General features: G+C 71.5%; 49 protein-coding genes, 2 tRNA genes and 2 pseudogenes (2 of these 53 running past the window's edge). 31 read left to right on the top strand and 22 right to left on the bottom strand.

Annotated elements, in window-relative coordinates; translation table 11 throughout:
- A protein-coding gene (locus ACZ4IF_RS05360) for a DUF1707 SHOCT-like domain-containing protein (RefSeq protein WP_467559683.1) crosses the window boundary here: on the top strand, positions 1-449 show its 3' portion. It extends 448 nt beyond the left edge of the window; the window shows 449 of its 897 coding nt (coding positions 449-897); its start codon lies beyond the left edge, outside the window; it ends in the stop codon at positions 447-449.
- Positions 450-769: 320 nt separating this feature from the next.
- Here ACZ4IF_RS05360 and ACZ4IF_RS05355 read toward each other — a convergent pair whose 3' ends face one another.
- A complete protein-coding gene (locus ACZ4IF_RS05355) occupies positions 770-2,155 on the bottom strand; it encodes an SGNH/GDSL hydrolase family protein (protein WP_467559681.1) in 1,386 nt (461 codons plus the stop codon).
- Between the two features lie 211 nt (positions 2,156-2,366).
- Here ACZ4IF_RS05355 and ACZ4IF_RS05350 point away from each other — a divergent pair, with 211 nt between their 5' ends.
- The 4 genes from ACZ4IF_RS05350 to ACZ4IF_RS05335 all read left to right on the top strand — a co-directional run bounded on the left by ACZ4IF_RS05350 (position 2,367) and on the right by ACZ4IF_RS05335 (position 6,710).
- Positions 2,367-3,746: a DUF445 domain-containing protein gene (locus tag ACZ4IF_RS05350; protein ID WP_095934610.1), complete on the top strand. Its 1,380-nt coding sequence runs from the start codon at positions 2,367-2,369 to the stop codon at positions 3,744-3,746.
- A 427-nt stretch (positions 3,747-4,173) separates the two neighbouring features.
- Entirely contained in the window at positions 4,174-5,679 is a 1,506-nt protein-coding gene (locus ACZ4IF_RS05345; protein WP_467559679.1) for an MFS transporter, read from the top strand.
- A gap of 150 nt (positions 5,680-5,829) precedes the next feature.
- A complete protein-coding gene (locus ACZ4IF_RS05340; RefSeq protein WP_467559677.1) occupies positions 5,830-6,303 on the top strand; it encodes a hypothetical protein in 474 nt (157 codons plus the stop codon).
- A 47-nt stretch (positions 6,304-6,350) separates the two neighbouring features.
- Positions 6,351-6,710, top strand: a complete 360-nt coding sequence (locus ACZ4IF_RS05335; protein WP_467559676.1) for a VOC family protein — start codon at positions 6,351-6,353, stop codon at positions 6,708-6,710.
- Between the two features lie 60 nt (positions 6,711-6,770).
- On the opposite strand, the gene ACZ4IF_RS05330 is transcribed toward ACZ4IF_RS05335, so the two are convergent.
- Positions 6,771-7,280, bottom strand: a complete 510-nt coding sequence (locus ACZ4IF_RS05330; RefSeq protein ID WP_467559674.1) for a levansucrase — start codon at positions 7,278-7,280, stop codon at positions 6,771-6,773.
- A 10-nt stretch (positions 7,281-7,290) separates the two neighbouring features.
- Positions 7,291-7,740, bottom strand: a complete 450-nt coding sequence (locus ACZ4IF_RS05325) for a hypothetical protein (protein WP_359491717.1) — start codon at positions 7,738-7,740, stop codon at positions 7,291-7,293.
- 197 nt (positions 7,741-7,937) lie between these two features.
- Here ACZ4IF_RS05325 and ACZ4IF_RS05320 point away from each other — a divergent pair, with 197 nt between their 5' ends.
- A complete protein-coding gene (locus tag ACZ4IF_RS05320; protein WP_467559672.1) occupies positions 7,938-8,906 on the top strand; it encodes a GlxA family transcriptional regulator in 969 nt (322 codons plus the stop codon).
- Between the two features lie 137 nt (positions 8,907-9,043).
- Here ACZ4IF_RS05320 and ACZ4IF_RS05315 read toward each other — a convergent pair whose 3' ends face one another.
- Positions 9,044-9,346, bottom strand: a complete 303-nt coding sequence (locus tag ACZ4IF_RS05315; RefSeq protein WP_345640991.1) for a hypothetical protein — start codon at positions 9,344-9,346, stop codon at positions 9,044-9,046.
- Positions 9,347-9,542: 196 nt separating this feature from the next.
- Between ACZ4IF_RS05315 and ACZ4IF_RS05310 the strand changes: the two genes are divergently transcribed.
- Positions 9,543-10,235 (top strand): hypothetical protein, encoded by a 693-nt coding sequence (locus tag ACZ4IF_RS05310; protein WP_467559670.1) that lies wholly within the window; start codon positions 9,543-9,545, stop codon positions 10,233-10,235.
- Positions 10,236-10,313: 78 nt separating this feature from the next.
- Here ACZ4IF_RS05310 and ACZ4IF_RS05305 read toward each other — a convergent pair whose 3' ends face one another.
- Positions 10,314-13,472 carry a DEAD/DEAH box helicase gene (locus ACZ4IF_RS05305; protein WP_467559668.1) on the bottom strand — a complete coding sequence of 1,053 codons (3,159 nt, stop codon included), beginning with the start codon at positions 13,470-13,472 and terminating at the stop codon, positions 10,314-10,316.
- A 77-nt stretch (positions 13,473-13,549) separates the two neighbouring features.
- Between ACZ4IF_RS05305 and ACZ4IF_RS05300 the strand changes: the two genes are divergently transcribed.
- Entirely contained in the window at positions 13,550-14,572 is a 1,023-nt protein-coding gene (locus ACZ4IF_RS05300) for a YDG/SRA domain-containing protein (RefSeq protein ID WP_467559666.1), read from the top strand.
- 39 nt (positions 14,573-14,611) lie between these two features.
- On the opposite strand, the gene ACZ4IF_RS05295 is transcribed toward ACZ4IF_RS05300, so the two are convergent.
- The 3 genes from ACZ4IF_RS05295 to ACZ4IF_RS05285 all read right to left on the bottom strand — a co-directional run bounded on the left by ACZ4IF_RS05295 (position 14,612) and on the right by ACZ4IF_RS05285 (position 17,900).
- Positions 14,612-15,625 carry an SEC-C metal-binding domain-containing protein gene (locus tag ACZ4IF_RS05295; protein ID WP_467559664.1) on the bottom strand — a complete coding sequence of 338 codons (1,014 nt, stop codon included), beginning with the start codon at positions 15,623-15,625 and terminating at the stop codon, positions 14,612-14,614.
- Positions 15,626-15,835: 210 nt separating this feature from the next.
- Complete coding sequence (locus ACZ4IF_RS05290) at positions 15,836-16,273, bottom strand: hypothetical protein (protein WP_467559662.1); 438 nt, start codon at positions 16,271-16,273, stop codon at positions 15,836-15,838.
- Positions 16,274-16,424: 151 nt separating this feature from the next.
- Complete coding sequence (locus ACZ4IF_RS05285; RefSeq protein ID WP_467559660.1) at positions 16,425-17,900, bottom strand: glycoside hydrolase; 1,476 nt, start codon at positions 17,898-17,900, stop codon at positions 16,425-16,427.
- Positions 17,901-18,170: 270 nt separating this feature from the next.
- Between ACZ4IF_RS05285 and ACZ4IF_RS05280 the strand changes: the two genes are divergently transcribed.
- Positions 18,171-19,007 (top strand): class E sortase, encoded by an 837-nt coding sequence (locus ACZ4IF_RS05280; RefSeq protein WP_467559658.1) that lies wholly within the window; start codon positions 18,171-18,173, stop codon positions 19,005-19,007.
- Between the two features lie 91 nt (positions 19,008-19,098).
- On the opposite strand, the gene ACZ4IF_RS05275 is transcribed toward ACZ4IF_RS05280, so the two are convergent.
- Together ACZ4IF_RS05275 and ACZ4IF_RS05270 are read right to left on the bottom strand one after the other, a co-directional pair.
- Positions 19,099-19,716: a tetratricopeptide repeat protein gene (locus ACZ4IF_RS05275; RefSeq protein WP_359491746.1), complete on the bottom strand. Its 618-nt coding sequence runs from the start codon at positions 19,714-19,716 to the stop codon at positions 19,099-19,101.
- Between the two features lie 43 nt (positions 19,717-19,759).
- Complete coding sequence (locus ACZ4IF_RS05270) at positions 19,760-21,280, bottom strand: MFS transporter (RefSeq protein ID WP_467559656.1); 1,521 nt, start codon at positions 21,278-21,280, stop codon at positions 19,760-19,762.
- Between the two features lie 112 nt (positions 21,281-21,392).
- Between ACZ4IF_RS05270 and ACZ4IF_RS05265 the strand changes: the two genes are divergently transcribed.
- The 4 genes from ACZ4IF_RS05265 (at position 21,393) to ACZ4IF_RS05250 (ending at position 24,268) form a co-directional block, all read left to right on the top strand.
- Positions 21,393-21,920 carry a winged helix-turn-helix transcriptional regulator gene (locus ACZ4IF_RS05265; protein ID WP_467559654.1) on the top strand — a complete coding sequence of 176 codons (528 nt, stop codon included), beginning with the start codon at positions 21,393-21,395 and terminating at the stop codon, positions 21,918-21,920.
- A 131-nt stretch (positions 21,921-22,051) separates the two neighbouring features.
- Positions 22,052-22,369 carry a DUF6412 domain-containing protein gene (locus ACZ4IF_RS05260; protein ID WP_359491752.1) on the top strand — a complete coding sequence of 106 codons (318 nt, stop codon included), beginning with the start codon at positions 22,052-22,054 and terminating at the stop codon, positions 22,367-22,369.
- 163 nt (positions 22,370-22,532) lie between these two features.
- Positions 22,533-23,279: a YidC/Oxa1 family membrane protein insertase gene (locus tag ACZ4IF_RS05255; protein ID WP_467559985.1), complete on the top strand. Its 747-nt coding sequence runs from the start codon at positions 22,533-22,535 to the stop codon at positions 23,277-23,279.
- Positions 23,280-23,410: 131 nt separating this feature from the next.
- Positions 23,411-24,268, top strand: coding sequence for a fumarylacetoacetate hydrolase family protein (locus tag ACZ4IF_RS05250; RefSeq protein ID WP_467559652.1), 858 nt, complete (start codon positions 23,411-23,413; stop codon positions 24,266-24,268).
- 308 nt (positions 24,269-24,576) lie between these two features.
- On the opposite strand, the gene ACZ4IF_RS05245 is transcribed toward ACZ4IF_RS05250, so the two are convergent.
- Positions 24,577-25,041: a heme-degrading domain-containing protein gene (locus ACZ4IF_RS05245; protein ID WP_359491756.1), complete on the bottom strand. Its 465-nt coding sequence runs from the start codon at positions 25,039-25,041 to the stop codon at positions 24,577-24,579.
- Entirely contained in the window at positions 25,038-26,114 is a 1,077-nt protein-coding gene (locus ACZ4IF_RS05240) for a Gfo/Idh/MocA family protein (RefSeq protein ID WP_467559650.1), read from the bottom strand. Before ACZ4IF_RS05240 ends, ACZ4IF_RS05245 begins: the two co-directional genes overlap by 4 nt.
- Before the next feature lie 219 nt (positions 26,115-26,333).
- Between ACZ4IF_RS05240 and ACZ4IF_RS05235 the strand changes: the two genes are divergently transcribed.
- From ACZ4IF_RS05235 to ACZ4IF_RS05200, 8 genes and pseudogenes are all read left to right on the top strand, one after another.
- The gene (locus ACZ4IF_RS05235; protein WP_467559983.1) at positions 26,334-27,458 is read left to right on the top strand and encodes an ROK family transcriptional regulator; all 1,125 of its coding nucleotides are present in this window, start codon (positions 26,334-26,336) and stop codon (positions 27,456-27,458) included.
- A gap of 607 nt (positions 27,459-28,065) precedes the next feature.
- Positions 28,066-29,001, top strand: a complete 936-nt coding sequence (locus tag ACZ4IF_RS05230) for a hypothetical protein (RefSeq protein WP_467559648.1) — start codon at positions 28,066-28,068, stop codon at positions 28,999-29,001.
- Positions 29,002-29,117: 116 nt separating this feature from the next.
- A pseudogene (locus ACZ4IF_RS05225) lies at positions 29,118-29,336 on the top strand (HAD family hydrolase); the annotation flags it as partial.
- Positions 29,337-29,454: 118 nt separating this feature from the next.
- Positions 29,455-29,793: pseudogene (locus ACZ4IF_RS05220) on the top strand (2-aminoethylphosphonate ABC transporter substrate-binding protein); the annotation flags it as partial.
- A 194-nt stretch (positions 29,794-29,987) separates the two neighbouring features.
- Positions 29,988-30,767, top strand: a complete 780-nt coding sequence (locus tag ACZ4IF_RS05215) for an HAD-IIA family hydrolase (protein ID WP_467559646.1) — start codon at positions 29,988-29,990, stop codon at positions 30,765-30,767.
- Between the two features lie 121 nt (positions 30,768-30,888).
- The gene (locus ACZ4IF_RS05210) at positions 30,889-31,728 is read left to right on the top strand and encodes a hypothetical protein (protein ID WP_467559644.1); all 840 of its coding nucleotides are present in this window, start codon (positions 30,889-30,891) and stop codon (positions 31,726-31,728) included.
- Position 31,729: 1 nt separating this feature from the next.
- On the top strand, positions 31,730-32,389 hold the full coding sequence (locus ACZ4IF_RS05205; RefSeq protein WP_467559642.1) for a class F sortase: 660 nt from the start codon (positions 31,730-31,732) through the stop codon (positions 32,387-32,389).
- Between the two features lie 456 nt (positions 32,390-32,845).
- On the top strand, positions 32,846-33,862 hold the full coding sequence (locus tag ACZ4IF_RS05200; RefSeq protein WP_467559640.1) for a glycoside hydrolase family 6 protein: 1,017 nt from the start codon (positions 32,846-32,848) through the stop codon (positions 33,860-33,862).
- 129 nt (positions 33,863-33,991) lie between these two features.
- Here the strand turns inward: ACZ4IF_RS05200 and glxA are convergent, their stop codons facing one another.
- The 3 genes from glxA to ACZ4IF_RS05185 all read right to left on the bottom strand — a co-directional run bounded on the left by glxA (position 33,992) and on the right by ACZ4IF_RS05185 (position 38,352).
- Positions 33,992-35,929 (bottom strand): radical copper oxidase GlxA, encoded by a 1,938-nt coding sequence (gene glxA, locus ACZ4IF_RS05195; protein WP_467559638.1) that lies wholly within the window; start codon positions 35,927-35,929, stop codon positions 33,992-33,994.
- The gene (locus tag ACZ4IF_RS05190; protein ID WP_467559636.1) at positions 35,926-37,872 is read right to left on the bottom strand and encodes a glycosyltransferase family 2 protein; all 1,947 of its coding nucleotides are present in this window, start codon (positions 37,870-37,872) and stop codon (positions 35,926-35,928) included. The genes glxA and ACZ4IF_RS05190 overlap by 4 nt, the downstream gene beginning before the upstream one ends.
- 406 nt (positions 37,873-38,278) lie before the next feature.
- Positions 38,279-38,352, bottom strand: a tRNA-Lys gene (locus tag ACZ4IF_RS05185).
- Between the two features lie 304 nt (positions 38,353-38,656).
- Here ACZ4IF_RS05185 and ACZ4IF_RS05180 point away from each other — a divergent pair.
- From ACZ4IF_RS05180 to ACZ4IF_RS05140, 9 genes are all read left to right on the top strand, one after another.
- The gene (locus tag ACZ4IF_RS05180; protein WP_467559634.1) at positions 38,657-40,018 is read left to right on the top strand and encodes a peptidoglycan-binding protein; all 1,362 of its coding nucleotides are present in this window, start codon (positions 38,657-38,659) and stop codon (positions 40,016-40,018) included.
- Positions 40,019-40,147: 129 nt separating this feature from the next.
- Entirely contained in the window at positions 40,148-41,335 is a 1,188-nt protein-coding gene (locus tag ACZ4IF_RS05175) for an SPFH domain-containing protein (RefSeq protein WP_467559632.1), read from the top strand.
- 207 nt (positions 41,336-41,542) lie between these two features.
- Positions 41,543-42,181: a lytic polysaccharide monooxygenase auxiliary activity family 9 protein gene (locus tag ACZ4IF_RS05170; protein WP_467559630.1), complete on the top strand. Its 639-nt coding sequence runs from the start codon at positions 41,543-41,545 to the stop codon at positions 42,179-42,181.
- A gap of 145 nt (positions 42,182-42,326) precedes the next feature.
- Entirely contained in the window at positions 42,327-42,791 is a 465-nt protein-coding gene (locus ACZ4IF_RS05165; RefSeq protein WP_467559628.1) for a hypothetical protein, read from the top strand.
- A gap of 68 nt (positions 42,792-42,859) precedes the next feature.
- Positions 42,860-44,518 carry an AMP-binding protein gene (locus ACZ4IF_RS05160; protein WP_467559626.1) on the top strand — a complete coding sequence of 553 codons (1,659 nt, stop codon included), beginning with the start codon at positions 42,860-42,862 and terminating at the stop codon, positions 44,516-44,518.
- 71 nt (positions 44,519-44,589) lie between these two features.
- Positions 44,590-45,813 (top strand): sensor histidine kinase, encoded by a 1,224-nt coding sequence (locus ACZ4IF_RS05155; protein WP_467559624.1) that lies wholly within the window; start codon positions 44,590-44,592, stop codon positions 45,811-45,813.
- Entirely contained in the window at positions 45,807-46,451 is a 645-nt protein-coding gene (locus tag ACZ4IF_RS05150; RefSeq protein ID WP_467559622.1) for a response regulator transcription factor, read from the top strand. Before ACZ4IF_RS05155 ends, ACZ4IF_RS05150 begins: the two co-directional genes overlap by 7 nt.
- A 304-nt stretch (positions 46,452-46,755) precedes the next feature.
- Entirely contained in the window at positions 46,756-48,051 is a 1,296-nt protein-coding gene (locus tag ACZ4IF_RS05145; protein WP_467559981.1) for an MFS transporter, read from the top strand.
- Between the two features lie 222 nt (positions 48,052-48,273).
- Entirely contained in the window at positions 48,274-49,563 is a 1,290-nt protein-coding gene (locus ACZ4IF_RS05140; RefSeq protein ID WP_467559620.1) for a M18 family aminopeptidase, read from the top strand.
- Positions 49,564-49,632: 69 nt separating this feature from the next.
- Here ACZ4IF_RS05140 and ACZ4IF_RS05135 read toward each other — a convergent pair.
- From ACZ4IF_RS05135 to ehuB, 6 genes are all read right to left on the bottom strand, one after another.
- A tRNA-Lys gene (locus ACZ4IF_RS05135) sits at positions 49,633-49,706 on the bottom strand.
- An 86-nt stretch (positions 49,707-49,792) separates the two neighbouring features.
- Entirely contained in the window at positions 49,793-50,551 is a 759-nt protein-coding gene (locus ACZ4IF_RS05130) for an IclR family transcriptional regulator (protein WP_467559618.1), read from the bottom strand.
- 253 nt (positions 50,552-50,804) lie between these two features.
- On the bottom strand, positions 50,805-51,602 hold the full coding sequence (gene ehuA / locus ACZ4IF_RS05125) for an ectoine/hydroxyectoine ABC transporter ATP-binding protein EhuA (RefSeq protein ID WP_467559616.1): 798 nt from the start codon (positions 51,600-51,602) through the stop codon (positions 50,805-50,807).
- Positions 51,592-52,242, bottom strand: coding sequence for an ectoine/hydroxyectoine ABC transporter permease subunit EhuD (ehuD, locus tag ACZ4IF_RS05120; RefSeq protein WP_467559614.1), 651 nt, complete (start codon positions 52,240-52,242; stop codon positions 51,592-51,594). Before ehuD ends, ehuA begins: the two co-directional genes overlap by 11 nt.
- Entirely contained in the window at positions 52,239-52,976 is a 738-nt protein-coding gene (ehuC, locus tag ACZ4IF_RS05115) for an ectoine/hydroxyectoine ABC transporter permease subunit EhuC (RefSeq protein WP_467559612.1), read from the bottom strand. Before ehuC ends, ehuD begins: the two co-directional genes overlap by 4 nt.
- A complete protein-coding gene (gene ehuB / locus ACZ4IF_RS05110; protein WP_467559610.1) occupies positions 52,973-53,920 on the bottom strand; it encodes an ectoine/hydroxyectoine ABC transporter substrate-binding protein EhuB in 948 nt (315 codons plus the stop codon). Before ehuB ends, ehuC begins: the two co-directional genes overlap by 4 nt.
- Before the next feature lie 106 nt (positions 53,921-54,026).
- Between ehuB and ACZ4IF_RS05105 the strand changes: the two genes are divergently transcribed.
- On the top strand, positions 54,027-54,521 hold the full coding sequence (locus tag ACZ4IF_RS05105) for a DUF3830 family protein (protein ID WP_467559608.1): 495 nt from the start codon (positions 54,027-54,029) through the stop codon (positions 54,519-54,521).
- A gap of 99 nt (positions 54,522-54,620) precedes the next feature.
- Here the strand turns inward: ACZ4IF_RS05105 and ACZ4IF_RS05100 are convergent, their stop codons facing one another.
- Positions 54,621-55,297, bottom strand: partial view of an amidase gene (locus ACZ4IF_RS05100; protein WP_467559606.1) — the 3' portion only. Its footprint extends 724 nt past the window's final position; the window shows 677 of its 1,401 coding nt (coding positions 725-1,401); the start codon falls outside the window, past its right edge; it ends in the stop codon at positions 54,621-54,623.

The following is a 55,297-nucleotide window of genomic DNA, read 5'->3' as shown; positions in this document are numbered from 1 at the left end:
TCGTGCCGCCCGGTGTCGAGGTGGTCGTCCGCGGCATCGGCATCATGGGCGGGTTCGACCACCGCGAGGAGGGCCGCCCCGGGGAACCCGGAGCGCCCCGGGTGATCGTCACGGGCTTCGCGTTCTGGGGCGGTGTCGGCGTCGAACGCAAGCTGACCCGCGCCGATCGGCAGCGTCTGAAGGCGGAGCGCCGCCAGGAGAAGCTGGACCGCAAGGCGGCCCGCGCCGAGCTGGAGGGGTCGGAGGCCGGGGGTTCCCGGCGGGAGGCCCTCGGCGACATGTTCGACGCGCTCGACGAGGCCCGCGATCTGATCCGCGAGCGCCACGAGGAGCGCTGGGCGCGCCACGAGGAGCGCCGTGAGCGGCACTGGGCCCGGCAGGAGGAGCGCCGCGAGCGCCACCGGGAGCGGCGCGAGGACCGCGACCGGCACCGCGACGGGGACTACTGACCGCACCGGTCGCCGGCGGCCCGGTCCGTGCGGGCCCCGGACGGCCCGGGAGCCGGGTCGCTCCTGTGCCGTGCGGTGCCTGTGCCGTGCGGTGCCTGTGCGGTGCGGTGCGGTGCCTGTGCCCTGGGTGCCTGTGCCGTGCGGTGCTGCCTGCGGCCTCGGGTGCCTCCGGGCCCGTTCGCTTCTCCGGGCTCCCCGGGCTCCCCGGGCCTTCTGGGGCCTCTCCGGGCTTCGGAGAGCGGGTGTCCGTCCGTCCCGCCCGCCCCCCGGCCCCCGGGCACGGTCCCCGGGGGAGCGCCTCGCCGGCACAGGGGGAAGCGTCACAGCTCCGCCGGGGCCGAGCCCTTCAGGTCGTCCAGGTCGAAGACCTCGGCCATCTTCCGGTACCCCTTGTCGCTCGGGTGCAGGTGATCGCCCGAGTCGTAGTCGGACCGCAGCCGCCGCGGGTTGTACGGGTCGCGCAGCGCGGCGTCGAAGTCGACGACGTCGTCGTACACCTTCCCCGACCGGATCTCCGCGTTGACGGCCTGCCGTACGGCCTCACGCGCGTCGGTGTAACCGCGGTGCCCCTGAAACGGCATCAGGGTGGCGCCGACGACCCGCAGTCCGCGGGCGTGCGCCTGACGCACCAGCTTCCGCAGGCCGTCGGTGACGGCGGTCGGGTCGACCTGGTTCGGGTTGCGCAGGATGTCGTTGACGCCGAGGTCGATCACGACGGCCCTGACATTGGTGCGGTCGAGGACGTCACGCCCGAACCGCGACAGCCCGCTCGGGTTGTCCGCCGGCCGGCCGAGCCCCGCCGCGAGCACCTGGTTGCCGCTGATGCCCTGGTTGACGACGCTGTAGCGGGGCGTGTCGCCCGACCCGGCCGCGGCGCGCAGCCGGTCCGAAAGGACGTCGGTCCAGCGGTGGTTGGCGCCGACCGTCGACGTGATGCCGTCGGTCAGCGAGTCGCCGAGGACGACGACGGTGCCCGCCGCCTCGTCGCTCAGCACGTCGAGCGCGGTCAAGTACCGCCAGTACTGGCTCTGTTCGGTGTACGCCGTGCTGGTCACGTCCTCCGTGCGGTCGCCGTCCGCGACGTACGAGACCTGCCGCGCGTGCGGGTGGTAGGTGACCGGGCCGGACTCGGTCGGCGCGTACGTGGTGACGAGGACGTCCGCGCCGTGCGGGATCCGCACGCGCACCGCGTCGCTCATCACCTGCCCGCCCGCCGGGATGACGACCGTGGGGTTGCCGCCGAAGGTGAGGCGGCGCATGGTGTCGGCCGCCGCGGCGGCGTTGTTCGGCGTCGCGGCGACGGCGAGCGAGACGTGCGTGAGGGTCAGCGGCTGCTGCCCGTAGAGATTGGAAAGCGTGATGCGGGCACTCGTACCACCGGCGCTCGCGTGCACGACGTTGCGTATGGAGCGGCCCGCCATGCCGTGCGTCTCGGTGCCGGGCTCGGCCCCCACCGGGGAGGCCGACCAGGCGCCCACCCAGGTGCCCGTGGACGCGGGCGCCGCCGAGTTGTGCGGTGCACGGCCCGCGGCGAGGTTGTTCCGGTCGCCGCTCCCGTCGTCGGCCGAGACACCGATGTAGATGCCGGCGGAAAGGACCACGACCAGGGCGATGATCGCGGCCAACAGGGCGCCGTGCCTCACGGGGACTGCGGACGTCTGTGGGTCCACAGCGTGCCCCGCACCCCCGGCGTGACGCTTGGTCATGCGGTGCGTGTCTCCTCGGACGATGGGAGCCCGAGGCTCCGATGTGATCACCCCATGATGCGTCATGGGGCGGAAGAACACCGACAGCGCCCCCTACGGGACCCCCTGGTCGATTCCCCGTCCGAACAGACGCCGGGAACTCCTGGTCCGTTCCAGGAGTCGGTCAGGAAGGAGCCCAGGAAGGGACAATGTGTACGGGGACTGAGAACGGATGGAGTGGATGGAACGCACGAAATCAGGTGAAACAAGCGATCCAGAGCAGCCTGCCCGGTCCGCCGCCGCCGTGAACCCCGCGACGACGGCGACCGCCGGGCGGCCGGGCCGGGCGATGACCACCTTCAGCCCCGCCGACGAGGAGCGCCGCCGCGGAGTGCGCCGTATGAAGGCCACGGCGACGGGTCTGCTGCTGCTCGTCGCGCTCGTCTACGTCCTCGCCAAGTGGGCGTCCCACGAGGGCGCCGGCGCCTGGGCCGGGTATGTGGCGGCGGCGGCCGAGGCGGGCATGGTCGGCGCCCTCGCCGACTGGTTCGCGGTCACGGCCCTGTTCCGTCATCCGCTCGGCCTGCCCATCCCGCACACCGCGATCATCCCCACCAAGAAGGACCAGCTCGGGGTCTCCCTCGGCGAGTTCGTCGGCGAGAACTTCCTGTCCGAGGAGGTCGTGCGGCAGCGGCTGCGGGCCGTCGGCATCGGCAGCAGGCTCGGCTCCTGGCTCGCCGAACCGGAACACGCCGACCGGGTGACGGCCGAACTGGCGACCGCGTTGCGCGGCGCGCTCGCCGTCCTGCGGGACTCCGACGTGCAGGCCGTGGTCGGCGAGGCCATCACGCGCCGCGCCGACGCCCAGGAGATCGCCCCCGGCATGGGCAAGATGCTGGAGCGGATCGTCGCGGACGGCGGCCACAGACGCGTCGTGGACCTGATCTGCGTCCGCGCCCACGACTGGCTGGTGCTGCACGACGAGCAGGTCCTGGACGCCGTGCAGGGCGGGGCCCCCGGCTGGACCCCCCGGTTCGTCGACAAGAGGGTCGGCGAACGGGTCTACAAGGAGCTGCTCCGCTTCGTCACCGAGATGCGCGACGCCCCCTCGCACCCGGCGCGCGGCGCACTCGACCGCTTCCTCACCGACTTCGCCTCCGACCTCCAGTCCGACACCGACACCCGCGCGCGCGTGGAGCGACTCAAGGGCGAGGTCCTGGGCCGCGGGGAGGTCCAGGACCTCATCGCCTCCGCCTGGACCGCCGTACGCTCCATGATCGTGTCCGCCGCCGAGGACGAGCGGAGCGAGCTGCGGCTGCGCGTGCGGGCCTCACTGCTGTCGCTGGGCGCCCGCATGGCCACCGAGCCCAAGATCCAGGCGAAGGTCGACTCCTGGGTGGAGGACGCGGCGGTGTACGTGGTGACGACGTACCGCACGGAGATCACCTCACTGATCACCGACACCGTCGCGAGCTGGGACGCCGAGCACACCACCCGGAAGATCGAGGCGCACATCGGCCGCGACCTCCAGTTCATCCGGATCAACGGCACGGTGGTGGGCTCGCTGGCGGGTCTGCTGATCTACGTGGTGTCGCGGGCGCTGGGGGCCTGAGCGGCGGCCGTCGGCCCGCGCGGGGCCGACGTGGCCCGAGCGGCGGTCGAGGCCCGAGCTCCTGCCGGGTGCGGGTCCAGAGGGCCGAATGCAGGTCCGTGCTGCCGGATGCGGGCTCGCGCTGCCGAGGCCGGATACGGGCCCGTGCTGCCGGGTGCGGGTGCCGGGTGCCGCGGGCCGAGTGCGGGCCTGTGCTGCCGGGTGCGGGTGCCGGGCGTGCGGTGCAGGCTGGAGGGATGGAGGCCCTTCCCGCCGCTGCCGGGTGCAGGCCTGGAGGCCCCTCCCGCCGGTGCCACGTACAGGGCTGGAGGCCCCTTTCGCCGCTGCCGCGTACAGGCCCGCACGTCCGCCCGGACGGTGCCGTGCGCAGGCGTGAAGGCCGGAGGCAGGGGCACCCGGACGTGGTTCGCTCAGGAAAGAGGGAGCCATGACCGCACCAGCACCGGGCGCCTCCGGACCCGCCCCCACCGGCACCGTCACCACGGACGTGCCCGCCCGCCTGGACCGGCTGCCCTGGTCCCGCTGGCACTGGATGATCGTGATCGGCCTGGGAACCGTGTGGATCCTGGACGGCCTGGAGGTCACCACCGTAGGCAACATCGCCGGACGGCTCTCCGAGGAAGGCAGCGGCCTCGCCATCACCTCCGCCCAGGTCACCGGCACCGCCGCGGCCCTGTACGTGGCGGGCGCCTGCGCGGGCGCCCTTTTCTTCGGCCGGCTCACCGACCGCTACGGCCGCAAGAAGCTCTTCATGGTCACCCTCGCCGTCTACCTCTCCGCGACCGCGCTGACCGCGCTGTCCGTCGACGCCTGGTGGTTCTTCGCCTTCCGCTTCCTCACCGGCTTCGGCATCGGCGGCGAGTACGCCGCCATCAACTCCGCGATCGACGAACTCATCCCCGCCAAGTACCGGGGCCGGGTCGACCTGATCATCAACGGCAGCTACTGGCTCGGCGCGATCGGCGGCGCACTGCTGTCCATCGTCATGCTGAACACGGACATCTTCCCCGCGAACATCGGCTGGCGGCTCACCTTCGGCCTCGGCGTGGTTCTCGGACTGGTGATCCTGCTGGTCAGGCGGCATGTTCCGGAGAGCCCGCGATGGCAGTTCATCCACGGCCGCGGCGAGGAGGCCGAGGAACTGGTCGCCTCCGTCGAACGGGACGTGGAGCGGGAGAAGGGCGCACCGCTGCCCCGCGCCCGCGGCGAGATCACCATCCGGCAGCGCAAGAGCATCGGCTTCGGCGCCATCGCCAGGACCGTGTTCGCGCACTATCCCAAGCGCGCCGTCCTCGGCCTGTCCCTCTTCATCGGCCAGGCCTTCCTCTACAACGCGATCACGTTCGGCTTCGGCGCCATCCTCACCAAGTTCTTCGACGTGCCGACCGGCGGCACCGGCTACTACTTCGCCGTCATCGCGGCCGGCAACTTCCTCGGCCCGCTGCTGCTCGGCAAGCTCTTCGACACCGCCGGCCGCCGGATCATGATCTCCTCGACCTACCTGCTCTCGGGCTTGCTGCTGTTCGGCACGGCCTGGCTCTTCGACCGCGGCTCGCTGAGCGCGGCGACGCTCACGGCCTGCTGGTGCGCGGTCCTCTTCTTCGCGTCCGCGGGCGCCTCCAGCGCGTACCTCACGGTCTCCGAGATCTTCCCGATGGAGACCCGCGCCATGGCCATCGCCTTCTTCTACGCCATGGGCACCGCCGCGGGCGGCATCAGCGGCCCGCTGGTCTTCGCCGACCTCACGGAGTCCGGGGTGGTCGGCGACACCGTGCTCGCCTTCCGCATCGGCGCCGCCCTGATGTGCGCGGCGGGCCTGGTCGCCGCGTTCCTCGCGGTGAACGCCGAGCGCCGTTCGCTGGAGGACATCGCCACGCCGCTGTCGGTGGAACCGGCCGGGGCCGCCGCGTCGTCCGCGTCGACGAGGAGCTGACGGCCGGCCCGCACGGGCCCCGGGCTGCGGCTGGACTCCCGGTTCCCTGGCACGGCCCCGGCAGGCACCCCCGAGCGCACGGATCCGAGTACGGGCACCTGAGTACGCGTACTCTGTCGGCCCGCCGCGCGGACGGGAACCCTCGTACGCATGACCGAGAAGTTGTTGAGCCCCCTGCGAACGTGCCCCGGGCCGGAACGCTGGCTGACGCGCCTGCTCGGCGCCGTGCTCTCCTGCACGGCGTATCTCCTGTGCCTGCCCTGGGACCTGGGCAACCGCCGCGCGACGCAGGACGCCCTCACCGAGACGAGCCCCGTGACCGGCGCCGGCGTCGTGACCCTCGCCGTGGTCCTGCTGCTCCTGGCCGCCTACTTCGGCCACCGGGACGCGCTGGCCTGGGCGTTGCTGCTGGTCGCGGTCGGACCGGCGACGCTGCTGTACGTGTCGCTGCGCACGCATCCCGGCCCCCCGGACGGGTTCGCGGGCGCATGGTCGCTGGTATGGGCGTTCTTCACGCTGCTGATGGCGACCGGGGTGCTCGTCGCGGCGGCGGTGGCACGGCAGTTCAGGGCAGACTTGGCGGACGACTTCAACGAGGAACTGAGCCTGGCCCGCCGCCCGTGACGCGCGAGGAGCCGTCACCGGCGGCCACGAGGCGTGAGGAGCCCCGCATGACCGTGCGCAGGATCGTCCCGGACGTCCACGTCGAGTCGGAGAAGGCCATGGCCACCAGCCGGGACTTCTACGGCCTGCTCGGCTTCGAGGAGGTGATGCACCTGGGCTGGGTCATGACACTGGCCTCCCCCTCCAACCCCACCGCCCAGATCAGTTTCTTCACCGAGGAGCGCACCGCTCCCGTCGTCCCCGACCTGAGCGTGGAGGTCGAGGACGTGGAGGCGGTCTACGGGCAGGTCCTCGCCTCGGGCGCCGAGGTCGTACGCGAACTGCGCGAGGAGGAGTGGGGCGTACGGCGCTTCTTCGTGCGGGACCCGAACGGGCGGGTGGTCAACGTGCTGGAGCACCGGACGTGAGCCGCTCGGTGCCGGGCAACCACGGCGCCCGGCACCCCGGGCGCCGTGGGGCGCGGTCGGTCACTGCCCGTAGAAGTACTGCGAACCCTTCTCGATGAAGTGGGAGGCGTAGACGCGGCCGAGGGCCGGTTTGCCGCGGTACATCCCCACGTGGTTGCGCGCGCTGTCGACCACGACGGGCCGCGTCATGCAGGCGAACTTGATGCGCTGCTGCGCCTCCGCCCACTGCACGGCGGCCGGATCGACCCGGTCGCTGACCAGGAGCGGGAAGGCACCGATGCCGTTCTGCATCCCCACGGGCAGACCGCCCTTGGTGTCCTTGGCGTACTTCATCACCTGGTCGGTGAAGGCCGAGACGACGGGCACGGTTATCTCCGGGACCGCCGCGGCCACCGTGAACAGATGCAGCCTGGTCGCCATCCAGCGCATCTTGAAGTCGGCCCGCCGCCCCACGAGGACGGGCACCCCGGCCCAGTCCTCCCAGCGCGTCGCGCATCCGTCGGCCGTCAACTGGCGCTCCACGAAGGCCAGGTAGGCCCCCGGCGCCGACTGTTCCTGCTGTGGGTACATGGGCGGGATCCTAAGCCCCCGTGGTGGACCCCGGCCGCACGATCATCAGCACGGTGACGGTCGCCCACAGGAGGTTGAAGATCCCGGTGAACATGGCGAGCCGTACGGTCGCCCGCCGGTCGCCCGTGCCCTCCACGAGCGCGCTCTGACGGGGCAGGACCAGCGCGCCCAGGACCACCGCCGCCAGCGCGGTCAGCGCGATCGAGACGATCAGCCAGGTGTCACCGAGGACCCCCATGTCGCTCGCCGTGGCGAAGCCGAAGACGGGGACGGCGACGCCGACGACCGCGTACACCTGGCAGATGCGGTGCAGCATGCGCGTGGTGGCGAGGGCACGCTCGTCGTCCGGCGCGGCGAGGGCCCTGCGCGCGGCGGGCGGGAACATGCTCGCGGCGACCGTCACGGGTCCGACGGCGACGATCGCGGCGATGACGTGGACGGCGAGGAGGAACTTGGTCACGGGGTGACGGTAGGGGCGGGGGAGGATCTTGCAGAAGTGGCGGTTCTGCCAGGCCCCAACGGATTCTCGCCAGAGACTCCCACGGAAGCCACTCGCCCTGCCCTGTCCCCTCGGACACGGGGAGAATCTCCACGGCCGAACGCGGACACCCAGGTCGTCGCAGTGACCGGAACCCGCTGCCCGCGTACGCTCTCGCCATGCACACCGTGGCCGTACTGGCGCTCGACCAGGTCATCCCGTTCGATCTCAGCGCCCCGATCGACGTCTTCGGCTGGGCCCGGCTGCCGGACGGCAGGGAGGCGTACCGGGTCCGGGTCTGTGCGGTCGAGGCGGGCAGAGAGGTGGGCGCCGGACCGTTCACCCTGCGCGCCCCGTACGGTCTGCGGGCCCTGGCGGAGGCGGACACGATCATCCTGCCGGGCGTCGTCGACCCCACCGCCCCGCTCCCGCCGGGCGTCGCGGAGGCGCTCCGTGCGGCGGCCGCGAACGGCACCCGCATCGCCTCGGTCTGCGTGGGCGCCTTCGTCCTCGCCGCCACCGGGCTGCTGGACGGACTGCGCGCGACCACCCACTGGATCGCGGCCCCCGACCTGGCTGCCCTGCACCCGGCCGTCACCGTCGACCCGAACGTCCTCTACGTCGACAACGGCCAGTTCCTCACCTCGGCGGGCGCGGCGGCCGCCCTCGACATGTGCCTGCACATGATCCGCAAGGACCACGGCTCGGCCGTCGCCGCGCACGCCGCCCGGATGTGCGTCATGCCGCTGGAACGGGAGGGCGGTCAGGCCCAGTTCATCGTCCACACCCAGCCGCCCGTGCCGACGGGGACGACGCTGGAACCGCTCCTGGACTGGCTGGAGGAGAACGCCGCCCGCGACCTGACCCTGGAGGACATCGCGGCCCACGCCGGCATGAGCACCCGCACCCTCAACCGCCGCTTCCGCGAACAGACCGGCACGACGCCGCTCCAGTGGCTGCACCGAGCCCGGGTGCGGCGCGCCCAGTACCTGCTGGAGACGACCACATATCCGGTCGAACGCATCGCGGCCCAGGCGGGGTTCGGCTCACCGACGGCATTCCGGGACCGCTTCAAGCGGGTGGCGGGGACGAGCCCGCACGCGTATCGGCGGGCGTTTCAGGGGGAGGGGGCGGGGCGGGCGGGGTGAGCCCACGCCCATGTCTGGGGGCGGGCGGGGTGAGTCGACGCCCATGCCCAAGGCCGGGATCAGGGTCGGGGCCGGGTGGGGTGAGCCCACGCCCGGGCGCGGGCGGCCTGCGTCGCCCAGCCGCTTCCGCCCGCCTCTCAGGCCTTGCGGTCGGCGACGGCCCAGGAGGCGAGGGCCACGGCCCCGGCGACACCGAACACGGCGGGCCAGGCGCCGACCTTCTTGGCCAGCGGGTGGGACCCGGCGAAGGCGGCGACGTAGGCGGCGGTCAGCGCACCGGCGGCCTTCCCGCCGGCAGCCTGCCGCCACTGCTGCGCGGCCGTGGCACCCGCGGCGGCCAGCACGACCCCGCCCAGCTGCCGCTTCTTGGTCCAGCGCGCCACGCCGTAGCCGCCGATGAGCCCGCTCGCGGCCACCACCGCGGCCGGTACCTTCGCCATCACTGCCTCCCGCTGCTGCGTCAGTAGAACGAACCGAGGCTAACCCGGGCCCGTGCGTCACCCGGCGCCCACCCTCACCAACGGCGCATCGGGGTCAATCCAGGCGTCCGGGCGAGGGCCGGCCCCCGCCGCCGAGCAGGACAGGCAGGCGCCGGGCCGCGGCCCGTTGTCAGTGGCACCCGCTTGGATGTGCGCCATGACTGCCCACGACGTCGTACGCGCCCTGCCGGACATCGAGTCCCTGAGGAACCTCTGCCGCTCGATCGCCATGGCGGAGGCGATCCTGAACCCCGACGGTGAGCGGGACCACATCTTCGCGCCCGCATGGTCGCCCACGGAGTCCCTCGCCTCGATGCGGAACGGCTCCGGCGACGAGTACGACATCGTCTTCAGCCCCGCGGGCGCCTACATACGCGGCTTCGACCACGAGTCGCCCATGAGCCCCTACGCCCATGACGACGTACCCACCCCGTGGCCCGGCATGCTCGACTCGGTCCCCGAGGCATTCCGACGCTACGTCGACGAGCCCGCGTTCACGGTCGAGGACGGAACGCCCGCGGTGACGGTGTGCGTATGGCGCGAGACCGGCGCCCCGTCCTGGAGCACCGGCCGGATCACCTACCCGGAGGGCCACCCGGATCCCGACGGATCGGAATGGCTCTTCGACCTGTTGATCCACCCGACACCGGAGGCGTTCAAGGAGTACGCCGAGGACTACTACGAGATGCCCGTCGACATCGAGGCCCTCCGCCACCTGTACGCCCTGCGCCCGCTGGAGGGGGCCCAGATCACCGCGCTCAATCCGTCGGCCCTGGCAAAGACCATCGCCGCGGCGGCCACGAGAATGGGCTACCCAGTGGCCGAGGACATGGACATACAGACGGCCTGATGCGGCGCATCAGACTGGCCGTAACCCTGGCGCCCCCACGCACCGCGCGAGACTCCTCGTTTTACTGAGCTTTGACGATCAACCGGCAGTAATCGCCGAATACGTCCACACGTCGGCTGGGAGCTCGTGCTGAAGGCGCCAGGTGATGGCCATCGGCTTACTGCCCGTGTGGTCTTCGTAGGTGGCGGGGCCGAGCAGCATCCATGGTTGAGCCTTGCCCATGTCGGTGTTCTTGTAGCGGCGCGCAAACAAGAGAACGTGGCTGCCCTGCTGCTTGTGGTGCTGATAGCGCAGGCCAGTTCGGGAGGTTGCTGCCGTGGTGCTTTGAGACTCCCAGTGAAAGAGCGTGGGGCTCAGCGCGTAGTCCTTGTAGCGAATGGTGGGGGAGAAGTCCTTCTCGTTCTTCTCCAAGGTGATGAGCAGGGCGTCGGTCTTGATGTCGTCGACCCACTGGACACCCTGCGCAAAAGATCGAGGCATCTGCCCACCCAAGCGTGCTACTCCGAGTGCGGCCAGGATCTCGGACCGGTTGTAGGAGCTGTGCACCTTCAAGGGGATGTGGCGGTGAGGGTCCGACAGCGCGATCGGGAAGTGGTCCGACTGCTCTATGACGTACGACAGCACCTGCCGCAGCTCGTCGCGGAACACCTGCTGCACGCCGAGTGATGCGAGACCTTGCTGGATGCTGGTGAACCCCCCTGCGTTGTCCCACAGGTTGAAGAAGAGCATGTGCGCATACGTTTGCTCGGTCGGGGTCAGCGACTCGTACGAGGGGGCGTCGTCTGCGAGCAGGCGCAGGTAGACCCGTGCGCGGTCGGGGTCATCGACGTGTAGAAACGCATGAACGCGCTTGAGGAGCTCGGCCTCACCCGTGGGGGCAGGGCTGTCGTGGAAGCCCGCTTTGCGGAGAATCGTCGTCCAAGAGTTGTCGCCCTTGTAGAGCTCTTTGATCTCACGACGGCTCTCGCGGAGGTAATTCGACAGCCGGGGTGTGCCGTAATCCCTCACTTCCTTCATCAGCGTCTTCACGGTCGCGCCCAGCTGCGTGCGGATGTTGTCGAGGACGAGCTCCTTCGACTTGCCTTCCAAGAGGATCTGGCAGCCGGACGGGAGCTGCGGGAAGTCGTGCTCGATGTGATCGACGAGGCGACTGCGGGAGAGGTTGGTCATGGCCCGGAACTGCTCCTCGAAGCGGAACTCAGCTCGATGCTGGCCAATGAAATCGAGGACAGTGAGGACCGGCTTCGACTCGGTGCGACGCAAGCCACGCCCCAGCTGCTGGAGGAAGACCGTCGCACTGTTCGTGGGCCGGAGGAGGAGCAGCGTGTCGACATCGGGGATGTCGAGACCTTCGTTGAACAAGTCGACGGAGAAGATGACCTGGAGCTTGCCAGCGCGCAAGTCAGCGAGTGCCTGCGTACGAACGCCAGTGGGTGAGTCACTGTCCAGGGCGACCGCCTGGAAGCCGGCGCTCCGAAAGAAGTCGGCCATGAAGTGCGCGTGGGCCTTGGTGACGCAGTAGCCGAGAGCACGCATGGCAGCCGGGTTGGCGACTTTGTCCTGGATCTGCTTGACGACGATGCGGGCGCGAGCGTGGTGGCCGGTGTAGAGATTGCCCAGCTCACGGTCGGTATAGGCGCCCTTCTGCCAGCTGATGCTCGTGAGGTCTGTCCCGTCCGGGATGCCGAAGTAGTGGAAAGGACAGAGCAAGTCGTTCTCTAGCGCTTCCCACAGGCGCAGCTCCGCTGCGATACGCCCGTCGAAGTACTCGTCTTGCACATTGCGTCCGTCCATCCGCTCAGGGGTCGCCGTCAGACCCAGCAACTGCTTCGGCTTGAAGTGCTGGATGACCCGTCGGTACGTGGCGGCCGTTGCGTGGTGGAACTCGTCTATGACGATGATGTCGAAGTGGTCGGGGGCGAGTTGCTCCAGGCGTTGCACGTTCAGTGATTGGACACTTGCGAAGACGTGCTGCCACTCTTTCGGGTCCTCGCCGCCATGGAGGAGCTCCCCGAAGGACGCGTCATCGAGTACCTCTTGGTAGGTGCGCAAGGACTGGCTCAGGATCTCCTTGCGATGCGCCACGAACAGCAGCTTCGGAGACTTGCCGTTGAACTTGTTCTGTAGGGCGCGATAGTCCAGGGCCGCCATGACGGTCTTGCCGGTCCCGGTGGCTGCAACCAATAGGTTGCGATGGTGGCCGCGGATCTCACGCTCGACACGAAGCCGTTCGAGCATGTCTCGCTGGTGGGGGAAGGGGCGTACTTCGAGACCCGACAGGTTGATCTGCAAGTTCACGTCGCCGTGGGGGCCACCGCCCGCTTGGGATAGAGCGTGGTCGAGTCGGTCACCATCGACATCGGGGGAGTACGCCTCGAAGGCGCTGTCATTCCAGTAGGCGTCGAAGGTCGCCTCAAACTTCTTGAGCACAGAGGGAGTCGCGACCGACGATAGACGCACATTCCACTCCAAGCCATCGAGCAAGGCGGCTTTGGACAAGTTCGAACTGCCGACGTACGCAGTATCAAAGCCGCTGTCTCGCCTAAAGAGCCAGGCTTTCGCATGCAGTCGAGTGGATCGAATCTCGTAGTTGACCTTCACTTTGGCGCCGAAGTCCCGCACGAGTCGATCAAGCGCTTGTCGGTCGGTGGCACCGATGTACGTGGTGGTGATGACGCGGATCGGTACACCGCGCTCCTTGGCGTTGCGAAGGGAGTCTTCCAACACACGCAGGCCGTGCCACTTGACGAAGGCGCAGAGGAGGTCAATCCGATCGGCTGTCGCCAGCTCTGCGCGCAACTCGCTGCCGAGACTGGGGTCCTCCGGCGCGTTGGTGATCAAAGCTGTCTCAGATAGAGGCGTCAGAGGCCGTACGGCGTAGACACCTGGGGCTTCTTGCTCGGCCAGGGCCAGGAGTTGGCGAGGTCCCTCGGCGATCAGCTCAACAGCGTCACTCAGGTCAAACTCTGCAGAAGGGTCTACGTCGATGGTGAGTGACTCGATGACTTGATTCGCGATGGCGACCCGCTTGCTCTGGGGGACCTGCGCAAGCCTGTGCTCGATGACCTGGCAGAGATGCCGTGCGATCACATGTGGAGAAGACTCCTCGCTCACGTCCGCGGCGATGGTCTTCCAGCCCGACCCGTCCAGCTGCTCCAACTGCGCCTGCCTGTGGCGCGTCATGAGTTCCTCGTACAGGCCCGCGACAGGCTGTGTCCCGTCCCCTGGCTGAGTCATGCTGCCCCCCCCGATCACACGTTCATCTGGGACCAGTTGTAACAGGGGCCACTGACAGGCGTGCGGGAGTGACATGAGTGATCGATGCGCTCCAGTATGGGCCGGTGGGAAAACGTGGGTTCGGTCACATATCAGGCATAGCCCCTGGCGCGGAGTTCTTTCGGCGGAAGCAGGTGGCTGCGGCCCAGCTACACCGGGACACCGTGCGGGGCATCTCATGGCTTGCGGACGAGGACGGCAGCGACGTCGCTGACGCCATCGTGCTGCATGGGGGATATGAGGACGATCAAGACGACTGGTCGTCGGTGCGGTACACCGGTGCATCGCCCGACAAGGATAAGTACAAGGAAAACGGGGTTCCGAAACTCTCACGAAGTCAATCCTGGGAATACCAGGACAATGCAGCGCTGAAGCGCAGCTTCGAGAGAAACCGCCATCTTCGGGTTATTCGCGGCTGGAAGGGTGATGCGCGATACTCCCCGATCGATTGCTATAGATATGACGGTTTGTACGAGATCACGGATGCGCGTACGACCCTGGCGAAGTCGCCGGCGCCCGACGGCACGCCCGTCTACATCTGCCAAATTGATCTACAGCGCTTGCCTGATGAGCTTCAACGCCCGACCACGCTGGAGCGACAGCTCGCCGGCTTGTTGGAGCAAGAGGAAGAAGAGCCTGCGCAGGAAGAGAAGTTTCCCGAGACGCGTGCCACTCATGTGCAGCGCCTAGTGCGGGACGCGGCGGTCGTCAGGAACATTAAGGATCTGTACGACGGTGAGTGTCAGGCCTGCGGCCTGCGTCTCGTGGGCCCAGACGGCAGGCCGTATAGCGAAGGCGCCCACATTCGCCCCCTTGGCCAGCCTCACCGGGGCCCTGACGTCGAGCCCAACGTCTTGTGTCTGTGCCCTAACTGCCACGTGCGATTGGACATTGGAGCCATCGTCATCGATGACGACTGGTCGATCATCCTGAGGGCAGGCCTGCTCGGTGAGAACGTGAGGCCGAAACTCAAGATGCATAAGAAGCACAAGGTGCACGTGGACTACATCCGCTACCACCGCAAGTGGTGGCTGGGCGGAGACGACCCCAGCCACGAGTAGCGCTGGGGTCCCACGGTGTGACCGGTGCGGGGCGGGGAACTACCCCGCCCCGTGGCACTCCCCATACCCCCGCCCCGACCCGCACCAGCAGACAGCCCCCCGCTGCGGCGGCCACGCCTCCGCGCGGCCTCGGGCTGCCAGGGTCGTCGCGTACTGGGGGAGGAGAACCGGGTCGGAGGGGGACGTGGCCTCCGAGGCGGCGAAGGCCTCGTAGGAGGGGACCGTGCCGGTGACGATGCCCAGGTTCGGGGTGCCCGAGGCGGAGAGTTCGCGCAGGGAGGCTTCTATCGTCGCGAGATGCTCCTCGTGCGAGGGGTACTCGGCGGAGAGGCCTGGGTAGGCGCTCACGAGCTCCGTGAGCTCGGGCGCCGTCCAGTGCAGGACCGCCACCGGGAAGGGACGGGAGAGCGCCTCCCGGTACGTGCCGAGCTCGGCCCGCAGCCGGCTGATCTCCGCCTGGATGTCCGCCGGGTTGTCGGAGCCCAGGGACCAGACCCGCTTGGGGTCGTGGAGCTCGTCCAGGGAGACCGACGACGAGTGCAGGGTGTCCGCCAGGGTGTCCCAGTCGTCGTGCGCCGCGCCCAGCATCCTGCGTACCCGGTGCCGGCCGAAGAGCACGGGCAACGTCGAGTACGGGGGCTCGGCCACGTCCGCGAGCAGCAGCGTGGCCGCCTCCGTGAACGTCTCCTGCGCCGCCTCCAGCTCGTCGTGGTGCTCCAGCGCCTCCGCGACGATCACCCAGGGGGCGGCCTCGCGCGGGGCCGCGGCACGGACGCCGTCGATAATCGCGCGCGCCTCGGCCTCGTGGCCGTACTCCCACAGGTTCGACGCCTTCAGGGCGCGTACGAGGGACGGGTCGTCGAGGGGCGTCGGGGAGGCGAGCAGGCTGTCGTAGAGCGACGTGGCGCGGGCGCGGTCGCCGGCCAGTTCGAGGTGGGCCGCGGCCTGCACGAGCAGGTGTTCGGCGTCCTCGGGGTAGAGCTCGGCAGTCCGCTCCAGGCGTGCTGCTTCGGCGTTGTGGTCGACGTTCTCGGCAGGCGTGTCGGGGCGCATGGGGGACACCGTACTGCCGTCACCGTACGAAAGTGAGATACGGGCAGGCCAGGGCATTGGCCGGGAGCCGCCGGCGGCGGGCCCGGGAGGCCCGGTACCGGAACGTCGGTACCCGATCCTGGTACCGGAAACCCGGCACCCGACCCTGGTAAACCGGAACCCCGGAACCTGACCCTGATACCGGAACCCCGCACCTCACCCCGGCGCGGATCAGTAGCCGTACCCCTCGGGCAGCAGCGTCGCGATGCGGATCAGCACGGCGGTCAGCGTGCCCGCGCACAGCAGGACTCCCGCCCAGGCGCCGATGACCGCCGACCGGTAGCGGTCCGGGGCGTCCAGGGTGACCGAGTCGGGGGCGCCGGGGACGCACAGGAGGCGGACGCGGCTGCCTTCGGGCACGGCGTGGGCGCCGATCGTGTCGGGGACGGCGCGCTCGTGCTCCACGCCGTCGTCCCCGGTCCAGCGGACCACCGGGTGCAGGGCGGCGTACGTCGCCTCGCGGGAGGCCAGGTGCCCGGTGACCGTGCCCTCGACGTGGCGCGCGGTGCGGCGCACGACGCGCTCGGTCACGGCGACCATGCCCTGTTGACCGGTCACCGCCACGCCCGCGAGGAAGGGGATCAGGGCCAGCAGCCAGAACGCGCTCATGGCCGGGGAGTCTATGGGGCGAGAGGGCCGAGGGAGCTTGTGGGGCCGGGGAGTTGGGCATCCCCGAGTGCTGGGTGTCCCCGGGTGCAAGGATGCGGGGCCGGGGCGTCACGCCCTCGCCCCGCCTCGCCCTTGCCCCCGACCCGCCCCCTCAGACCGCCACCCCGTCCACCTCCAACGTCTGCACCGCCCCCGCCGCGAACGGCACGGCGACCGTCTTCCCGGTCAGGTAGGTGTCCGTGTGGGCGGCGTAGCGGTCGCCGCCGCCTCCGGTGAGGGTGTTCCAGCGGCGCACCAGGCCGCCGGTGGAGCCGGTCACCGTGCCGAAGCGCGAGAGGTCGAAGGTGAGGGTCTGGGCGGAGGACGCCTTGTTCAGCGCCACGATCACCAGACGCCGGGCGCTCCGGTCCAGCGCCGCCACCGCGTGGTCCGCCCCCGTGTCGAGGATCGTCATGCCGGGCCGGATGTGGCGGCTGAACTGCGCCATGACGTAGTGCTTCGTCTGGACCGCGCCGGGGGTGAGGGTCCCGGCGTCGTATGCGATCACCGCCCAGCCCGCGGACGGGTCCATGACCTGCCAGTAGACCCAGGCGGTCGGGTGCAGCCAGCGGAAGTCCAGCAGGAGGTTGCTCGCGAGGGTGGCGCCGGTGCCGTCCGCGTCCCCGTACTCGGAGTTCCACAGGCTCTTGCGCGCGGTCGTCACGGCGTCCGTGTAGAGGAGGTCCCGGCGCCCGCCGGCCCCCTGATAGCCGTGCACGTTGACGCGGTCGACCAGCGTCTTCGTCGTCGAGCCGAAGGAGTTCCACGTCGTACGGGCCAGGTCGTAGCTGGTCTCGTCGGACGCGGCGATCCGCGTGCCGGTCAGGCCCCGCCTGTCCAGCTCGCTCCTCAGATGGGGCAGGACGGCGGCCTGGACGGAGGAGTCCATGTGGCAGCCCTCCTGGGTGCCGGTGGCCGTCCACCAGCCGGAGGACGGTTCGTTGAAGGCCTCGACCGTCGCGAAGTCCACACCCCAGTCGTTCCTGGCGCGGAGGGCGACCGCGGCCAGGTGGGAGGCGTGCTGGCGGTAGTTCCAGGACTGCAGGTTGTTGCCGCCGCCGGACGCTCCGGACGGGTTGTGGTTCAGACACATCCACCACATGGGGGAGTTGGCGAACAGCTCGCTGATCGCGCCGCGCGCGGTCGCCTTGACGAGGGCGGCGCGCTGCGTGGCGTCGGCCGTCCACTTCCAGGCCGAGGAGGCGGGGTCCTCGTCGTTCCAGTCCTGCCAGTAGCCCTCGATCTGCTTGAAGGCGGGGATGGCGGCGGAGGCGACCATGCGCTCGCCGTTCACGCTGTTCCAGCTGCACGCGCCCAGGTTGTAGCGGGCGATGTTCAGGCCGAGGCCCGGCAGTGAAGTGCCGTTGTACGGCGTCGACTTGGTGGTGAAGAAAATGTCGGCGAAGTCGTCCCGGGCACCGAAGACGTTGGCCCACCAGGCCAGCGAGGTGCCCCAGCCCTCCCATGTCCCGTACGTCGTTGCGGGGTTGACGGCGATCGTCGCGTCCGCGCGCGCGGTGCCCGTCGACAGGGTGCCGGCGAGGGCCGTACCGCCCGCGGCGGCCAGCAGTGTTCTGCGTCGGATCATGGCTTCTCCGTCCGGCCGACTCCCGGCCGTTCCCACGGGGTCGGCGTCTCGACTCGGTTGCCGGCCGTCCGCCGGCACTGGCCGTCGCGCTGCTGCCACAGGAAGGATCGGGTGTGCCGCCTGAGGTTGTCGAGAGTTGCGACAGCCCTTTCTAAAACCGGTGTACGAAGAGGAGTCCGAGGGACCGGGAGGCGCGGGTCTGGAGACTTGCGGGGGGATCGCCTACCGTGCGGGCCCGGCTGCCCGCCGGGCGGTGAAGGAGGCGTACGCATGCGGGCTCACCCAGGGGGCGTACGCGGCCGGGTTCCCGGCGTCGTGCACCACGGCACCCGCAGACGGCGCGCACTGCGCCGCCGGGCCCTGTGGACCGGCGGTGAACTCCTCGTCACCGTCGGCCTCGTGCTGCTGCTCCTCGTCGTCCACCAGTTGTGGTGGACCAACCGGCAGGCCCGGCACGACGCCGAGCGCAAGGTGCAGGCGCTGGAACGGGAGTGGGGCGAACCCCGGTCGGACGCCTCCGCACCGGCCGACGGCCCCGGTGGCGGCGCGGCGGGCGACAGCGACTCCGCCGGCGGCCCGGACCCGGCCGAGGGCACTTCGCCGGCCGACGGCGGGCGGACCGCCACCGCCGTCGGCTCCCGCCGGCTCCCCCGCCGGTCGCAGGCGTACGCCGTCCTCACCGTCCCCCGCCTCTCCCTGCGTGTCCCCGTCGCCGAGGGCGTCAGCAAGCCGGGCGTGCTCGACAAGGGATACGTCGGCCACTACAAGGGCACCCAACAACCGGGCCAGGCAGGCAACTTCGCGCTCGCCGGGCACCGCAACACGCACGGTGAGCCGTTTCGGTACATCAACCGGCTGCGGCGCGGCGACACGATCACCGTCGAGACCGGGACCGCGCTGTACACGTACGTCGTCGACCGGACCCTGCCGCAGACCTCGCCGAGCGACGGCGGGGTCATCCGCAGCGTGCCGCGCAGCACCGTCCGGCCGTCGTACGGGTACAGCGAGCCCGGTTACTACATCACCCTCACCACCTGCACCCCCGAGTACACGTCCAGGTACCGGTTGGCGGTGTGGGGCGTACTGCGCTCCATGCGGCCCCGTTGAGGCCACCGGAGAAGTCCGCGGGCAGGGCGCGTGAGAGGTCCGGCCGCCCCGCGCGAGGTGCCCGGGGACCGACACCCCTAGTGCCGCGGCACTAGAGACGGGGCGGGCCCGGCGGTCGCACGGCCGGGCCCTTGCCCTGCGCGTGCAGCAGTACCGCGAGTTCGTGCTGCGCCACCACGTCGCCCCCTTCCGCCTGTGGGCGGTACAGCTCCTCCGCCTCGGCGTACCGGCCCAGCGCCGCCAGGCAGGAGCCGAGGTCGCGCCAGGCGAAGCGGTGCCCGAGCGTGACGGCGAGGCGATACCACTCCACGGCCGCCGTCAGGTCGCCGTCCAACCGCTTCCAGTAGCCCAGTTGGCCCGCGGCCCGCGCGCTGCCCGCCCGTGCCATCCCGGCCACCAGCTCCTCGGCCTCGGCGACCCGGCCGGACGCCCACCGGCGCATCTCCTGGGCCATGGTCACCAGCCAGTCGGGGTCGCGGCGCACCTCCGCCTCACGGCGCAGCCAATGCTCGGCCTCCGCCTCGTGGGCGGGGTCGGTGTGGGCGAGTCCGCTGGCCGTCCAGGCCAGTCGGCGTACCGCTTCGAGGTGGCCGGCCTCGGCGAGCGGCACGAGATACCGCTTCGCCTCCTCGTGACGCCCCTGGTCCATGAGATCGCTGCCGAGCCGGTACTGGGCGGAGGCGTCGCCCTCCGCTGCCGAAGTCGCCATGACCGGCACCCTACGGGGGAGCGCGGTCCCCCGGCGCGGTCGGTCAGGTCCGTTCCCGCAGCACCAGTACGCCGGCCGCCGCCAGCAGGGACAGTCCCGCGGAGACGCCGATCGCGATGTCCGCGCCGTGTCCCGGCCCGCCGGTGGAGGTCACCAGGGCGATGGTGAGGGCGACCCCGGCGCAGGACCCGATGTAGCGGAACGTCTGCTGGGCTCCCGAGCCCATCGCGGCGCGCGCGGCCGGTACGGACTCCACCGCGAGCAGCGGCAGGGAGGCGTTGAGCAGACCGCTGCCCACCCCGGAGACCACGAAGCCGGGGAGCAGCCGCGTCCACGAACCGGCGTCGACCGCGCCGAGCATGGTCAGGACGCCGGCCGCGTGCAGGGCGAAGCCCAGGACGAGCTGGTGGCGCGGGGAGACCCGGCCCGCGAGGCGCCGCGCCTGGAGGGCGACCGCGAAGGACAGTCCGGACCAGAGCAGGAACAGCCAGGCCGTGTCCATCGCGGACAGGCCGAGCGTCCGCTGGAGCAGCGCCGGCAGGAAGCTGAACAGGCCGATCACCGCGAGGCCCGTGAACATTCCGCCCGCGGACGAGGCGAGGAAGCGGCGGTGCCGCAGCAGACCGAGGTCGATCATGGGGGTGGCGGTGCGGCGTTCGACCACCACGAAGGCCGCCGTCAGGACGACGAAGGCCGCGAGCAGCAGACCCACCGGTGCGCGCAGCCAGCCGTCGCGGCCGATCGTGAGCGCGGCGACGAGGGCCACCAGGGCGAGGCCGAACGTCAGGGCTCCGGCCAGGTCGGGACGGCCGCCCCGGGGTGCGCGGGACTCGGTGAGGGCGCGGCTTCCCGGCAGGGCGACGACCAGTGCCGCCGCGCCCAGCACCGCGTAGGCCACCCGCCAGTTCAGCGTCGAGGCGATGCCGCCCGCGAGCAGCGGACCGACGGCGATGCCGCCGCTGACGAACGCGCCCCACACGCCGGTGGCGTGCAGCCGGCCGCGCGGGGTCGGGAAGGCGTGGACGATCAGGCCCAGGCCGCTCGCGAGGATCGCCGCGCTCGCCGCGCCCTGCGCGATGCGGGTCAGCGTGAACAGCCAGGTCGAGCTGGCGAGGGCGCCCAGCGCCGTGGTGATGCCGAGGGCGACCGTGCCGGACAGGAAGATCCGGCGGCGCCCGTAGTCGTCCGCGAGGCTGCCGGCCACCAGGAGCAGCGCGGCCAGGCCCAGCGGGGTGCCGTTCAGCAACCAGGCCTGGGCGGAGACCGAGGTGTGCAGCGCGGCGGCGGTGTCGGGCAGCGTGACCATCGGCGCCGTGTACGTCATCAGGGCCACCGCGGTGGCGGCGCTGGTGACGGCGAGGGTGGGGGCGGCGCGCGGGGTGGTGCCCGGCGGCGGGGTTACGGGGGCCTCTGTTGATCTCGTGGAGCCCGTGGCCGCGGTGGCGGTCCCGGTGGTGTCGACGGCGCCGGCGGCTCGGGCGGCCTCGGTGGACCCGTCGGCCCCGGCAGCCCGGGCGGCCTCGGCGGCGTCGGTGGGGGTGTCGGTCCGGTCGAGCCGGGTCATGGCCTGCTCCTTCCGAGCGTGAGTTCGTTCATTGAACCTGCGGATGTTCCGACCGTAGCACCCTAGGTTCGTTCACTGAACCAAGATGTCGGAAAGTGGCTACAGTGGGGGCATGGCTCTGGGCAAGGACTACGCGACGCAGGAGTGCTCGATCGCCCGCGCACTCGAAGTCGTGGGCGAGCGCTGGACGCTCCTCGTCATCCGCGACGCGCTCTACGGCGTGCGGCGCTACAACGACTTCCTCGTGCACCTCGGCGTCCCGCGCGCCGTCCTGGCCGCCCGCCTCCAGACGCTCACCACCGAGGGGATCCTCGAAAAGCGCCGCTACCAGCAGTCGCCGCCGCGCGACGAGTACGTCCTCACCGACCGCGGCATCGCCCTGTGGCCCACGCTGCGCGCACTCGGACTGTGGGGCCGCGAGCACTTCACCGAGACCCAGCTGCGGACGTTCCGTCACGCGGACTGCGGTACGGAGCTCGGTCTCTGCGGTGAATGCTCCGCCTGCGGAACCGTCGTGCCCGTCCCGGACGTCGAAATGGTGCCGGGACCCGGACTTGATCCGGACCCGGCGGATCCGGTCAGCCGGGCCCTGCTCAAGCCGAAAAGGCTGCTGCGGCCGATCGAGACGGATCCTGTATAACGGCAGGCACGGCAGGCACGGCAGGAAGCCGCGGTGCGGGACGGCCGACGCGGGCCCGCCGCGCCACGGGCAGGAGCACGGGCACGCGTCCGCACACGGCCACACGCACGAGCAGAGAGGGGAAGCGGTCCATGACACGGAACTGGGCGAACGCGCGTCCCGCCGCCGTGCTGCTGGTGCTCCTCCTGGAGGTCGCGCTGCTCGACACGGGCAGCCTCTCCGCCGCCGTGGCCGTCGCGTTCACCGCGACCGCGGCGGCCGGATCCGCGCTCGCCGTCTGCGCTCTCACCGGCTCGCGCTGCGCGCCCGCCGTCCCCCGCACGCGGGTCCGGACGGCCATCCGCGACCGTGAGCACCGCACGGCGTTCCTGCCCCAACGCGATCCCGACGCCGCCGGGCGCACCCGCCCGCGCGCACCCGGCCGTGCCCTCCTGACGGCCACCGCGTAGGGACGCACCGCACCATCACGCCTCCGGTCACGCCGACCGGCACTCCGTGCACCCCGCGCGGGCCCGTCATGCCGCACCCCCGACGCACGTCGCCCCCGACGCCGTCGAGGTGTCCGATTCCGGCACGACGAGACCCCCGGAGGGCTCACCCATGTCCACGTTCATGTCCGCCTTCGCCGACCTGGTCGAGCAGCTCGCCGACCTGCTCCGCCCGCTGTTCCACGACTCGGCGGCCGCCGCGGCGATCATCCTGTTCACCGCGCTCGTACGACTCCTCGTGCACCCCCTGTCCCGGGCGGCGGCGCGCGGGCAGCGGGCGCGCGCCGAACTCCAGCCCCGCATCGCGGAACTGCGCAAGAAGCACGGGAAGGACCGGGAGACGCTCCAGAAGGCGGTGCTGGAACTGCATGCGCAGGAGAAGGTGTCGCCGCTCTCCGGATGCCTGCCCAGCCTGCTCCAGATGCCGGCCTTCTTCCTCCTCTACCACCTGTTCTCCAGCTCGACGATCGGCGGCGACGCCAACGCCCTGCTCGGGCACCGGCTGCTGGCCGCGCCGCTCGGCGGCCGGTGGGCGGACGCCCTGGGCGACGGCGGGCTCATCGGCGCCCCGGGACTCGTCTATCTCGGCCTGTTCGCGGTCGTCGCGGCCGTCGCCACCTTCAACTACCGGCGCACGAGGCGGACGATGGCGGCGGCCGCCCCGACGGCCGGCGACGAACAGGTGCCGGGACTCGCCTCGGTCAACCGGTTCATGCCGTTCCTGTCCTTCTTCACGCTCTTCACCGTGGCCGTGGTACCGCTGGCCGCCGCGCTGTATGTGGTCACCAGCACGACATGGAGCGCGGTCGAGCGGGCGGTGCTGTACCGCGACATGCCGGGCGCGGCACCCGCGGCGGCGGCCCTCACCTGAGCCCGTCCGCGGGTTACGGTCCAGTCCGTGAACGGGGTATTGCGGACTGGACGCCGAACTTGGAGGATCGACCAGTCCTCCGATGGCTGCACCCGTCGGTCGACAGCCCGCGATCGAGGGAGATTGTGATCATGAAGCTGCTGCGAGTCGGTACGGCGGGATCGGAGCGGCCCGCGCTGCTCGATGCCGAGGGGACCCTCCGGGATCTGTCGGGCATCGTCCCCGACATCGACGGGGCGCTGCTCTCCGACGACGCGGCGCTCGGCCGGATCCGTGCCGCCGCCGCGGCCGGGGAACTGCCCGCGCTGGACGCGGCCGGGCTGCGCGTCGGGCCGCCGCTCGCCCGCATCGGCAAGGTCGTGTGCATCGGGCTGAACTACCACGACCACGCCCGCGAGACCGGCGCCGAGCCGCCCGCCGAGCCGGTCGTGTTCTTCAAGGCGGCGGACACGGTGGTCGGCCCGAACGACACGGTGCTCGTGCCGCGCGGCTCGGTGAAGACCGACTGGGAGGTGGAGCTGGCGGTCGTCATCGGCCGCACGGCCCGCTACCTGGAGACCGACGAGGAGGCGCTCGCGCACGTCGCGGGCTACGCGGTCGCGCACGACGTCTCCGAGCGCGAGTTCCAGATCGAGCGCGGCGGCACCTGGGACAAGGGCAAGAACTGCGAGACGTTCAACCCGCTGGGGCCGTGGCTGGTGACCGCCGACGAGGTCCCGGACCCGCAGAACCTGTCGCTGAAGCTGTGGGTCAACGGCGAGCTCAAGCAGGACGGCACGACGGCCGAGCAGATCTTCCCCGTCGCCGAAGTCGTCCGCTACGTCAGCCGGTTCATGACGCTCTACCCCGGTGACGTCATCAACACCGGTACGCCCGCGGGGGTGGCCCTCGGGCAGCCCGAGCCGAAGCCGTACCTGCGGGCCGGTGACGTCGTCGAGCTGGAGATCGAGGGGCTGGGGCGGCAGCGGCAGGCCCTCAAGAACGCGTAGGCGCTCCGCTTGGGTTGCGGTTCTGCGGGGCCCGGGGTGTCGGGGCCGGGGCGGGGGTTTCGGGTTTCGGGTCCCCGTGCGGGTCGGGGGTGGCTGGGTGCGCAGTTCCCCGCGCCCCTTGCGGGGCGTCTCCGGGTTTGCGTCCCGTGCGGGTCGGGGGTGGCTGGGCGCGCCGTTCCTCGCGCCCCTTGCGGGGCGTCTCCGGGTTTGCGTCCCGTGCGGGTCGGGGGTGGCTGGGCGCGCCGTTCCTCGCGCCCCTTGCGGGGCGCTTCCGGCCCCGCCTGTCGGCGGGGCCGGGTGGGGGGTGTTCAGGTGGTCCTGAGCTTTTCCAGGGCCTCTACGACCATGGCGTGGTCCTCGACCTGCGGCAGGCCCGACACCACCACCGTGCCGATGACTCCCGCGCCCTCGACGGTGATCGGGAACGCGCCGCCGTGCGCGGCGTACGTGTCGGGGTCCAGGCGCGAGGACTCCTCGAACGTCGTGCCCTTGGCGCGGAAACGCGAGCCGACCAGGAGCGACGAGCAGCCGTAGCGCTCGACGACCCGGCGCTTGCGGTCGATCCAGGCGTCGTTGTCCGGGGTCGAGCCCGGCAGCGCCGCGTGGAAGAGCTGCTGCCCGCCGCGGCGGATGTCGACGGCGACGGGCGCCCGGCGCTCGCGCGCGAGCTCCACGAGGAGCGTGCCCAGGGCCCACGCGTCGTCGTAAGTGAAGTGCGGCAGCGTCAGACGGCGCTCCTGCTCCTCCAGCTCGGCGATCTCCGGCGCGTTCACAGGGACACCACCACGGACTCGCGGGCGGACCGGCGGGCCGCCTCCAGGACGTCGAGCGCGGCGGCCGCCTCGTACGCGGTGACCGGGTTGGGACCGCCGTCGCGGAGGGCGGCGGCGACGGCCGCGTAGTACGCCGGGTAGGCGCCCGGGACCGTGGGCTCGGGGCGCCCGCCGCCGCTCAGCGGGGACTCCCCGGAACCGACGCGGCCCCACAGGGCCTCGGGCTCGGCACCCCACTCCGTGCCCGCCGCGGGCCGCTTGCCCTCGCGCAGGTCCGCCTCCTGCGGGTCGAGGCCGTACTTCACGTAGCCGGCCTGCGAGCCCAGGACGCGGAAACGCGGGCCGAGCTGGGCGGTCGTCGCGGAGACGTAGAGGTGGGAGCGGACGCCGTTCGCGTGCGTGATCGCGATGAAGGTGTCGTCGTCGGTCGCGGCGCCGTCGCGGCGGACGTCCGACTCGGCGTACACCGACGTCGCGGGGCCGAAGAGGACGAGCGCCTGGTCGACGACATGGCTGCCGAGGTCGTAGAGAAGACCTCCGATCTCTGCCGGGTCGCCGGACTCGCGCCAGCCGCCCTTGGGCTGCGGGCGCCAGCGCTCGAAGCGGGACTCGAAGCGCCAGACGTCGCCCAGTTCACCCTCGGCCAGCAGCTTGCGCAGGGTCAGGAAGTCGTTGTCCCAGCGGCGGTTCTGGAAGACGGAGAGCAGCAGCCCGCGCTCGTCGGCCAGGGCCGCCAGCTCGCGGGCCTCGGCGGCCGTGCCGGCGATGGGCTTGTCGACGACCACGGGCAGGCCGGCCTTCAGCGCGGCCGTCGCGATCGGTACGTGCGTCTTGTTCGGCGAGGCGATGACGATGAGGTCCAGCTCGTCGGCGCGCGCCCACAGCTCGTCCGGCGTGGCGGCGATCCGGAGGCCGTCGCCGAACTCGGCGCGGGCCTGCTCCTGCCGCTCCGGGTTCGACGTGACGACCGTGTCGAGGGCGAGCCCCTCGGTCGTGGCGATCAGCGGGGCGTGGAAGACGGAGCCCGCGAGGCCGTAGCCGACGAGGCCCACACGGAGGGGAGTACGAGTCATGCCTCCCACTTTCGCAACGCTGTTGCCAAAGTGCAAGCGCGGGAGACAATGGCGGATGTGAACAGGACGAACGCGGGAGAGGCGGGACAGGCGCCGGCGCCGACGGTGGCCGGGGGCCACACGCGGGCGGGTGTTGCCGAGTCGGCGAGCGGCGGCGCGCACCCGGCTGCGGGGGCCGCCGGGGCGGCCGGCTCCTCGGGTGCGGGCGGGGCCGTGGGCATGGCAGGGCCCGCCGGGGCGAACCTGCTGGCATTGCGCAGCCACAACACCGCCCTCGTGCTCGACCTGCTGCGGGCCGCCGGGCCCGCCGGGATCAGCCGGCTCGAACTCGCCGAGCGGACCGGGCTGACCCCGCAGGCCGTCAGCAAGATCACCGCCCGGCTGCGGGCCGAGGGGCTCGCGGCGGAGGCGGGCCGCCGGGCCTCCACCGGAGGCAAGCCGCGCACGGTGCTGCGGCTCGTCCCCGAGGCCGGTCACGCCGTCGGACTCCACCTCGACCGGGACGAACTCACGGCGGTGCTGTGCGACCTCACCGGAGCGGTGGTGGCGGAGCGCAGGGCCCCGCTGGACCTGGGAGCCGGGGGCGACGCGGTCGTCCAGGGCGCGGCCGGGGAGGTCGAGGCGCTGCTTGCCGGCATGTCCGTGCTGGGCGTGGGCGTCGCCCTGCCCGGACCGCTCGACCACACGCGCGGGGTGCTGCACCGCGTCACCGGGTTCCCGCAGTGGGACGGGTTCCCGCTGCGGGACGCGCTGGCGGGACGGCTGGGCCGGCCGGTCGTGGTGGACAAGGACACCAACGCCGCCGCCCTGGGCGTCGCGGTGGCGGGGAGCGAGCACGCCGGGTCCGCCGGGTTCGCCGCGCCGGCGGGCTCCGGCGGCGGGTCCTTCGCGTATCTGCATCTCGGTACGGGTCTGGGGGCCGGGCTCGTGATCGGCGGGGCCGTGCATCGCGGGGCCCGCACCGGGGCGGGCGAGTTCGGGCACCAGGTCATCCAGCTGGACGGGCCGTTGTGCGGGTGCGGCAACCGGGGGTGCATCGAGGTGCTGTGCCTGGACGCGGTCCGGCGGGGAGCGCCGGAGGAGGCGGCCCGGGTGCTCGGAGCGGGGGCCGCGAACCTGGTGGGGCTGCTGGACATCGATCTCGTGCTGCTGGGCGGGCGGACCGTCGCGGCGGCGGAGGACGTCTTCGTGCGCGGGGTCGGGGCGGTGCTGGAGGAGCGGGCCCGGCGTGAAGGGGCTGCCGCGGGAGTGCCCGTGCGGGTGGCTCCGGGCGGGGCGCGGGGCGTCGCCGAGGGGGCCGCCCAGTTGCTGCTGGCTCCGCTGTTCGGACGCGGGGAGGGGTAGGGGCGGGGCTCGCACCGCCGTACCTGGGAGGGCGATCAGGAGACGGGCAGGGATGGTGGGGCCGGGCCATGCCTGGGACGTGGCAGCGCCGGGGAGTGAACAGCCCGTCCGGCGTCCGGGGACGAGGCCGTTCCGGCCGATCCGGGGGTCCGGGGGCGGAGCCCCCAGGAACGAGGGACGGGCAGGGGCGGCGGGGGCGAAACCCGTCCGGCGCGCACCGGGCGCACCGGGCACACCGGGCACGCCCGGCACCGGCCTCCAGGCCCGTCTCCCGCATCGAGGCCGGAAGGGGTTCGGAGTGAACGCCGACGCCAGACGGACTGAACGTTCCCCGGAGCCGAAAAGGCTCGGCACGCCGGAGCCGGCGCCGGACGGGCTCTGCGTTCCCCGGTGTCGAAAGGCCTCTGCCAACGGCAGTCGGCGCCCGGCGGCCTGACGGCCCCCTGCACTCGAAAGGGGCCGCCGTTCGGGCTATTTGTGCGACTTGTCCGGCGTGGTGGGGCGCCGCGGGCGGAGCGGCATGGCACGGTCGGGGAGGCCGTTGCCCGGTACCCCTGCCGCTTTCGATCCCGCTCCCAGCCGTCCCCCCGATCGGCAAAGGCCCTTCATGCGACTGCGTACCCTGCTTCCGTTCGCCCTGACCGCCGCCGCCCCCGCGGCTCTGGGGAGTCTCGCCCCGGCGGCCTTCGTGTCGACCCCGACCCCGGCGCTCACCGCCTCGGAGCCCCGTCCCGCCTGCGCCGCGCCCGACACCCGGGACTTCCCCATCAAGACCCGTATCCACGGCGGTCCGGCCGTGTACGACGTCGGCGGCGACTTCTCGACCTGGTACATCGACCTCACCAACACCACCGCGCACGCCTGTGGCGGCATCCACCCGATCGTCGTGCTCGTGGACGAGAAGCGGGCGCTGCGGCCGGAGCAGGCGCGGCTGGAGTTCTACGAGGGAGAGAAGTCGCACGCGGTGACGTTCGACAAGAGCGACCAGTCCGAGAACGTGGGCGCGTTCGACGACGGGTTCCCGGGGTTCACCGTGGGCGCGGGCCGGACCCTCACCGTGAAGGTGCGGCTGTCGCTGACGTCGGACGCGCCCGTGCCGAACGAGGTCGTCGCCAACGCGGCCGTCGTGCAGCGGCACGACGACGACGGCGACTGGGTGGGGGAGTCGAACGACTACCGCTTCCGCGTCGAGGACCCGCAGGAGAGCGAGGAGCGGGGCGAAGAGTCGCCGGGAGAGGAGCCGCAGGAGGAGCAGCAGGGCGAAGGGCGGGACCCGGGGCGGGGCGTCGGTGACGGGGAGAGCGCCGGGGCCGACCCCGGCGTCGGGTCCACCGCGAGTGCCGGGGACGGCACCGCCACCGGGGACGCGAGCCGCGACGCCACCGGCACGGACGCGAACGCGAACCCGTCCGCGGACGTGCTGGCCAGCACGGGACCGGGCGCGCCGCACGCCGTCGGGGTGGCGGCGGGCCTGCTGCTGTCGGCCGCCGGGGCCGCCCTCTTCGTGGCCTTCCGCCGGGAGCGCCGGGGCCGGCACCGCTGACACCCGTACCGCGGGGCCCGGCACCGTCTGCGACGATCCCCTCGTGGACTACCCGAACGACCAGGACCCCGGCGCCCCGTCCGTTCCGGCATCCCGGAGCACGGCCGTATTTCCGGCAGGTCGCCGTCGTCGGCGACACCTCGTACGACATGCTCAGCGGCGTACGCGCCGGGGCGGGCGTCGTCGCGGGCGTGCTGACCGGAGCGCACGGCGCCGAGGCGCTGCGTGCGGCAGGGGCCGGGCACGTGCTGCCGTCCGTGGCCGCGCTGCCCGAACTCCTCGGCGCGCCCGGCCCCCTGGACGGGGCCGCGCCGCTCGGCGGAGCCGGGCGATGACCGGCGGAATCCGCTTCAAGGGCGAGAACGGCGACGGCTGGTACGACCAGGTCTTCGAGGACTTCGAGAAGCAGACCGGAATCAAGGTCGAGTACGTAGAGGGAGGTTCGGGCGAGACGGCATCTGGTTCCCCGAGGCCACCGGCAAGGCCGCCGACGCCGCCGGCCGGCCGACCACTGTCGCGCTCCCGTACGCCGTCGGCCTCGCCACCGAGGCCCCGCACTCGGAGAACGGCAGGAAGCTCCTCGACTTCATGCTGTCCGCCAAGGCCCCGCAGCAGGTCAGCGCGATCGGCGGCGGCTTCTCCGCGCGCTCCGACGTCAGGGCCACCGAGGCCGACGCCATTGCCCTGGCCAAGCTCATGGACGGCGTCGAGGTCTTCGAGCCCGACTGGGCGGACATCGACGAGAACCTGACCTCGTACGTCGCGGACTGGAAGTCCGCCACCGGCAGTTGAACCCCGCCCCACCCGCGACGCCCCCGGAACCACCGGGGCCGGGACCACGCCGTCGTGACCAGGGATGCCGTTCGGATCCGGGCTCGAACAGATCCGAACGGCACCCCCTAGGCTGGGGGCGCCGGCACAACGTCGTTCCGGCGCCCCCGGATCGAGTGCGTGCAGGTACGCCAGGACGGCAGGAGACCCAGCAGATGGCAGAGCGCAAGCCCATCGAATCGTGGCTCACCGACATGGACGGTGTGCTCATCCACGAGGGCGTGCCGATCCCCGGCGCCGACGCCTTCGTCAAGAAGCTGCGTGAGTCCGGGAAGCCCTTCCTGGTGCTCACCAACAACTCCATCTACACGGCCCGCGACCTGCACGCCAGACTTCGGCGCATGGGCCTCGACGTGCCGGTCGAGAACATCTGGACCTCGGCCCTGGCCACCGCCAAGTTCCTGGACGACCAGCGGCCGGGCGGCACCGCGTACGTCATCGGTGAGGCGGGCCTGACGACGGCGCTGCACGACATCGGATACGTCCTCACCGACCACGACCCGGACTACGTGGTCCTCGGCGAGACCCGCACCTACTCCTTCGAGGCGATGACGAAGGCGGTCCGGCTGATCAAGGAAGGCGCCCGCTTCATCGCCACCAACCCGGACGAGACGGGCCCGTCCGCCGAGGGACCGCTGCCCGCGACCGGTGCGGTTGCGGCACTGATCACCAAGGCGACCGGCAAGCAGCCGTACTTCGCGGGCAAGCCGAACCCGCTGATGATGCGCACCGGCCTGAACGCGATCGGGGCGCACTCCGAGACCAGCGCGATGATCGGCGACCGCATGGACACCGACGTGCTGGCGGGGCTGGAGGCCGGGATGCAGACCTTCCTGGTCCTCACGGGCCTGACCACGCCCGAGGAGATCGAGCAGTATCCGTACCGGCCGTCGAAGGTCGTGGACTCGATCGCCGACCTCGTCGACCTGGTCTGAGACCCGCCGGCCCGTTTGAAACCCGCACGAAGGCACACAGACTCGGACGGAGCAACCGGACCGCTCTGAAGATGCGCCCCGGCGCCGCTGGAGGGAACCTCCTGTTGTCTGGAGGTTCACGATGCGTTCCAAGCGAATCACTCTCTGCGCCGGGGCGGCGGTCGTGGCCGCGTTCGCACCCACAGCGTGGCTCGCCCCCCTCGCCGTCGCGGCCGACCCGGGTACGGGCGTGCTGCTGACGCCCGCGGCCCCCGCCCCCGGCACCGACGTCCGGCTCCGGGCGACCGGCTGCTCGGGCAGGACGGGCACCGCCACGTCCGCGGCGTTCGTCTCGGACGCGCGGCTCACCGCCGCCGGCGGGGGTGTCCTGACCGGCGACACCCGGGTGACCAGCGGTCTGGCGCCCGGCACGTACGCCGTCGAGGTCGCCTGCGACGGCCGGGACGGCAAGGTCAGGGGAGTCGCGCAGATCATGCCGCGGAGCTCCGCCACCCAGGGCGCCGTGCCCGACCTGCTGCCGAACGACGTCGTGCAGCACCTGCTGCCGCAGGACATCGAGCCGACCATCCGGGTGCCGCAGGGCATCCTCCCGACGGGCATCGTGCCGACGGGCATCATCCCCACCGGCATCATCCCGACGGCTCTCGTGCCGCAGGACAGACCGGACGCCGCCGAGCCCGGGCGGGACTCCGGCTCCGACGAGGGCTCCGGTGACGACCACGGTTCCGGCTTCGCGTCCGCACCGGCCGACGTCCCGGCCTCGCCGATCGCGCCCGTGCACGCGGGCGGCGGCGGCACCGTGCTCCTGGCCACCCCGGACGCGCGAGCGGCCGGCCCCGGCACCCGGCAGGCCGTGATCGGCCTCGTCCTGGCCGGCGTGGCCGCCGTCGCCGTCGCGATCCTCCCCCGGGTCCGCGGCTCCGCCCGGACCGTCACGCGCCGGGGGGACGACCGCGACTGACATGTCCGAGCACGAGCGTTCTTCCGGCACGGGGCGGCTGCTGACCGCGGTGGCCTGGCTGGTGCTGCTGTTCGGGCTGTGGTTGTGGGGCCGTGACCTGACCGATGTGCGGCAGGGGCTCACGACGCCCACCACCGGGGACATCGCTGCCGTCGGGCGCCCGGACGTCCCGCTGCCGCCCGCGCTGGAACCGCTCGGCAACGCGCGCCCGCAGCGCCTCGACATCCCGTCGATGGGGGTGCAGGCCCCCGTCGTCGCCCGCGGGCTCGATGGGCAGGGCGCGATCGAGCCGCCGCCCTTCGAGCAGCCCGGCGTGGTCGGCTGGTACGCCGCCGGCGTGCGGCCGGGAGCGGCCGGCGCCGCGCTGTTCGTCGGGCACGTCGACACCGACACCAAGCCCGCGGTCTTCTACAAGCTCAGCGCGGTGCGGCCCGGTGCGACGGTCCGTGTCGTCCGCGACGACGGGAAGGTCGCCGAGTTCACCGTGGACGAGGTCCAGGTGATCCCGCGCGACCACTTCGACGCCCAGCAGGCCTACGGTGCCCACGAGCCGGGGCGGGCCGAGCTGCGGCTCGTCACCTGCGGCGGCACCTTCGACCGCGCGAGCCGCACCTACACGGCGAACGTGGTGGTGTCGGCGTACCTCACCGGAAGCGGTTGACGAGCGGTACCGGGCCCGGTCGGCGACACGCTCCCCCGGGAGCCGCCGACCGGGCTGGTCCTCGACCGCGCGCGCACGGGCTGCGGGAGTAACCCGGCGACCGGCGCGGGAGGTTCTGGGGCCGTCCGCGCGGGTACGCGGGCGGAGGCAACAGGCTCGGGGCCGTGGCCATTTGGGGCAACTCTAGAACGGATGAGCGTTCCGGCCTAGAGGTCGTCTGACGCCAAGTCGACGACCCGTGACTCTGCGTGATGGGTGCAGGTGGGTGTGGCCACGGGAGGGGCCGGGGCGGCCCGGTGCCCGGAGTGTGCGCTGCGCGCGCCCGGGGCGGATGTCTCCGGGTCCCGGAAGGTCCGGGGCTGTAACAGCTCTCCGACAAGGGTGGGTGACCTCGTGAGCCGCGCGACACCTATGTCAGGATTGAGACTTAGGACGGTGCACCCAAGGGGGAGTTGGATGTACGGCAGCAGGGGGGCCGGGGCACGGGCGTCCGTGGCGGTGGTGGGGGCGGCACTGCTTCTCGCGGGATGTTCCTCCTCCGGGGGCGACGGCAAGAGCGACGGCTCGGATGCCAAGGTCACGCAACAGCCCAAGAATTCGGACCCGTTCTGGGTCAATCCGGACGGGAACGCGGCCGAGCAGGTTGCCGCCTACCTGAAGGCGGACAAGAAGGACGAGGCCGAGCAGATCCGCAAGATAGCGGAGCAGCCGACCGGCGAGTGGATCGGCCCGGAGAACCCGGAGTCGGAGGCACGCGGCTTCACGGAGGCTGCCGAGAAGGCGGACCGGGCCGCGATCCTGGTCCTCTACAACATCCCGCACCGAGACTGCGGACAGTTCTCGCAGGGCGGCGCCGCCGACGGCGACGCCTACCGGACCTGGATCGACGGGGTCGCCCAGGGCATCGGGGACCGGCCCGCCACGGTGATCCTGGAGCCGGACGCGGTCCTGCACCTGGTCAACCAGTGCACCCCGGACGAGTACCACGAGGAGCGCTACGACCTCCTCAAGGGCGCCATCGGCAAGCTCAAGTCCCTGAAGAACACGAAGGTGTACCTGGACGCGGGCAACGCCGGCTGGGGACACCCCGACCAGATCTTCCAGCCCCTCCAGTGGGCGGGCATCGACCAGGCCGACGGCTTCTCCGTCAACGTCTCCAACTTCTACTCGACCGAGGACTCCATCGCCTACGGCAAGCAGCTGTCCGCGAAGGTCGGCAACAAGCACTTCGTCGTCGACACCAGCCGCAACGGCAACGGCCCGTACACGGGCGGCAAGGCCGACGAGAACTGGTGCAACCCGCCGGGCCGAGCGCTCGGTGAGACCCCGACGACCAAGACGGCCGACCCGCTCGTCGACGCCTATCTGTGGGTCAAGCGGCCGGGCGAGTCCGACGGCACGTGCAAGGGCGGACCGAAAGCGGGCCAGTGGTGGCCGCAGTACGCGCTGAAGCTCGCACAGGCCACCGAGTAGCGCGGGCCGCCGGGCATCGGCGGCCGGACACGACGAAGGGGGCGCCCTCCGCTCGAAGCGGAGGGCGCCCCCTTCGTCCGTGGTCCTCGCCCTTCGGGGCGAGGCGCACCCGGTGCCGGGCGGCCGGGATCAGGGCACCCTGACCCACTGGGCCTTGCTCGGCGTTCCCTGGTCGTCCGTCACGAACAGCATGTACCAGCCGGATTCCACGAGGTTCCGGTTCTTGGGAACCGTCACCGTGATGCCGTCCTTCGTCTTCGTGAAGTCCAGCGCGACGGATCGCTGGTCGACGTCGGTGACGTGCGTGGAGGCGCTCGGCCGGATCAGCCGGGCCGTCTTGATCGACGACGTGTGCTGCGAGGAGAACGTGGCCGAGCCGCCGCGCGCGATCGTCTTCGGGCCGCCCGAGAGCGAGGGCCGCGAGTCGCGGTACAGGTACGGCGGCGTGTAGATCTCGATGCGCTGCTCGAACACGCCCGGCTTGGTGTCGGCCTTGTCGGCGTAGAGCGAGTCGGACCCGAAGAACATCACGCGGCCGTCGGGCAGCAGGAGCGAGCCCGAGTGGTAGTTGCGGCCCACCAGCGGGTCGGCCACCCGGTCGAAGGTGTTCGACTTCGGGTTGTAGATCCGCGCCTGGAGGATGTTGGAGTCACCGCGCCCGCGATAGTCCTCGGAGCCGCCGGACACCAGCACGGTGTCGTCGGGCAGGATCGAGGACTGCGGGTAGCGGGTGCCCTTCTCCAGCTCTGGACCGTCCACGAACCTCGGGTTCTTGTCCTTGAGGTCGATGAGCCGGGTCTTCTTGCTGGACAGCTGGGACTCGCCGACTCCGCCGCCGCCGATCACCATGTACTTCTCGTCCTGGGCGGGCGGCAGCAGCACCGTGCCCGAGGTCTCCATCATGTTCGCGTCGCTCAGGCCCTTGAGCTTGGTGAACTTGTTGGTCTCCACGTCCCAGACACCGGGCTTGCGGCCCACGTCGTCGGGGCCGTACCCGGCGTTCGAGCCCGAGTAGAAGAGCTTGCCGTTCTGCATCAGGGAGATCGCCGGATAGGTCGGGAACTGTCGGATGCCCTTGGTGTAGGTCCACTTCTTGGTCTTGGGATCGAACACCTCGTTCTTGCCCGGGACGAGCTGTCCGATCTCGTCGAGACCGGACAGGCTGAGCACCTTGCCGTCGGACAGGGTGGTCAGCGTCGGGTACCAGCGGGCCTCGTTCATCGGGTCGACCTTGATGTACTTCTCGGCGACCGGATCGAACTCGTAGGCGTCCCTGATCCCCTGGAAGTCCTTCTTGTCCAGGGCGAGTTTCTGCGCGATGCCGTACGTGTTGCGGGCGTCGGTGCCCGTCAGGCCCTGGACGCGGTAGTTGTCCTGGGTGCCGGTCTCGTGCTTCTGGCCGCTGCGCTGCGCCTCGACGTAGATGCGGCCGAGGCCCGGGTCGTTGCGCAGGAACACGCCGGTCGCCGGGTCGAAGACCTTCTTGGCGCGCGGTACGAGCACCGGGTCCTTGGAGACGAACGTCTTGCCGTTCTTCTTGCCGGTGAACTTGGTGCCCGCGGGCAGGGTGATCGGCTTGTCCGGGTTCTCGTTGTGCACGATCATCAGGCCGCCGGCCTTGGTGACGTCACCCTTCAGCTTCTCGTACCGCTTGGTGCCGCCCGCGATCAGCAGGTTGCCGTTGGACAGCTGGGTGTGGCCCGTGCAGAACAGGTCGCTCGGGGTGGGGATCTTCTTGATGGTGCCCTTGACCGGGTCCCAGATCCGCGTGTCGAACTTCTTCGCGTCGAAGTTGTCCTGGTTGTTGCCCGAGCCCGCGACGAGCAGGACCTTGCCGGTGTGCAGCAGGGCGGCGTGGATGGTGTTCTGCCGGTACTCCTTGGGGAACTGGACGATGTCCCAGTGGCCGTTGTCGGCTTTGTACTCGGGCTTGTTGATCGTGTACTGGTGGTACTTGTCCGTCCCGAAGCGATACAGCCAGGGCCCGTTCATCCCGGCCAGAGCGAGCACCACCACCCCGGTTATGCCGAGGCGGCGGGCACGGCGGCGGCGGGCACCGTCTTTCATTTCTTACGTCCCCCAAGGGCGATCTGCATGGTCTGGTCGTTGCCCCCGGCCGAGGCCCAGGTGGGCCGCTGCTGCGGCGCGTGCGGGGCGTGCTGCTCCTGCTGCGGCACGGAGGCCTGCGGCGGGACGGTGGCGGCCTCGGGTGGCGTCGGCGGCTTCTTCCGCTCCTGGCGCATGGTCCAGCGCCAGGCGAAGATCGGCGAGGCGGTGATCAGCAGGGCGAAGGTGGCCCAGGTGATCATCGCGGGGTGGGAGTGCCCGAGCACGAAGCCGGCGGTGATCGAGCCGGCGAAGACCAGGATGAAGAACAGGTGGATCCGGAAGGTCCCGAACAGCGTGTCGGGGCTGGCCGAATCGCCCTTGGGCGTCACCACGAACTTGCTCTTGCGGCGCAGCACCGCGTCCATCAGCGAGCGGGCGTAGATCGGCGCGGACAGCGCCGACATCACCATGCCCGCGACACCGCCGGAACCCTCGGGCTCGTGCGGCGAGACGTTGTGGCGCCGGTTCCAGATGTACAGGCCGATCTGCAGCGCGGACGCGTTGCCGTAGAGCATCAGCCAGACCGTCGGGTCGATGTTCACGCCGGAGGCGCCCAGGCCCAGGAAGAGGGCGCAGCTCAGCGCCGCGAGGATCCAGTTCAGCGCCGACATCGGGTAGAAGATGATCATCATCGTGTAGTTGAAGAGCTTGCCCGGAGGCATGGAGAAGAAGCCCTTCCAGTACTGCTTGAGGATCGTCTCGTAGGTGCCCCGGGACCAGCGCAGCTGCTGGGTGAAGAAGTCCGTCCAGGCGTTCGGCCCCTCGCCGACGGCGAGCACGTCCGGCGTGTAGACCGACTTCCACTTCCGGCCGGTGGCGGGGTTCTTCGCGCGGTGGATCTCGAAGCCGGTCGCCATGTCCTCGGTGATCGAGTCGTACAGGCCGCCGATCTGCTTCAGCGCCTTGATGCGTACGGCGTTCGAGGTGCCCACGAACATCGGGGCGCCGTAGAAGTTGCCGGCGCGCTGGATGAGGGCGTGGAAGAGGAACTGCTGGGACTCGGCGGCCTTGGTGACGAACGCGTCGTAGTTGCCGTACACCTGCGGGCCGATGACGAAGCCGACGTCCGGGTCGCGGAAGAAGCCGAGCATCCGCTCCAGGTAGTTGGGCAGCGGCACGTGGTCGGTGTCGACCGACGCGAAGTAGTCGTAGTCGTCGCCGTGCGCCTCGAGCCAGGCGTTGTAGTTGCCGTGCTTGGTCTTGGCGCGGTGCGGGCCCTTGGCCCGGTTCCACTTCGAGACACCCTTGCGGGAGAAGTGGTGCACGCCCAGACGCGCGCACACCTCCTTCACCTCGGGGTCGTCGCCCTCGTCGAGGAGCCAGACGTGCATCAGGCCCCGGTGGCGCAGCTTGACCGCCGCCTCCAGGGTCTTCGTCACCATGGCGAGGGGCTCCTTGCCGGGCACGAAGGAGGTGAGGAAGGCGACTCTGGTGCCGGTCTCGGGCACCACCGGGATCGGGTCGCGGGCGACCAGGGTGGCGTGCGCGTTCGACAGCACGTTCATGCAGCGGAAGAACTCGATCAGACCGATCGAGACCAGCATGACGATGTCGAGCGCGGGCAGGAAGTCGTAGGCCGGGTAGTCGCGTTCGGTCCAGTGCTCGGGCTGCAGCAGCCAGCCCAGCAGGACCAGCGAGAGCAGCGGCGCCGCGCCCAGCATGAGGGCCGCCCGTATGCGGTGCGGCTCCTGCGACAGCAGCGAGCGGTACTGCACCTTGTAGGGCTTGCCCGGGTCCGGCTGAGTGAGGGGCCCCGCAAGCCGGCTGTAGTGCTCGTAGTCGTACCTCGGAAGCGACTTCTTGATTCTCCGGAAGCCGCCCGTCCGGTGCGACGGCACGCGGAGCTGGGTCGTCTCGGACGGGTCGAAATTATGCCGGGCGCCCGTCGGCGTCGACGTCATGAGTCATCCCCCCGCACGCACGGTCAGGTGCGTGTTCGTCGGTTCTTGGCGCCCGCTCAGGTCCCCCTCGACCTTCCCGGACGCATCACTGGCAGGCCGCAGTCACCACATCTTCCACACCCTATAGACATGGAACGACGACCTTCCGGTTGCATGATGCCCCCCTCGGCATCCGTTCATGAACGGGGCCCCCAACCCCCCATGCCCGCAACCGGCCCTGCCCCCAACTGTCATGTATCGACAGTCCCTTGAAGCCCAGGGTTCTACGCCGTTCCTCATGATCGCAAGATGCGAAACGATGTGTTAACCGGTCATACGCGCTCATTGGGACACGTGTGCGACGACGAGGGTGATGTGGCGTACGGCGAAGGGCCCCCTCGCGGTGGCGAGAGGGCCCTTCGGTCGGTGCGCCGCCAGGGACTCGAACCCCGGACCCGCTGATTAAGAGTCAGCTGCTCTAACCAACTGAGCTAGCGGCGCCTGCTGACGGCAGAACTCTACCCGACCCGGGAGGGTGCTCCGGACCGCAGGACCGGAGGACCGGAGGGTGGGTGACGAGGTGGGTCGGGACAGGCGCGGAGGACGAGCGGAGGGCGACGGGTGGGAGCGGCTGAGGGCCGGGCCGGAGCGGCGGGCGCCGGGGGAGGGGGCGGCTCCGGGTGAGGCGGGGGCCCGGGTGGCCTACATCATTCGGACCGTCAACATGCGACACCGGGGCACAGTTGCCAGACTGGCGAATGTGCAGAAATGCGGACAATTTGACGGGGAGTACGAGGGGAGTCGCATGGATGCTCCGGTGTTCGAGGAGATCGATCCCGCGAGCGGCTGCGACTGCCCCGGGTGCGTGCACTGGCGGCGTGTGATGCCCGCGTCCGCGCTGCCCGGACCCGTGGGCCATCCGGCGGCACGCAGGGCGCTCGTCCTGGCCGCCGCGGCGGGCACCGTCCTCGGCGCCGGCCAGCCGGTGCCGGCGCTCGCGGTCGCGCACGGACCCGCCCGGCCGGGCGCCCCCGCGGCCGACGAGCCCGGTACCCCGCAGGGCGGCCGGGCCCCGCTGCACGGCCCGGCGGGCAGACCCGCGAAACCGACCAGGCCCGGGGCCGCGGTGCCCACCACCACCCGGGCCGCCATCATCAAGCGGGCGAAGGCCTGGGTCTCCGGCAAGGTGCCGTACAGCATGAGCGCGTACTGGTCGGACGGCTACCGGCAGGATTGCTCCGGCTTCGTCTCGATGGCCTGGAACCTGCCCGGCAACGAATGGACGGGCAGTCTCGCGGGTTTCGGGGTGCGCGTCTCCCGCGACCAGCTTCAGCCCGGTGACATCCTGCTGTTCCACAATCCCGCCGATCCGCAGAACGGGTCGCACGTCGTGCTGTTCGGCGGCTGGACCGACTACACGCACACCTATTACATCGCCTACGAGCAGACCCGCCCGCACGCCCGCAAGCAGTCCACCCCCTACGCCTACTGGACGCACTCCAGCGGCTATCTGGCCTACCGGTACAAGGGGCTCGCGGAGACCACGGCCGGTGCGGGCGCGTCCTCCCCGGGTACCGCGACGGCACGCTATCCGGGCTCGGCGTACTTCGGACCCGGCGCGAACAACGGCTACGTCACCCAGCTGGGCGGCCTCCTCGTCGACCGGGGTGCGGCCCGCTTCTACGCCTCGGGGCCGGGGCCGCGCTGGTCGGACGCGGACCGGCGGGCCACCCAGGAGTTCCAGCGGGCGCAGGGCTGGACCGGGGCGAACGCGGACGGGCTGCCGGGGCCGCAGACCTGGTCGTACCTGGTGGGAAGCAAGGGCAAGGACATCCCCGGTGCGGCGGCGGGGGGTTCGGGGTCCACCGGTGGCAAGGAGGGCACCGGACCGGACGGCGGCCAGACGCCGGGCGGATCCTCGCACGGCGTGCCCGGCTATCCGGGACGCGGCATGTTCCGCCCCGGGGCCGACAACGCCCATGTCACCCGGCTGGGGCGGCAGCTGGTCATAAAGGGCTTCGGCAAGTACTACACCTCGGGGCCCGGTCCGCGCTGGGGTGAGGCGGACCGGCGCAACGTGGAGGCGTTCCAGCGGTCCCAGGGCTGGCGCGGCGGCGCGGCGGACGGCTATCCGGGGCCGGAGACGTGGCGGCGGCTCTTCTCCTGAGCACCGTTCTGGGGCTCGTGGACATCTGGTTCGTCCGTCGGTTGCGGGTCCGTCCGTCACGGCTCGGCGATTCCCGGGCCCGTCCCGGGTTCTCACGAAACTTCCAGGCGCGGAGGCATGGAGGCAGCTATGAGCACGACGACGTCACACACCCCGGAGTCGGAGGGGGCGCCCTCCCCGGCCTCCGGGTCCGATGCGACCGCGGAGGGCGCCGGCGGGACCCGGTCCGCGCGCCTCATCCAGAACGAGGCGACCACCGAGATCCCCGTCCACCTGCTCTTCCGGGACGACCCGGAGCCCGTCTCCGTGCCGCTCGCGCCCGCCGTCGTGGGCCGCCGGCGCGGCACCGGTGAACAGCCGAGGGTCAGACGGTCCGTTCCCGGGCGGGCGCCACGCCCGGTGCCGGAGGTCGAGCCCGAGCTGGTGGAGCGGCCCGCCCGGGTGCTGTCCGGAGCGGCGGGGGTGCTGGCCGGGGCCTGCGGGGTGGCGGGGTGCGTGCTCACCTCGTGGTGGTCGGGTGCGCTGCCGCCGTCCGTGACCGGGGCGCTGGAGCTGCCGGCCGCCGCGGGTGCCGGGCTCGGGCCCGCGCAGTGGGCGGCGTACGCGGGGGCCGGGGCGCTCGGCCTGTTCGGCTTCGGGGGGATCGCCCGCGGCCGGACCGGGCGGGCCTGGGTGCTCGGGCTGTTCGGGCGCTACCGCGGCACGGTCCGGCGCACCGGACTGATGTGGATCAACCCGCTGGTGCTGCGCCGCCGGGTGGACGTGCGGCTGCGGCACTGGCGCAGCGAGCCGATGTCGGTGGTCGACGCGAACGGGGTCGCGCTGCGCGTGGTGGTGCTCGTCGTCTGGCGGGTGAAGGACACCGCGCGGGCGACGCTCGGTATCGAGGACCACGAGGAGTATCTGCGGGCGTGTGTGGAGGCGGCGCTCACCCGGCTGCTGTCGCAGCTTCCGGCGGAACTGCCGCCCGCCGTCGTGAAGGACGTGACCCTGCGCAACACGGACGCGGTGGGTGAGGCGCTGACCCGGCTGGTGGCCGCCGACACGGCACCGGTGGGCCTGGAGGTGTTCTCGGTGCAGCCGATCCGGATCGAGTACGCGCCCGAGGTCGCGGCCGTGATGCAGCGCCGCCGCGTCGCCGCCCTGGACGCCCAGCACCGCGACACCGTGCTGAGTTCCGTCGTCGACTCGGTCGAGGACACGGTGACCCGGCTGACCATGCGAGGGCTCGTGGAGCTCGACGACTATGAACGCAAGGCGTTGGTGAAGGACCTGACGGTGGCCTTCTACACCGGGCGCAGGGAGGCCTCCTCGTAGGTGTGCGGACGGGCCGGCCGTACGGGGCCCCGTGCGGCCGGGGCGGGGAGGCGGCGCCGCGGCCGGGCCCCGGCGTGCGTGGCGGAGAGCTTCGCGATTGGTATGGACATGTTCAACTACCGGCAATAATCTGGGACTTGGTCTAGACCTGAAAATCGCGCGCACAGCTCACCGAGAACCTCCCCCACGTCCTCCAGGAGCGGCAGCATGCGCATACGGACGACCGAGATCCGTACCACCGGGAAAGCCAAGCTGTACGCGGCCGTGCTCGGCCTCGCCACCGCGGGCACCTTCGTGCTCTCGACCGGCGGCGCCGACGCCCACGGCTACACCGACCAGCCCCTCAGCCGGCAGAAGATGTGCGCCGCGAACGGCGGCAGCGTCGCCAACTGCGGTGACATCCAGTGGGAGCCACAGAGCGTCGAGGGCCCGAAGGGCTTCCCGGCCGCCGGTCCGGCCGACGGCCGGATCTGTTCCGCGGACCACACCAACTTCAGTCAGCTGGACCAGCCCAAGACCCCCGCGGGCACGGCCTGGCCGACGACGAAGGTGACCGCGGGGCAGAGCTACGGCTTCCGCTGGCAGTTCACGGCGGTGCACGCCACGACCGACTTCAAGTACTTCATCACCAAGAACGGCTGGAACCAGAACCACGCGCTGACCCGCGCGGACCTGGAGACCACGCCGTTCCTGACCGTTCCCTACAACGGACAGCGCCCCCCGTCCACGTTCTCGCACACCGGCACGCTGCCGGGCGGCAAGAGCGGGCACCACATCATCCTCGGCGTGTGGACGATCAGCGACACGGCGAACGCGTTCTACTCGTGCGCGGACGTCACGTTCTAGTCCGGCCCGCCCCGGGGCGGCTCGCGCGACGCCCGCATTCTGAGGCTTCCTTGAGCTGTCCCTCCTTCCCCGGAGGGTATGTTCCCCGCACGCCGACGGACCGCGGCGGCGTGCGGGGAACCGCACCGGACACCGGGGGAACGAGATGGACGCGCTGTTCTACGCCATACCTGCACTGATCATGGCCGTGACGATGCTCATGGCCGTCAAGGTGGTCCGCCGCTCGCTGGAGCTGAGGAGCGCCTGGAGCAGTGGACTGACCGCCGAGGCGCGCTGCCTGCGCTCGTACACGACCACCAGCGGCGGGGGCAGCACCTCGGTCACCACGACGCTGCACCACGTGTACGAGTACACGACGCGCGAGGGGCGCACGGTCCGCTTCGACGAGGCGGGTGGTCCCTCCACCGTCGTCGAGGGCGACATCGTCACCGTGCACTACGCGGCCGGACGACCCGAGAAGGCCACGGCCCGGGCACCGCGCCCGGGCAGGGCCGCCGCCGGCACCGTCGGTGTCCTGGTGTTCTTCGGCGTGATCGTCGCCTTCTGCATCGGCTTCATGGTCACGTACCACGAGGTCTTCGCGGCGAACGACGCCCTCGGCGGATTCTGAGGCCGCCGTCCGGCCGGCAGCGTCGCACCTCTCCTCATCTGACGGGCCGTCAATTATGGTGCGCACCCATGGGGTCCATGAAGCGCACCGTCGCGGAGCTCGTGCGGGAACGGTGGGACGACCACCGGCCGGGACTGTGGTTCGAGGGCCGGTTCCTGAGCCACCACCAGGTGGCCTCGGGTGCCGCCGCCCGGGCCGCGCTCCTCGCCGACCTGCTGCCGCCCGACGCCGAACCGCACCTCGGCGTACTGCTCGACAACACCCCCGAGTACCCGCTGTGGCTGAGTGCGGCCGCCCTCGCCGGCGCCGCCGTCGCCGGAATCAACCCGACCCGGCGGGGCCCCGAACTGGCCCGCGACATCCTGCACACCGAGTGCCGGGTACTGGTCACCGAGCGGGCCCATCTGCCGTTGCTCGACGGCCTCCCCCTGCCCGGCGTACGCGTCCTGGTGACCGACACGGACGCCTACGCCGGTCTCCTGGAGCCCTACGCGGACGCCGCGCCCGACACCGGCACCGCTCGCGCCGACGACCGGCTCCTGCTCTACTTCACCTCCGGCTCGACCGGCGCCCCCAAGGCCGCGATCTGCACCCAGGGCAGGCTCGCCGCCGCCGGGCAGTCGCTCGTGGACCACTTCGGGGTGCGCCCGGACGACACGCACTACATCTGCATGCCGATGTTCCACGGCAACGCGGTGATCGCCGACTGGGCGCCCGCGCTCGCGGCGGGCGCGACCGTCGCGCTGCGGCGCCGCTTCTCCGCCTCCGGGTTCCTCACCGACGTACGCGCCTGCGGGGCCACGTACTTCACCTACGTGGGCCGCGCCGTCCAGTACTTGCTGGCCACGCCCGCCCGCCCGGACGACCGGGACAACCCCCTGCGGACCGGCTTCGGCACGGAGGCCGGCGCGGTGGACGCCGCCGCCTTCGAGGAGCGCTTCGGGGTGCGGCTGGTCGAGGGGTACGGCTCCTCGGAGGGCGGCGCGGCCATCCAGCGCGCCCCCGGCACACCGCCCGGCGCGATCGGGCGGGCCGCGCCCGGCGACGACCTCGCGGTGGTCGACCCCGGCACCCGGCAGGAGTGCCCGCCTGCCGCCCTCACCGACGACGGCAGGCTGCTCAACGGCAGCGAGGCGATAGGGGAGTTGGTCAATCGCGGACCCAACCCCTTCGAGGGCTACTGGCGCAACCCGGACGCCGATGCCGCACGCCGCCGCGACGGCTGGTACTGGACCGGCGACCTCTTCTACCGCGACGCCGACGGCTTCCTCTACTTCGCCGGACGCACCGACGACCGGCTGCGCGTCGACAGCGAGAACCTCGCCGCCGCGATGATCGAGGACATCCTCTCCCGGTACGCGGACGCCGCCGCCGTGGCGGTGTACGCGGTGCCCGACCAGGTGGCCGGGGACCAGGTGATGGCGGCGCTGGCCCTGCGGCCCGGAGCCGCCTTCGACCCGCTGTCCTTCGGCGAGTTCCTGCTCTCCCAGCCGGACCTGGGGATCAAGATGGCCCCCCGCTACCTGCGGATCGTGGAGCGGATGCCCGTCACCGCCACCAGCAAGATCCACCGGGTGGGACTGCGACGGGAGGGCTTCTGCTGCCCGGACCCGGTGTGGTGGCGGCCTCCGGGCGAGCCGGCCTACCGGCCGCTGGACACGGCCGACGTCGACGCGCTGCTCGCCCAGTACCGGGCCCGGGGACGCGAGGGACTGCTCGCGAGGTAGGGCCGGCCCCACCCCGGGGACACCCGCTGCGCATATGGTCCGGGGCGCCCGCAGCCGCCTACCGTGACCGCATGATCAGCAGAGCCGGGCCGTGGCGTGCGGCCGGATACCTCGTCACCGGTGTGCTCGTCGGCGCCCCGCTCCTCGTGGGCCTGCTCGTGCTCGCGGTCGCGGGCGCGGCACTGACCCCGCTGCTCGTCGGGCTTCCGCTCCTCGCGCTCCTCGCGCTGGCCGGCGTGCCGGTGGGGGCCATGGAGCGGTGGCGGCTGCGGCTGGTCGACCCGGCTCCGGTGCCGGCCCCGCACCGCACCCCGGACGAGCCCGGCCTCGCCGCCTGGGCCGCGCTCCGGTTCACCGAGCGGGCGACCTGGCGCGAACTCGGGTACGCGGTGCTGCTCGCGGCCGTGCTGTGGCCGTTGGACCTGCTGGTGCTGACGGGAGCGGCCGGGATACCCGGCGCCATGATCGGGGCGCCGGCACAGCTCGCCCTCGCCGACGGCGACACCCGCGTCGCCAAGCTCTGGCTGATCGACTCCTACGGCCAGGCGTGCCTGTGCGCGGCGGGCGGAGCCGTCCTCCTGCTCGCCCTGTCGTGGCCGCTCGTACGGTACGCCCGCGCCCGTGCCACCGTGGCCCGGCTGCTGCTGGCACCCCGCGAGACCGAGCAGCGACTCGCCGAGGTGACCCGGTCCAGGGCCCGCCTGGTGGCCGCCTTCGAGGCCGAACGGCGGCGCATCGAACGGGACCTGCACGACGGCGCGCAGCAGCGGCTGGTGGCGCTGAGCATGCAGCTGGGCCTGGCCCGCCTGGATGCCCCGCCCGAGCTGGCGCAGCGCCTCGCGGCCGCCCACCACGAGGCCGACCAGGTGCTGGGAGAGCTCAGGGAATTGATCCACGGCATCCATCCGCAGGTGCTCGCCGACTACGGGCTCGGGGACGCCATAGCCGACGCCGCCGACCGCTCCACGGTGTCGGTGGAGCTGGACGTGGAGCTGCCGCGGCTCGCCGAACCCGTCGAGTCGGCCGCGTACTTCGCGGTGCGCGAGGCGCTCGCCAACGTGGGCAGGCACAGCGGGGCGCGGCGGGTGTGGATCAGCGGACGGTACACGCGGCGACGGCCGGGGGAGGGCCGGCTGCGGATCGAGGTGCGCGACGACGGGTGCGGTGGCGCCGATGCCCGGGCCGGCACCGGCCTCACCGGACTCACGGACCGGCTCGCCGTCCTCGATGGCACACTGACCGTCGACAGCCCGTCCGGTGGGCCCACCGTGCTGCACATGGAGATTCCTTGCTGAGAGTGGTGCTCGCCGAGGACAGCGTGCTGCTGCGGGAGGGGCTGGTGGGGCTCCTGGGCCGCTTCGGGCACGAGGTGGTGGCGGCGGTCGGGGACGCGCGGGCGCTGCGGGACGCGGTGGCGGCACACACGCCCGACCTCGTCCTCACCGACGTACGGATGCCGCCGGGGTTTCAGGACGAGGGGCTGCGCGCGGCCCTCGCCCTGCGCGCGGCGGACCCCCGCCTGCCGGTCCTGGTCCTCAGCCAGTACGTCCAGCGGGCGTACGCCGCCGAACTCCTCGACACCGGGGACGGCACCGGCGTCGGCTACCTCCTCAAGGACCGTGTCGGGCAGGTCGGGCAGTTCGCCGAGGCGGTGGAGCGGGTCGGCGCGGGCGGGACGGTCGTGGACCCGGAAGTCGTACGGCAGTTGCTGCGCCGCAGACGTGATCCGCTGGAGGCGCTGACCCCGCGCGAACGCGAGGTGCTCGGGCTGGTCGCCGAAGGCAGGTCCAACAGCGCGATCGCCCGGGAACTGGTCGTCACCGAGGCGGCCGTCGGCAAGCACATCGGGAACATCCTGGGAAAGCTGGACCTGCCCCCGGCGCAGGACACCCACCGGCGCGTGCTCGCCGTACTCGCCTATCTGCGCGGCTAGGGGGTTTCGTCCCTGTCCCCGCGGCCGGACCCGCTCTCGAAGGCGGCGCGCGGGAGAGGAATTCCCACCGCTCCTCGGGGGGAGTATGCACCCGTACACCTGTACGGAGGAGCCGAGGGAAGAGGGGGAACATGCGTCGCCTGATCCGGGTCACGGACGTCGAAGCCGTTCATGCCGGCGGGGTGCGGGGGCGCCGGAGCCTGCCGCTCCGGCCCGGGACGCTTTCCTCCCGGGCACGGCTCGCGACGCACCGCGCCCGAGCACGGCTCGCGGTCCGCCCCGTGCGGGGGCGGCTCGTGGCGTGTTGCCGGTGACGGGCGACGGGCGCTACCGCGTCCTGGTCGCCGGGTACGCCGTCTCCTCGTACGGCACCTTCCTCAACATGGTGGCGCTCAACCTGTTCGTCTACGCCACCACCGGCAGCGCGCTCGCCATGGGCCTGTTCATGGCGGTCCGGCTCGGGGCGGGGTTCCTGGCCGGCACGGTCGCGGGACGTCTGCTGGCCCGGTACGCGGCCAAGCCCGTGATGCTGTGGTCCACCGTCGTCCAGGCGCTTGTCATGCTCCTGTTGGTCGTGACGCCGGGCGGCGGACCGCGCACCGGCGTGCTGTTCGCGGTGTCCGCGGCGGTCGGCGCGTGCGGCACCGTCTTCCTGGTCGCGCTGCGCAGCTCCGTACCGGACCTGGTCGGTGCGGACCGGCGCGGCTGGGCCAACTCCCTGATGGTCGGCGGCCGCTCACTGGCCATGGTGGCGGGCTTCGCCTCGTCCGGCGTCGTGGTGCCGTGGCTGGGATTCACCGCGGCCTTCCTGCTGGACGCGGCCAGCTTCCTGGTCTGCGCCGCCGCGGTGGGATGGCTGCCGGCGCCGGAACGGGACACGACGAAGGGCGCCCGGTCCGCCGCAGAGAAGCCGCCGGGCCGCGAACACCGGCGCGGCGAGGGCGTGTTCGGCGCGGCGACGGCCCTGACCGCCGTGCCCGCACTGGGGCTGATGGTCCTGCTGCGCGGTGTCGACGCGCTGGGTTCCTCGTCGCACAACGCCGCCCTGCCCGTCTATTCGAGCGCACTGGACCCGGACGACCCGGCCGCGTTCGTCAGCCGCTTCTGGCTGTTCTGGGCACTGGGCAACGTCCTGGCGCAGCAGGTGATCCAGCGCTGGGCGCGGCGCACCGGCCGGTCCGTCGGAGCGCTCGGCTTCGGCCTGGGCACCACGGTGATGTCCTCCGCGTTCATCCTCGGCTTCGCCGGGTTCCCCGTGGCCGTGACGATCGGGGTCGCGCTGGTCGCCGGCGCAGCGGACGGGCTCACCGAGGTGTCCTACACCTCGCACCTCCAGACCCTGCCGGAGACACTGCGCGGCCATGCCTTCGGTCTCTCGGCCACCGTCGAGAACCTCGGTTTCGGACTGGGCATGATCGCCGTGTCCGCGGCCCTCGAACGGTTCTCGGCGCTCACCGTCGTGGCCTGGTCCCACGGGGTCGCCGTCCTGGTCGCGGGCATCTACCTGCTGCGGTTGTACGCCGTCCGAGGAGCCGACGCGGAGGAGGCGCCCAGTGCGTACGGCGAACGCCGGGACGACGCCGGGGTGCCCGGGCGCTGACCCGCCGGCCGCACACGGCCGGACACCACCATGCCGTCCGCGGCGCGGGCCCGGACTCATCGCGCGGGCCCCGCCGTGCGTCCTTCCTGTCACCGGCACCATCCACCCCCGACGCCCAGGAGATCCCCGACGACCGGACCGCCGTACCGGCCGACCCGTGCACCCGGCCCGGCGCCCCGCTGCCGCACCACCCCAACCCTCGACAGCACCCGGAAGGCACCCATGTCCCCCACGCATGACCGCAGTCACAGCGACGACCTGCTCTCCTTCGTCTCGGCCTGCCCCTCGCCGTACCACGTGGTCGCGAGCGCCGCGCAGCGCCTGGAGAAGGCGGGCTTCGCGGAGCTGCGCGAGACGGACGACTGGACGGCCGGTGCCGAAGGCGGCAGATACGTCGTACGGGGAGGGGCGCTGATCGCGTGGTACGTCCCCGCGGGCGCACCGGCCCGTACCCCGTTCCGGATCATCGGCGCCCACACCGACTCGCCGAACCTGCGGGTCAAGCCCGCGCCCGACACCGGCGCCGCGGGCTGGCGGCAGATCGCCGTGGAGATCTACGGCGGCGTGCCGCTGAACACCTGGCTCGACCGCGACCTCGGCGTCTCGGGCCGGCTGGCACTGCGGGACGGATCGACCCGGCTCGTCCGCGTCGACAAGCCGCTGCTGCGCGTGCCGCAGCTGGCGATCCACCTCGACCGCGATGTCAACGAGGGCCTCGCCCTGGACCGGCAGCGCCACATGACCCCGCTGTGGGGGCTCGGCGACGTCGAACCGGGCGCGCTGCTCGGCCGGATCGCCGCCGAGGCCGACGCCGACGTCGCCGAGGTCCTCGGCTGGGACCTGATGCTGCACGACCTCCAGCCGCCGGGCTACCTGGGCATGGACGAGGAGTTCATCGTCTCGCCGCGTCTGGACAACCTGATCTCGGTGCATGCGGGCGTCACCGCCCTGGTCGCCGCCGCCACCTCCCGGCCGCCCGCGTACGTCCCCGTGCTCGCCGCCTTCGACCACGAGGAGGTCGGCAGCGGCTCGGAGTCGGGCGCCCAGGGCCCGCTTCTGGAGCGGGTGCTGGGCCGGGGCGTCGCGGCGCGGGGCGGCAGCGGGGAGGACGTCAGCCGGGCCCTCGCGGGTGCCTTCTGCGTCTCCGCCGACATGTCCCACGCCGTCCACCCGAACTATCCGGAACGTCATGAACCGGGCCACCGGCCGTTGCCCAACGCCGGACCCGTGGTCAAGGTCAACGCCAACCAGCGGTACGCCACCGACGGCGCCGGAGTCGCCGCATTCGCCGCGGCCTGCGAACGGGCGGACGTGCCGTGGCAGCCGTTCGTCTCGAACAACGTCATGCCGTGCGGCACGTCGATCGGCCCGATCACCGCGGCCCGCCTAGGGGTCGCCACGGTGGACGTGGGGGTGCCGGGTCTGTCGATGCACTCGGCGCGTGAGCTGTGCGGGGCGCGGGACCCGGGGCTGCTGGCCCGGGCGCTGACGGAGTTCGTGACGTCGCGGTGAGGGGCGGCGCACGGTAGGACCGGGACATGCGTGAAGGCCCCCCACTCGCGTGGAGGGCCTTCACCGATGTGCGCCGCCAGGGACTCGAACCCCGGACCCGCTGATTAAGAGTCAGCTGCTCTAACCAACTGAGCTAGCGGCGCATGACTCCCGCCTCCCGCTCTCGCGGTCGGCGACAAAAGAAATACTACCTGGTCCGAAGGGGTGCTCCCGACCACCCGTCCGACCCCTAGATCGCCAGGGAGAGCAGGACGGGTGCCGCGCCGCGGTTCAGCGTGTCCGCGGCCTGCCGGAGCCGGTGCGCGTGCTCGACCGGCAGCGACAGCGCGAGGCAGCCGACGGAGGAGCCGGCCGTGATGGGCACCGCCGCGCAGACCGTGCCGACCGCGTACTCCTGGAGATCGAGGACGGGCACGGTCGGCGCCTGCGCGTCCAGGCGGGACAGCAGCAGCCGCTCGTCGGTGATGGTCCGCGAGGTGAGGCGGGCCATCTTGTGGCGGGCCAGATGGTCGCGCCGGCCGTTGTGGTCGAGCTGGCCGAGCAGGCTCTTGCCGACCGCGCTGGCATGGGCGGAGGAGCGGAAGTCGACCCATTCGTTGACCGCCGGTGCCGCGGGGCTGTCGGCGTACTGGGTGACGTGCACCTCGCCGTCGATGTAGCGGCTGATGTAGATCGCCGCGCCCACCGAGTCCCGCAGCCGGTCGAGGGTGCGCTGGAGTTTCTCGCGCAGGGCCCGGTCACGCTGCTGGGCCGAGCCGAGGCGGCTGAGCGACGCACCGGTGACGTACGCGCCGTCGGCGATCTGCTCGACGTATCCCTCCCGGCGCAGCATCCGCAGGAGTGCGGTCAGGCGTTCGGTGCCGAGGCGGGTCCGGCGGGCGAGGTCGGCGTCGGTGACACCTGCGGAGTGCCGTGCCACCGTCTCCAGGACGCGCAGGGCGTCCTGGGCCGAGTGGTACGGCGCGGTCGGCTCGTTCTTCAGCGCCACGGTTTCCCCCTGCGCTTCATGGGCCCGGCTCAAAAACGACACAGCCCGGACGGCCGGGCTCACTCCACGATAACCGTCAAAGAGCGGGCTGTGAGCGTCCGTTGACGAGATTGATGCCGTACCCGGACGCTCTCAGCAGCGACGCGACACTCTGGCATATGCCCCGGTCACGGCACGCGGGGCATGGCCCGGCTGTCGGACCTCGGGCCTTGCCCCGCGCGCTCCCCGCCCGCCCCTCGTTCACTCCCGGTAATCAAAGAACCGCGCTGAGGAATTCCCGGGTGCGGTCCTGCTCCGGATCGCTGAAGATCTTCTCCGGCGGACCGGACTCGATGACGTGGCCGGAATCGAACATCAGGACCTGGTCCGAGATGTCCCGGGCGAAATTCATCTCGTGGGTCACACAGAGCATCGTGATGTCGGTGGTGTGGGCGATGTCACGGAGGACGTCGAGGACACCGGCGACCAGCTCGGGGTCGAGCGCGGACGTCACCTCGTCCAGGAGCAGCACCTGCGGCCGCATCGCCAGCGCCCGCGCGATCGCGACACGCTGCTGCTGGCCGCCGGACAGCCGGCTCGGACGCTCGTCGCACTTGTCCGCGAGACCCACCAGGTCGAGCAGTTCACGGGCCCGCGCCTCCGCCTCGTCCTTGGACATCCCGAGGACGGTGACGGGCGCCTCGGTGACGTTCCTGAGGACGCTCATGTTCGGGAACAGGTTGAACTGCTGGAAGACCATCCCGATCTTCTTGCGGACCTCCCGGACCTCCTTCTCGCCCGCCGGGAAGAGCCGGTCCCCCGCGATCGTGATCGTGCCGGCGTCCGGCTCGGCCAGCGTCATCAGCAGCCGCAGGATCGTCGTCTTGCCGGAGCCGGACGGGCCGATCAGGGTGACGTGCTTCCCGGAGTCGACGCGGAAGTCCAGCTCGTCGAGGACGGTGTTGTCGCCGAAGCGCTTGGTGACCTTATCGAATCGGATCAGCTCGGCACCGTCCACCGGCGGATTGGCGTTCAGTTCGTTCGCGGGTACGGGATTGGTGTCAGCGGACAAGACGTCGCTCCAGGGCTCGCAGAAGCAGGGAAGCCGGATAGGAAATGAGGATGAAGGCCACGCCGATGACCGTGAGGGGCTCGGTGAACTGGAAGTGCTGCTGCGAGTACAGCCGCGCCTCGCCGAGCATCTCCAGCACGGTGATCGTCATCAGCATCGGGGTGTCCTTCAGCATCGCGATGACGTAGTTGCCGAGCGCGGGCACCACGCGGCGGATCGCCTGCGGCAGGATCACCGCGGTCCAGGTGCGCCGCACGGGCAGGCTGAGCGCCGTGGCCGCTTCCCACTGGCCGACCGGCACGCCCTCGATGCCGGCCCGGTAGACCTGCATCGTGTACGTCGAGTAGTGCAGCCCGATCGCGACGACACCCGTGGTCAGCGCGGAGAACGTGATGTTCCACTCGGGCAGCACGTAGAAGAGGAAGAACAGCTGCACCAGCAGCGGGGTGTTCCTGACGAACTCGGTGACGAGCCCGACCGGCCAGCGCACCCACCGCGTCGGCGTCCGCATCAGCAGCGCCCACACCAGACCGAGGGCGAAAGCGATCAGCGAACCGAGCGCCAGCGCCTGCAGGGTGACCAGCAGGCCGTCCCAGAAGAGCGGCATGAAGTCACCGACCGCGCTCCAGTCCCAGTTCATGCGCCACCTCCCGCCGCGCCCGCACCGGCGCCCACGCCGGTGCTCTCCGCCCGGCGCAGCTCACGCTGGGACGCGCCGCGCTCCGGTTCCTTGCCCATGCCGGCCTTCAGTCGCTTCTCCAGACCGCGCATGACCCGGGTGAGCAGGAAGGCGATGACGAAGTAGATGAGCAGCACGTACGTGTAGATCTCCGCGCTCTGCTGGAGCGCCAGCCGCACCAGGTTGGCGCTGAAGGTCAGATCGCCCATCCCCATGACGGAGACCAGCGCCGTGCCCTTGAGCAGCTCGATCAGCAGGTTGCAGAAGGAGGGGATCATCTCGGGCACCGCCTGCGGCAGCAGGATCAGCCGCATCCGCTGCCAGGGCGTGAAGCTGAGCGCGATACCGCCCTCACGCTGTGCCGGATCGACCGCGTTCAGCGCGCCGCGCACGATCTCCGAGCCGTACGCGCCGTACGTCAGCCCCAGCGCCAGCGTGCCCGCCCACATCGGGACGAGCTGCCAGCCGAAGGCGAGCGGCAGCACGAAGTACACCCAGAAGATCATGATCAGCGCGGAGGTGCCGCGGAACACCTCGGTGTAGAAGCCCGCGAGGAAGCGGACGATCCACAGCCGCGAGGTGCGCGCGATCCCGACCACGAAGGAGACGGCGCCGGCCAGCAGGGCGCTGAGGAACAGCAGCTGGACGGTGACCCATATGCCCTTGAGTACGAGTTCCCAGAGTCCCGATGTCATCCGCGGCAGAGCTCCTTCGCGGTCATGTCGGTCATCTCCGCCTTGGTGAATCCGAACGGCTGGAGGATGCGGAACAGTTCGCCGCTCGCCTTCATCTTCCGCAGCTCCACGTTGAAGGCGTCCCGCAGCCGCGTCTCGCCCGACCGGAAGGCGAAGCCGCCGCCGTCGACATGCGGCTTGCCCTTGACCAGGGGCGCGAAGGGTTTGGTGCTCTCCGCCTTGCGGGACTTCTTGACCACCTCACGTGTGGTCAGCGCGGTCCCCGCGAAGACGTCGGCCCGCCCCGCCTCGACGGCGTTCAGCCCGGCGACCTGGTCGGGCACGATCAGGATGTCGCTCTCCTTGTACCCGGCCTCCACCGCGTATTGGATCTCGGCATAGCCCGTGCCGGTCGCGAACTTCGCCTTCTTCGCCACGACGTCCTTGTAGTCGTGCAGGTCCATGGGATTGCCCTTGCGCACGATGAAGGCGTCGAGCATCTGGTAGTCCGGGTCGGCGAAGATGACCTGTTCGCAGCGCTCGGGGTTGATGTACATCCCGGCCGACACGACGTCGAACTGCTGCGAGTCGAGTCCGGGGATGAGCGAGCCGAACTCGGTGGGGACCGGCTGGACGCGGTCGATGCCGAGCCGCTTGAAGACGGCCTTCGCGAGCTGCGGCGCCTCGCCGGTCAGCTCGCCGTTCCTGTCGATGTAACCGAAGGGGATCTCGCCCGCGATGCCGAGCCGTACGACGCCCTGCGCCTTCAGCCGGTCGAGGAGATCACCACCGTCCGTGCCGGACGCCGTGGCGACCCGGCTGCAACCGGCGGCGCCCAGCGCGCCGACGGCACCGAGCGCGGAGACACCCGCGAGCAGCGACCGCCGGCTCGGGCCTTCGCCGGGGGCCCTGAACGGGCCTCGTTTCTCCGCGCCATAACCGTCCTTGCCAAGTGGTGGAGCCATGGCCGCGCGGCTACCCGATGCCATGCGATCCATGCGGATCAATTTGCGCCCGTACACGCCGCCGAATGTCCGAGGCCCTCTTGACTCCCGCGGGACCATGGAATGCATGGCTGATCGCTACATCGAAGTCTCCCTGGTCAAAAGGGGAGTCGACTGCACGGCGAAACTGCTCGACGACCGGGCGCCGATCACCTGCGCGGCGGTGTGGGACGCGCTTCCACTGAGCGGAGACGTCTACCACGCGAAATACGCGCGCAATGAGATCTACGCCCTTTTCCCGCCTTTCACGAAATCGGAGCCACCCCTGGAAAATCCGACAGTTACCCCTATTCCGGGAGACCTCTGTTATTTCTCCTTCGCGGGCGCGGAACTGGGCACGCAGGCCTACGGATACGACCGTGAGGTCCGCGCCGGAACGACGGTGGTGGACCTGGCCCTGTTCTACGAGCGCAACAACCTGCTCCTGAACGGGGACGTCGGCTGGGTGCCGGGGATCGTCTGGGGCCAGGTGGTCGAGGGCCTCGACGCGATGGCCGAGGCCTGCAACGACCTGTGGCGCACCGGCGCGCAGGGCGAGGCGCTCCGGTTCCGCCGGGCGTGACCGTCCCGGCGCGGTGGTCACGGCCGGCCGGGTCCTGAAGCACCGGACCAGTGCCCACGGTGCGGTACCCGAGCACCGGCGGGCGTCCCCGGCCGGCTGTCAGAGCACCGGGGGAGCGACCCCGGCGACGCCCGCCTCGTACAGCGCCTGTGCCGTCCGCAGGACGAGGTCGTCACGGTGCCGCGCCGCCACGATCTGCAGACCCACCGGCAGACCGTCCCCGTCCACTCCGACGGGGACGGTCGCCGCGGGCTGCTGCGTCATGTTGAACGGGTACGTGAACGGGGTCCAGCCCGTCCAACGCCGGTGGCCGGAGCGGGCGGGCACCTCCGCGCCCGCCTCGAAGGCCGTCAGCGGCAGCGTCGGCGTGACCAGGACGTCGTAGGACTGGTGGAACCGGCCCATGCGCCGGCCCAGCTCCATGCGGACGTCGACCGCGGCGAGGTAGTCCAGTGCGCCGAACCGGGCGCCGAGCGCACAGATCTCGCGCAGGCCGGGGTCGAGCAACTCCCGCTGGTGGGGCCCCAGACGCTGGGTCACCCGGGCGGCCCCGCTGAACCAGAGCGTGTGGAAGGCCTCCACCGGATCGGTGAAGTCGGGGTCGTCCTCGGCGACGTACGCGCCGAGACCCGCCAGCCGCTCCACCGCCCCCCGCACCGCCGCCGCGACGGCGGGCCGGACCGCGACCTGCCCGCCGAGCGACGGCGAGTACGCGACCCGCAGCCCCCGCACTCCGCCCTCCAGCGCGTCCACGAAGGAACCGGCCGCCGGCCCGA

The organism is Streptomyces sp. NPDC025784, from assembly GCF_055558435.1.
This window is presented reverse-complemented; position numbering and strand designations above follow the sequence as displayed.

What these genes read in the sequence shown, in the direction of transcription:
- ACZ4IF_RS05355 (WP_467559681.1), bottom strand. Translation starts at nt 2,155, where the DNA reads ATGACCAAGCGTCACGCCGGGGGTGCGGGGCACGCTGTGGACCCACAG.
- ACZ4IF_RS05350 (WP_095934610.1), top strand. Translation starts at nt 2,367, where the DNA reads ATGGAGTGGATGGAACGCACGAAATCAGGTGAAACAAGCGATCCAGAG.
- ACZ4IF_RS05345 (WP_467559679.1), top strand. Translation starts at nt 4,174, where the DNA reads ATGACCGCACCAGCACCGGGCGCCTCCGGACCCGCCCCCACCGGCACC.
- ACZ4IF_RS05340 (WP_467559677.1), top strand. Translation starts at nt 5,830, where the DNA reads ATGACCGAGAAGTTGTTGAGCCCCCTGCGAACGTGCCCCGGGCCGGAA.
- ACZ4IF_RS05335 (WP_467559676.1), top strand. Translation starts at nt 6,351, where the DNA reads ATGACCGTGCGCAGGATCGTCCCGGACGTCCACGTCGAGTCGGAGAAG.
- ACZ4IF_RS05330 (WP_467559674.1), bottom strand. Translation starts at nt 7,280, where the DNA reads ATGTACCCACAGCAGGAACAGTCGGCGCCGGGGGCCTACCTGGCCTTC.
- ACZ4IF_RS05320 (WP_467559672.1), top strand. Translation starts at nt 7,938, where the DNA reads ATGCACACCGTGGCCGTACTGGCGCTCGACCAGGTCATCCCGTTCGAT.
- ACZ4IF_RS05315 (WP_345640991.1), bottom strand. Translation starts at nt 9,346, where the DNA reads ATGGCGAAGGTACCGGCCGCGGTGGTGGCCGCGAGCGGGCTCATCGGC.
- ACZ4IF_RS05310 (WP_467559670.1), top strand. Translation starts at nt 9,543, where the DNA reads ATGACTGCCCACGACGTCGTACGCGCCCTGCCGGACATCGAGTCCCTG.
- ACZ4IF_RS05305 (WP_467559668.1), bottom strand. Translation starts at nt 13,472, where the DNA reads ATGACTCAGCCAGGGGACGGGACACAGCCTGTCGCGGGCCTGTACGAG.
- ACZ4IF_RS05295 (WP_467559664.1), bottom strand. Translation starts at nt 15,625, where the DNA reads ATGCGCCCCGACACGCCTGCCGAGAACGTCGACCACAACGCCGAAGCA.
- ACZ4IF_RS05290 (WP_467559662.1), bottom strand. Translation starts at nt 16,273, where the DNA reads ATGAGCGCGTTCTGGCTGCTGGCCCTGATCCCCTTCCTCGCGGGCGTG.
- ACZ4IF_RS05285 (WP_467559660.1), bottom strand. Translation starts at nt 17,900, where the DNA reads ATGATCCGACGCAGAACACTGCTGGCCGCCGCGGGCGGTACGGCCCTC.
- ACZ4IF_RS05280 (WP_467559658.1), top strand. Translation starts at nt 18,171, where the DNA reads ATGCGGGCTCACCCAGGGGGCGTACGCGGCCGGGTTCCCGGCGTCGTG.
- ACZ4IF_RS05275 (WP_359491746.1), bottom strand. Translation starts at nt 19,716, where the DNA reads ATGGCGACTTCGGCAGCGGAGGGCGACGCCTCCGCCCAGTACCGGCTC.
- ACZ4IF_RS05270 (WP_467559656.1), bottom strand. Translation starts at nt 21,280, where the DNA reads ATGACCCGGCTCGACCGGACCGACACCCCCACCGACGCCGCCGAGGCC.
- ACZ4IF_RS05265 (WP_467559654.1), top strand. Translation starts at nt 21,393, where the DNA reads ATGGCTCTGGGCAAGGACTACGCGACGCAGGAGTGCTCGATCGCCCGC.
- ACZ4IF_RS05260 (WP_359491752.1), top strand. Translation starts at nt 22,052, where the DNA reads ATGACACGGAACTGGGCGAACGCGCGTCCCGCCGCCGTGCTGCTGGTG.
- ACZ4IF_RS05255 (WP_467559985.1), top strand. Translation starts at nt 22,533, where the DNA reads ATGTCCGCCTTCGCCGACCTGGTCGAGCAGCTCGCCGACCTGCTCCGC.
- ACZ4IF_RS05250 (WP_467559652.1), top strand. Translation starts at nt 23,411, where the DNA reads ATGAAGCTGCTGCGAGTCGGTACGGCGGGATCGGAGCGGCCCGCGCTG.
- ACZ4IF_RS05240 (WP_467559650.1), bottom strand. Translation starts at nt 26,114, where the DNA reads ATGACTCGTACTCCCCTCCGTGTGGGCCTCGTCGGCTACGGCCTCGCG.
- ACZ4IF_RS05235 (WP_467559983.1), top strand. Translation starts at nt 26,334, where the DNA reads ATGGCAGGGCCCGCCGGGGCGAACCTGCTGGCATTGCGCAGCCACAAC.
- ACZ4IF_RS05230 (WP_467559648.1), top strand. Translation starts at nt 28,066, where the DNA reads ATGCGACTGCGTACCCTGCTTCCGTTCGCCCTGACCGCCGCCGCCCCC.
- ACZ4IF_RS05215 (WP_467559646.1), top strand. Translation starts at nt 29,988, where the DNA reads ATGGCAGAGCGCAAGCCCATCGAATCGTGGCTCACCGACATGGACGGT.
- ACZ4IF_RS05210 (WP_467559644.1), top strand. Translation starts at nt 30,889, where the DNA reads ATGCGTTCCAAGCGAATCACTCTCTGCGCCGGGGCGGCGGTCGTGGCC.
- ACZ4IF_RS05205 (WP_467559642.1), top strand. Translation starts at nt 31,730, where the DNA reads ATGTCCGAGCACGAGCGTTCTTCCGGCACGGGGCGGCTGCTGACCGCG.
- ACZ4IF_RS05200 (WP_467559640.1), top strand. Translation starts at nt 32,846, where the DNA reads ATGTACGGCAGCAGGGGGGCCGGGGCACGGGCGTCCGTGGCGGTGGTG.
- glxA (WP_467559638.1), bottom strand. Translation starts at nt 35,929, where the DNA reads ATGAAAGACGGTGCCCGCCGCCGCCGTGCCCGCCGCCTCGGCATAACC.
- ACZ4IF_RS05190 (WP_467559636.1), bottom strand. Translation starts at nt 37,872, where the DNA reads ATGACGTCGACGCCGACGGGCGCCCGGCATAATTTCGACCCGTCCGAG.
- ACZ4IF_RS05180 (WP_467559634.1), top strand. Translation starts at nt 38,657, where the DNA reads ATGGATGCTCCGGTGTTCGAGGAGATCGATCCCGCGAGCGGCTGCGAC.
- ACZ4IF_RS05175 (WP_467559632.1), top strand. Translation starts at nt 40,148, where the DNA reads ATGAGCACGACGACGTCACACACCCCGGAGTCGGAGGGGGCGCCCTCC.
- ACZ4IF_RS05170 (WP_467559630.1), top strand. Translation starts at nt 41,543, where the DNA reads ATGCGCATACGGACGACCGAGATCCGTACCACCGGGAAAGCCAAGCTG.
- ACZ4IF_RS05165 (WP_467559628.1), top strand. Translation starts at nt 42,327, where the DNA reads ATGGACGCGCTGTTCTACGCCATACCTGCACTGATCATGGCCGTGACG.
- ACZ4IF_RS05160 (WP_467559626.1), top strand. Translation starts at nt 42,860, where the DNA reads ATGGGGTCCATGAAGCGCACCGTCGCGGAGCTCGTGCGGGAACGGTGG.
- ACZ4IF_RS05155 (WP_467559624.1), top strand. Translation starts at nt 44,590, where the DNA reads ATGATCAGCAGAGCCGGGCCGTGGCGTGCGGCCGGATACCTCGTCACC.
- ACZ4IF_RS05140 (WP_467559620.1), top strand. Translation starts at nt 48,274, where the DNA reads ATGTCCCCCACGCATGACCGCAGTCACAGCGACGACCTGCTCTCCTTC.
- ehuD (WP_467559614.1), bottom strand. Translation starts at nt 52,242, where the DNA reads ATGAACTGGGACTGGAGCGCGGTCGGTGACTTCATGCCGCTCTTCTGG.
- ehuC (WP_467559612.1), bottom strand. Translation starts at nt 52,976, where the DNA reads ATGACATCGGGACTCTGGGAACTCGTACTCAAGGGCATATGGGTCACC.
- ehuB (WP_467559610.1), bottom strand. Translation starts at nt 53,920, where the DNA reads ATGGCTCCACCACTTGGCAAGGACGGTTATGGCGCGGAGAAACGAGGC.
- ACZ4IF_RS05105 (WP_467559608.1), top strand. Translation starts at nt 54,027, where the DNA reads ATGGCTGATCGCTACATCGAAGTCTCCCTGGTCAAAAGGGGAGTCGAC.